Source organism: Wenjunlia vitaminophila DSM 41686, assembly GCF_000380165.1.
GTDB classification, from domain to species: Bacteria; Actinomycetota; Actinomycetes; order Streptomycetales; family Streptomycetaceae; genus Wenjunlia; species Wenjunlia vitaminophila.
This window is the reverse complement of sequence record NZ_KB904669.1, coordinates 1-57,671: the sequence shown is the minus strand read 5'-3', so window position 1 is coordinate 57,671 and position 57,671 is coordinate 1. Positions and strand designations below refer to the sequence as shown.

Here is a 57,671-nt window from a genome sequence, read left to right as displayed (position 1 = left end):
ACCCAGAAGACCGCCGTGGTGGTCGTCGCCCACACCCTCACCGCGGCCTTCCTCACCGCGGCGGCCTTCATGGCCGGCATCGCCTGCTACCACCTCGCCCGCCGCCGGCACGTGAAGGTCATGCGGACCTCGCTCCGCCTGGCACTGACCGTCATGGTGGTCTTCGGCATCGGGACGGCGCTCAGCGGAGACGCCCTGGGCAAGGTCATGTACGAGCAGCAGCCGATGAAGATGGCAGCGGCCGAGGCGCTGTGGGAGACCGAGAAGCCGGCGCCGTTCACCCTCTTCGCCTACGGCGACGTGGACGAGGGCCACAACAAGGTCGCCGTGGAGATCCCCGGAGTCCTGTCCTACCTCGGGAAGGGCGACTTCTCCGCCGAGGTCCCCGGCATCAACGACATCAACGAGGCCGAACAGCTCAAGTACGGGCCCGGCGACTACCGGCCCAACATCCCGGTGGCCTACTGGGGCTTCCGCTGGATGATCGGGTTCGGCATGACCTCGTTCGCCTTCGGAGTCGTCGGGCTGTGGCTGACCCGGCGCAGGTTCTGGCTGGCCCCGGAGCACCGCACGGCGTCCGACGAGCCCCCCAAGCTGATGCTCACCCGCGGTCGCAGCCTGGCCGTCCGGCCCAGCCGCTGGTTCTGGCGGATCGGGCTGATCACCATGGTCTTCCCGCTGATCGCCAACTCCTGGGGCTGGATCTTCACCGAGACCGGCCGCCAGCCCTGGGCCGTCTACGGGCTGCTGAAGACCTCCGCGGCGGTGTCCCCGGGCGTGTCCACCGCCGAGGTGCTCACCTCACTGGCCGTCTTCACCGCGCTGTACGGCGTGCTGGCGGTGATCGAGGTGCGCCTGCTGCTCACCTACGCCAAGGCCGGCCCGGCCGAACTGACCCCCAACGAGCTCAGGGACCCCGGCGACGACGACCCCGGCGCGGACGCCGACGCCGACCGCCCCCTGGCCTTCGCCTACTGACACCTGCCCCAACCGGGACCGACCCCGGATCAGGCAACACCGAGACCGACGTCCGACTGGGACAGGAAGGAAGAGCGAGATGGAACTCCACACCGTCTGGTTCGTCATCATCGCGTTCCTGTGGATCGGCTACTTCTTCCTCGAGGGGTTCGACTTCGGCGTGGGGGTGCTGACCAAGGTGCTCGCCCGGGACGAGCGGGAACGCCGCGTCCTGATCAACACCATCGGGCCGGTCTGGGACGGCAACGAGGTGTGGCTGCTCACCGCGGGCGGCGCCACCTTCGCCGCGTTCCCCGACTGGTACGCCACGCTGTTCTCCGGCTTCTACCTCCCGCTGCTGCTCATCCTCGTCTGCCTGATCATCCGTGGGGTGGCCTTCGAGTACCGGGCCAAGCGACCCGAGGCACGCTGGAAGCGCAACTGGGAACACGCCATCTTCGTCTGCTCCCTGCTGCCCGCCTTCCTGTGGGGCGTGGCGTTCGCCAACATCGTGCGCGGGGTGCCGATCGGGCCCGACAAGGAGTACACCGGCGGGCTGCTGGACCTGCTCAGCCCCTACGCCCTGCTCGGTGGCCTGGTCACCCTGGGCCTGTTCACCCTGCACGGCGCGGTCTTCACCGCGTTGAAGACCCTGGGCGGGATACGGGAGCGCGCCCGCGCCCTGGCCACCCGGGTGGGCCTGGCCACCGCCGTGGTCGCGCTGGTGTTCCTGGTGTGGACCCAGGCGGAGCACGGCAACGGCAGGAGCCTGGCCGCGACGGCGGTGGCCGTCGTCGCCCTGGTCGCCGCGCTCGGCGCCAACCGGGCCGGCCGGGAGGGCTGGGCGTTCCTCGGCTCCGGGGTCACCATCGCCGCCGCTGTGACCATGCTCTTCCTCACCCTCTACCCCGCGGTCATGCCGTCCACCACCAACGCGGCCTTCAGCCTGACCGTCGAGAACGCCTCCTCCTCGCCCTACACGCTCAAGATCATGACCTGGCTCGCCGTCCTCGCCACCCCGATGGTCCTCGCCTACCAGGGCTGGACCTACTGGGTGTTCCGCAAGCGGATCGGCACCCAGCACATCCCCGACCCCGGGCACGGCGCCGGTGCCGCCACCGTGCCGCCGTCCCGGCCCGGCGCGTCCACCGGCGCGCACCCCGCCCCCGTGCCGGCGAAGGACAGTCGATGAAACCGGTCGATCCGCGCCTGCTCCGGCACGCGAGGGCCAGCCGCCCCTTCCTGGCCGCCGTGGTGCTGCTCGGCCTGTGCGGGGCCGGACTGGTCATCGCCCAGGCGATGCTGATCGCCGAGGTCGTCGTCTCCGCCTTCGAGGACGGCGCGGCGGCCGGGGAACTGCGCACCCCCCTCCTGGCGCTGGCGGGCGTGGCGGTCGGCCGGGCCCTGGTGTCCTGGCTCACCGAACTCGCCGCGCACCGCGCGAGCGCCGCGGTGAAGGCGCAGCTACGGGCCCGGCTGCTCGACCGCGCCGCCCGCAACGCACCCGCGGGGCGGCGGCGCACCGGTGAACTGGTCACCCTCGCCACCCGGGGCCTCGACGCCCTCGACGACTACTTCGCCCGTTACCTGCCGCAGCTCGGGCTGGCCGTGGTGGTCCCGGCCGCCGTGCTCGTCCGCATCGTCACCGAGGACTGGACCGCGGCGCTCACCATCGCCCTGACCCTCCCGCTGATCCCCGTGTTCATGGTGCTGATCGGGTGGGCCACCCAGGCCCGGATGGACCGCCAGTGGCGTGCCCTGTCCCGGCTGTCCGGCCACTTCCTCGACGTGGTCGCGGGCCTGCCCACGCTCAAGGTCTTCGGCCGGGCCCGGGCGCAGGCCGGGGCCATCGCCCGGATCACCGGGGACTACCGCAGGGCGACGCTGCGCACCCTGCGCATCGCGTTCCTGTCCTCGTTCGCCCTGGAACTCCTCGCCACCATCTCGGTGGCCCTGGTCGCCGTCGGCGTCGGCATGCGCCTGGTCCACGGCGACCTCGACCTGTACACCGGCCTGGTCGTGCTGGTCCTGGCCCCCGAGGCCTACCTCCCGCTGCGGCAGGTCGGCGCCCAGTACCACGCCGCGGCCGAGGGGCTCGCCGCCGCGGAGGAGGTGTTCGCGGTCCTCGCCGAGCCGCTGCCCGAGTCGGGCACCACCCCGGCGCCCGACCTGGCCGGCAGCGCCATCCGCCTGGACCGGCTGACGGTCAGCCACCCCGGGCGGACGACGCCGTCCCTGTCCGAGACCTCCCTCACCCTCGAACCCGGCGAGACCCTGGCCCTCACCGGCCCCAGCGGCTCCGGCAAGAGCACGCTGCTGCACGCGCTGCTCGGCTTCACCCCGCCCACCTCCGGCCGGATCACCGTGGGCGGCACCCCGCTGCACCAGCTCGACCTCGACACCTGGCGCGCGCAGATCGCCTGGGTGCCGCAGCGCCCGCGGCTCTTCGCGGGCACCATCGCCGACAACGTCCGCCTCGCCCGCCCCGAAGCCACCGACGCGCAGCTCCGCGCCGCCCTGCGGGACGCCGGTCTGCTCCGCCACGTGGAGACGCTGCCGGACGGCACCGACACCCGCCTGGGCGAGGACGGCGCCGGCCTTTCGGCGGGGCAGCGGCAGCGGATCGCGCTCGCCCGGGCGTTCCTCGCCGACCGTCCGCTGCTGCTGCTGGACGAACCCACCGCGAACCTCGACGGTGAGACCGAGGCCGAGGTCGTGGACGCGGTCCGTCGGCTGGCCGCCGGCCGCACCGTCCTGCTGGTGGTGCACCGCCCCGCCCTGCTGGCCGTGGCCGACCGCACGGTCACCCTGGGCCCGGCGGCGTCCGACCCGCCGCGGCCGGTCGTCTCCGGGGCGCACACCGCGGACCCCCGCGCGGCCGGTGCGCGGACCCCGGGGGACGCCCCCCAGCGCCCCGGGACCCCCCGTGCCGTCGCCGTGGCCCCGGACGCCGGCAGGGCCCCGCACGCCGACGGGGAGGCTGCCGGAGGCGGCGGGCGCGCGGGGAACCCCGGCCCGGTGCGGCTCCCACGGCTGCCCCGGGGCCGGTTCCTGCTCGCCGCGGTGCTCGGCAGCCTCGCCCTGGCCTGCGCCGTCGGGCTGATGGCCACCTCCGGCTACCTGATCTCCCGGGCGTCCCAGCAACCCCCGGTGCTGTACCTGATGGTCGCGGTCACCGCGACCCGGGCGTTCGGCATCGGACGCGCGGTGTTCCGCTACGCCGAGCGCCTGGTCGCCCATGACGCCACGTTCCGCGTCCTGGCCGACCTGCGGGTCGCCGTGTACCGCCGGTTGACCAGGATCGCGCCCGCCGGGCTCGGTCGCGCCCACCGCGGTGACCTGCTCTCCCGGCTGGTCGCCGACGTGGACGCCCTGCAGGACCACTTCCTGCGCTGGCTGCTGCCGGCCGCCGCCGCGGTCACCGTCGGCGTCGCCTCCGTCGGGCTCACCGGGTGGCTGCTGCCCGAAGCCGGTGTGCTGCTCGCGGTCGGCCTGCTGGTCGCCGGCGCGCTGGTGCCCGCGCTCTCCGCGGTGCTCGCCCGCCGGGTCGAACGGCGCCTCGCCCCCGCCCGCGGCGAACTGTCCACCTCCGTTGTGGACCTGCTCACCGGCACCGCGGAACTCACCGTCGCCGGAGCCCTCCCCCGTGCCCTGGCTGCCACCCGGCGGGCCGACGCCGTGCTGACCAGGCTGGCCTCCCGTTCCTCCGCCACCGCCGCCCTCGGTGCCGGACTCACCGCCCTGACCACCGGACTCACCGTGGCCGGGTGCGCCCTGACCGGCGTGTGGGCGGTGCACGACGGCAGGTTGGACGGGGTGCTCCTGGCTGTGGTGGTGCTGGCGCCGCTGGCCGCGTTCGAGGCCGTCACCCCGATGCCGCTCGCCGCCCAGTACCGGCAGCGCACCCGCCGCGCCCAGGAACGGATCAACGAGCTGCTGGCCGCCCCCGAGCCCGTCGTGGAACCCGACCACCCCGCGCCCGTGCCCAGCGACCCGTACCCGCTGCGGGTGCGGGGACTCACCGCCCGCTACCCCGGGCAGCGCCGTCCCGCCCTGGCCGGGGTGGACCTCGACCTCACCCCGGGCCGCAGGGTCGCCGTGGTCGGCCCGAGCGGCTCGGGCAAGACCACCCTCGCCCAGGTGCTGCTGCGCTTCCTCGACCCCGAGTCCGGCACGGTCACCCTCGCCGGCCGGTCCGTGCGCGACTGCGACGGTGACGAGGTGCGGCGGGTGGTCGGCCTGTGCGCCCAGGACGCGCACGTCTTCGACAGCTCGCTGCGGGAGAACCTGCGTCTGGCCCGGCCGGACTGCACCGAGGCCGAACTGTGGGACGCGTTGGCCCGGGCACGGCTCCGGGACTGGGTGGCCGGGCTGCCGGACGGTCTGGACACCATGGTCGGTGAGCACGGGGCGCGGCTGTCCGGAGGGCAACGCCAGCGCCTCGCCCTGGCCAGGGCGCTGCTCGCCGACTTCCCCGTGCTGGTCCTCGACGAACCCGCCGAGCACCTCGACCTGCCCACCGCGGACGCCCTCACCGCCGACCTGCTCGCGGCGACCGAGGGCCGCACCACCGTGCTGATCACCCATCGGCTGGCCGGGCTCGACGCCGTGGACGAGATCGTGGTGCTGGACGCCGGGCACGTGGTGCAGCGCGGAACCTGGGCGGAACTGGCCGAGGCCGACGGGCCGCTGCGCGGGCTGCGGCAGCGGGAGGAGGCTGCCGACCGGCTGGCCCAGGCGCGGGCGCCGGAGAGCCAGGTGCCGGGGGACCGGGCGGTGGGCGGCCGGGTGCTGGTGGCCCGGTGATCAGGGGGCGGGTCGGCGTTCCAGCAGCGACTCGATGACCCTCGCCACGCCGTCCTCGTCGTTGGACGCGGTGTGGTGGGTGGTGGCCGCGAGCACCTCGGGGTGGGCGTTGGCCACGGCGTAGGAGGTGCCGGCCCAGGCCAGCATCTCCAGGTCGTTGGGCATGTCACCGAAGGCGACCACCTCGGAGGCGTCGATGCCCAGTTCGGAGCAGCAGTGGGCCAGCGTGGTGGCCTTGCTCACCCCGGTCGCGCTCACCTCGAGCAGCGCCACCGAGGAGGAACGGGTGAACTCGGCGTGGGCCCCGGCGGCCTGCCGGGCCATCGCCAAGAAGCCGTCCGGGTCCAGGGAAGGATGTCTGACCAGCAGCTTCAACACCGGGCCGATGTCGCTGGCGAGCAGTGTCTCGGCGGGCGCGGACACCGCCCCCGGCCTGGTCCAGTCGGGCAGCAGCGGGTAGTCCGGCTCGTAGCAGTAGCCCCTGGTGTGCTCCACGGCGAAGGTCACCTCGGGCAGTTCCGCGCGCAGCGCCCGGACCACGGCCAGGGCGTCGCCGGGATCCAGCGCGCGGACCCCGACCAGGCGGTCCCCGTGCAGGTCGTAGATGGCGGCGCCGTTGGCGCAGATGGCGATCCCGTGACGGGCGGTGTGGTCGCTGACCACGTTCATCCAGCGGGCCGGACGTCCGGTGACGAAGTAGACCCGCACCCCGGCGGCCTCCGCGGCGGCGAGCGCGGCCACCGTCCGCGGTGACACCGTCTGGTCGCTGCGCAACAGGGTCCCGTCGAGGTCGGTCGCGATCAGCCGGGGCAACGGCTCCGGTGTCCGCCGCGCCGCGGGCCGACGGTGGGTGGAGGTCATGGGCCCATCCTCACCCATGGACCTCGAGTGCGGCACGGGAGGCCGCCCGGGCGGGCCCGCCCGGACAGGGCGGTGGCGGGGTCGGGGCCGGGGTCGCTCACCCCAGTTGCGACAGGCCCTCGGTGGCGATCCTCTCGAAGACGGCCGCCGATCACACCCTGGTGCGGCTATTTCCGTGAGCCGACGGGCCAGAACTTGGGCGGGACGCTGGCAGGGTCCACGATCCGCAAGCGGTTCTGCTGGGACGGGTCAACCGCATTGAGCGAAACCAGGCGCTGGCTCTCTGCCCGATCGAGCTCAGTCAAGGTATGGGGCAGGCCGGCGCACACAGTGGCGATGGCTGCACCGAGACCCACTAACCCGCCGTGCTTGTGATTCTGGCGGTACTCGATGCGGTGCAGGCCAGACTCGGCGATGGCCGCCACCTCCAGTGGGCGGCTCAATTGCTTTGTGTCATTCGTGACAACGATCTGAAAGCCGTCCGCTGCCGCACGCGTGTAGAGCTCGACGTCCTTGGTGCCCGCCCAGCCGCTGAGTTCGGCTACATGCTCGATGACGTGGTGCTTCAGGAGCAGTCGCACAATACGTGCCATGGGAAGCGGCACATTCTCGTCGAGCAGCAGCTTCAAGACGCTGCCTGCCGGATTTCCGCATCCTCGTAACTGTCGACGTAGTCGGCGAAGTCCGCCGCGTCGCGCGCTGCCTCTGCTGTGACGCCCGGGTAGTAGTCGCCGATCTGCTCAGGTGGCACACCGTCCCGTAGCAGAGCGGCAACCTCTGTGGCCGGGATGCGTGTCCCCTCGACGACTGGCTCACCGCCCCGCACGGCAGGGTCGACAGACACGTGCGGGCGGGGTTCGAGGAGGTCCGGGATTCGCCGACCACCACGGTAGAAGGGCGCGAGCACGTCCACCATGTCGTGGATGACGACGTTGCCCTTGCCCCGCACGAGGTCCACTGCGTGGTCCGGGTCCGCCAGATAGATCGTGTCACCGCCCGCGACCAGCCGGTAGGCCGAGAGGTGTTCCCGTTCGTCGAGGCCCTCGCGCAACGTGCTCAGAGCCCGCCTGATCTTCTGGAGGGATGCCTCTTCGCGAAGACGGACACAGGCTCGGAGAGCAACGACGTCGCGAAAGGAGTAGAGGATCGGACGAGACGCCGAGATCTCCGGCACCAGGACAGCGCCGCGCTCGCCGGTGGCCCGCCGCCAGTGCGACAGCTGCCGCAGAGTCGCACCGGACAATGCGGCAGCCAGCTTGGGCTCGTACGACATGCGGCACCTCCTTGGCTCCGGACGACGACCCGACGCTACTTCATGGTCCCGTACGGGCATCAGGCTCGCCAGCATTTCACCTGGACGAGGCCGCCGAGACGCGCCCGCTCTGGTGAGCTTCTGCTGTCGGTTTGCCGGCGGTGGGCTCGCCCGGTCGGTCGCCGGTCTCGGACGCGCCCGGTCGAGGCTCTAGACGCAGTATTCAGGGCTTTCGCTGGCGCAGCAGTTCTTCCCCGTGCTCCTTCCAGGTGAACCCGCAGTAGCTTCCGGAAGACCGCGTCGACTTTCCACCCAGGGCCGTGACAACTGTGTGCCGCCGCCAGTCCGCCGACGGACTGGTGGTCGTCGGCGGACTGGTTACTCGCGTGGGGCGGAGGCACTCACCCCAGTTGCGACAGGCCCTCGGTGGCGATCCTCTCGAAGACGGCCGGGTCGTTGTCGAACTTCGAGTCGGGGACGGGCCAGTGGAGCACCAGTTCGGTGATGCCCAGCTCCTGGTAACGCCCGGCCCAGTCCACGAACGCGTCCACCGACTCCAGCGGCTTCTCCACCGTTGACCCCTGGAGCAGCAGCTTCTCCAGGTCACCGACGTCCCGTCCGACCTGCTCGCAGGCAGCGGTCAGCTTCGCCAACTGCGTCGCGACCACCTGGGGTGCCTGCTCGAGCGGCACGTCCCCCGGCCCCCGCGGATCGCCGTAGGTCACCCAGCCCTGCCCGTACTCCGCCGTCAGCCGCAGACCGCGCGGTCCGGTCGCCGCCACGTAGAACGGCACCCGCGGCCGTTGCACGCACCCGGGGACGTTCCGTGCCTCGACCGCCGTGTAGTACCCGCCCGACCGGGTGGTCGCGTCCTGGCGGAGCAGTTCGTCCAGCAGCGGCAGGAACTCCTCGAACCGGTCCGCCCGCTCCTTCGGCGACCACGCCTCCTGCCCCAGCACCGTGGCGTCGAACCCCGTACCGCCGGCCCCGATCCCCGCGGTCACCCGCCCGTCCGACACGTCGTCCAACGTGACCAGTTCCTTCGCCAGTGTCACGGGGTGGCGGAAGTTCGGCGACGTGACGAGGGTGCCCAGCCGCAACCGCTCGGTGGCCGTGGCCGCCGCCGTCAGGGTGGGGACCGCCCCGAACCACGGCCCGTCCCGGAAGGACCGCCAGGACAGGTGGTCGTAGGTGTACGCGGCGTGGAAGCCGAGTTCCTCGGCCCGTCGCCAGATCTTCTGCCCCTCGGCCCACCGGTAGATGGGCAGGATCACCGCACTCAGACGCATGCGTCCGACCCTAACGGCACGCTCAAGACCGCTCCGATGGCGAGCAGCCGCCAGGCGTCACGCGGAAGCCACGCGCGAACGCCAGATCCGGTCCCTCTCTCGGCGGAAGGGCCGGAGTGGTCGGCTCACAGAGTCGCCACCGGGTTCGGGGAATCCGTCGGGATCTGTTCGACGATCTCCCAGCGCTCGGCGATCAGGCCGTCGCGGAGACGGAACACATCGGCCACCGCGATGTCGAGCTCACCTCCGGGAAGCCACCGCCGGGAGAACATCGTCACGTAGTCGCCTTCTGCCACGAGACGGCGGATGTCGATCCGCAACTGTGCCAGGGGCAGTTCCCGCGCCACCGTGATCCAGTCCGCTTTCGTGGAGGTCTGGAACGGGATTCCGTGATCCACGTAGTCATCGTGGACCAGCAGTGCGACGGCGTCGAGGTCGCCCTTGCCGTACGACTCGACGCATCTGAGGACCAGTTCCCTGGGGTCAGTTTCCTTCGGGTCAGAATTCATGTCCATGAGTGTGTCGGCGCGACCAGGGACTGTCGATGAACTCGGAGTTCATGGACCGTGGGCGGACCGTGTGACTAGGGTCGATGCCGTGGAGTCGGTAGGGGGCCTGTTGCGCGAGTGGCGGAACAGCCGACGGCTGAGCCAGCTCGATCTCGCGTCGGCGGCGGGTGTCTCGCCGCGGTACGTCAGCCTCATCGAGACGGGCCGGTCCCGGCCGAGCGCCGACATGGTGCTCCGGCTCGCGGCCCAGCTCGAGGTGCCACTACGGCATCGCAACCGTCTGCTGGTGGCGGCCGGATTCGCGCCGCGGTACCGCGAACGGCCTCTCGACGAGCCGGACATGTCGGCCGTTCGCAGTGCCGTGGCCAGGGTGCTGCGCGCGCACGAGCCCTATCCGGCTCTGGTCGTGGACCGGCGTTGGAACATCGTGATGGTCAACGCACCGGTTGAGCACTTCCTCGCAGACGTCGATCCCGACCTGCTCGCCGCTCCGGTCAACATGGTGCGGCTCGGGTTCGATCCGCGGGGTCTCGCCTCCCGGATCGTCAACCTGGCCGAAGTCCGGGCGCTCTTCCGTGCCCGGTTGTCACGACAGGTGGCCAGGACCGGCGATCCCGTGATTGCGGCGCTGTATGACGAGTTCCTCGCGGAGTGCGAGCCCGACGAATCGGTCCCCCGGCCGGAGTCGGAGGTGGCGACTCCGATGATTTTTCATTTTCGAGGACGCGAGTTGAGGCTGTTCTCAACCATCACGACGTTCGGAACGCCTCAGGACATCACGCTCGACGAGGTCTCGATCGAGTCCTACTATCCGGCCGACGCCGAGAGCGCCGACGTTCTGCGGAGCATCGCGGACGCACGACCAGCCTCCGGTGCCCCGTCGTCCTCGTGTTCCGCCTGGGTTGACCGCGGGGTACCGGGAGTCCAAACGGAGTGAGTCGGGCACGGTCCCGCCACTAGAATGCGCCTCTCGTTCCTGGTTCGTCGGCGTGTCCGCCAGGACGTCACCCCGCAGCTTCCCCGAGAGGACGGTCTCCGGTCCCATGCGCTGGTCCACGCTGTACGTGCCCACTCTCCGGGAGGACCCGGCGGACGCGGACGCGGTGAGCCACCGCCTGCTGGTGCGAGGAGGGTTCGTCCGGCAGCTCATGGCCGGCCACTACTCCCTGCTGCCGCTGGCCGTACGCGTCCGCTCCAAGATCATGGACATCGTCCGCGAGGAGATGACCGCGATCGGGGCCCAGGAGTTCGTGCTGCCCGCACTGCACCCCGCGGACATTTGGCAGCGCAGTGGCCGCTGGGAGGTGATGGGCGAGGAGATGTTCCGGCTCAGGGACCGCAAGGGGGCGGACCTGGCGCTCGGCATGACGCACGAGGAGGTCTTCACCGTGCTGTCGCAGGAACTGCGGTCGTACCGTGACCTGCCGCAGATGTGGTACCAGTTCCAGACCAAGTTCCGCGACGAGGCCCGTCCGAAGAGCGGTCTGCTGCGGGTGCGCGAGTTCACCATGAAGGACTCGTACAGCTTCGACGCCGGAACCAGTGGTCTCGACCGCGCCTTCGAGCTGCACCGGGCCGCCTACGAGCGGGTCTTCGCCCGACTCGACCTGCCGGCCATCGCCGTGCAGGCGTCCAGCGGCAGCATGGGCGGGAGCACGTCGGTGGAGTTCATGTGTCCCTCGGACGCCGGCGAGGACCTGGTCGTCCGCTGTCCCGGCTGTGACTACGCCGCCAACGCCGAGAAGGCGGCCTCCGCCCTGCCCTCCGTGGTGGACGGCCCGGAGCTGAAGGCCCCCGAGCCGTTCGACACCCCTGACGCGCGCACCATCGAGGAACTGGCCCGCCAGCACGACGTGCCGGCCGAGCGGCAGATCAAGACGCTGGTGTACGTGGTCGATGACCAGCCGACCCTGGTACTCCTTCGCGGCGACCACAGCCTCGTTGAGCAGAAGCTCGTCGATGCCGCCGCCGCGAAGGTGGTGCGCCCGGCAACCGTCGAGGAGATCCAGGCGGCGCTGGGCGCCTCCCCCGGCAGCCTCGGGGCGGTGGGCGTCACCGAACTGCCCGTCCTCGCGGACGAGGCCCTGCGCGACCGTGTCGGCATGACCACCGGGGCCAATACCGACGGTGTTCACCTGCGGGGCGTGTCGGTCGCACGCGACATCACGGTGCGGCGGTGGGCGAACCTGCGGGAGGTGACCGCGGGGGAGGCCTGCCTGCGGTGCGGCACGGCGCTGGACGTGGTGCGCACCATCGAGGTGGGCCACATCTTCAAGCTGGGCCGCAGGTACACCGAGGCCCTGGACGTGTCCGTCCTCGGCCCGGATGGCGAGCGGGTGGTGCCGGTCATGGGCAGCTACGGGATCGGGGTGGAGCGCGCGTTGGCCGCCGTGGTCGAGACGCACCACGACGAGAAGGGGATCGTGTGGCCGGTCGCCATCGCCCCGTTCGAGGTGGCCGTGGTGGGCCTCGGCACCGGCGACGCGAAGGTCACCGAGGCCGCCGAGACCCTGTACCGGGGGCTGTTGGATGAGCGGGTCGATGTCGTCCTTGACGACCGCGACGAGCGACCCGGTGTGAAGTTCCGCGACGTCGAACTGGTGGGCGTCCCCTACCGCGTCACGGTCGGCTCCCGTGGCCTGGCCAACGGCACGGTGGAGGTCACCACCCGGGCCACCGGTGAGACCCGGTCCGTTCCGGTGGCCGAGGCGGTGGAACACGTCCGGGGGCTGTTGGCCGCGGTGTGAGGCGCGCCCGGGGGTCGGCCCGCTGGCAGGGGTTCGCTGGCGGGTGGGGGTCGGTGGGGTGTTGGTCGGGGGCGCCGGTGGAGGGGCGGTGAGGGGTGCGCCGGCGGTGTGCGCCGGGTCAGGGGGCCCCGCCCGGGGAGGGGCCGGGGCCGCCGCGCCGGTCAGGGATTCCTCAGCCCTCAGCCCTCAGCCCCGAGCACCTGGCCGCCGTCGCCGCCGAATTGAACAGCCGCCCACGCAGGACGCTCGGCTGGGAAAGCCCCAGCCATGCCTCCGCGTGCGCTGACAGCTCCACTGAGCTGATCTCCGTCTACCTGGGATCGTCGCTTTCCCAGGGGTACACGAAGAGGTCGGGCCGGACGCCCCAGGCGTTGAGCACGGTGCTCAGCTCAGACTCGTCCGGGGCGTTGGCGGACCCGATGAGGGCTGAGCCGATGTCGTAGTCGAAGCCATCCATGTGCTCGCAGTCGTACTCCCAATGCTCCAGCCGAAAGCTGCGTTCACCGTCACTGCGAACCCATCCTTCGTCCCGAGCCTGGACATCGGGCTCGATCAGCACGGGGCGGATGTCCACGAATGCGCGGCGACCTGGCCCCGATGCCGGAACCTCCGCAACCAGCCGCCTACCGAGTCGGAGCGCGGTCAGTCTGTCCGTCGGCCAGTCCGATCCGTCATGCATGAGGCTCGTTCTGTCTGGAGACTCCCAGCCGAGCCACTGCTGACACTGCTCGGCAGAGACGCCAGCGATCACGGGTTGCGACGATCCCCGGAATCCGCCCCCTGCACCGATCAGGGCGCGTTGTCGCGTGAGGGGCCGGGGGCGGCGCGTTCCAGCAACACGCGCAGCAGCGACGCGGTCTCCTCGGGGATGGTGACCCTCAGCTCGACGCCGGGCGGCAGGGCGTCCGCGGCGAGCTGCTGGGCGTCGCGGTGGTCGAGGTCGAGGACGAGGTGCCGGACCTGCCCGGGGGACGGCGGCGTGGCGGACCGGGGCTCGCGCCGGTCAGCGGGGGACCCGTGAGGTCGTTGGGCGAAGGTGACCGTGGGCTCGTAAGGACCCGGGTACGCCACCGAGGAGCCCAGGGCGTGCTGGAGGTGGCGGGTGGCCAGGGTACGCATGGCCCGGGCCAGCTCGACGTCCACGCTCTGCCGGGCCAGTGGGCGCATCCGGCGGACCAGCTCGGCGGCTCGTGCCGCCGCCGAGTCCGTGGGCGGGCTGACCTCACAGCGCTGGAAGACGTGCTCACGGGCGAAGTCCACGAACCGTCGGGCTATGTGCTCGACCTGGGCCCGCAACTCCCGTAGGTGTCCGGAGACGGCAGCCAGCGGAACCCCCGCGGCGTGCAGTTCGATGACGACGGACAGGAGCTGGGGGCTCGGCACCAGATAACCCCCGTCCTCATCGGGCTCAAGCACCCCCAGGGAGACGGCTTCGGCGACGGCCTCGGCGTCGCCGGCCCCGAAGGCCTCGGCGAGCTGTTGGTGGGTGAGCCGGGCCGGCGTCTCGTCGGACCAGGGCCGGTCCACCTCGGCGAGCAGTTCCAGCACGCCGTCGAGCCCCCGGCCGCTGTCCCAGGCGTCCAGCAGCTCCTTGATGCTGGCGAGGGTGTACCCGCGCTCCAGCAGCCCGGCGATCTGTCGCAAGCGGGCCAGGTGGTCGTCGTCGTAGACGTTGACCCGCCCGCGTCTGCTGGGTTTGGGCAGTAGTCCGCGGTCCTGGTAGGCGCGGATGTTGCGCACGGTGGTGCCGGTGGAGCGCGCCAGGTCTTCGATGCGGTACTCGGACAAGCAGGCCCCCTGATGGACCGTCGCGGTGGCGTGGACGGAGCTGGCGGAGTGATCACGCACCTTACAGCGACGGGGACACCCGGCCGATGGCGCGTCGGCCCGTGGGGGACAGCCGCGAGAGCAGCAGCAACGCCCGGGCCTCGGGCGTGACCGGCACGACCGCGGCGTCCTTCTCGACGGCCCGCAGCACCGCGGTGGCCGCCTTCTCCGGTGGGTAGTCACGCCGGCCGTACCACCGGGCCGACGCGTCCCGGAGCCGCTCCTGCTCGGCGTCGGAGACACCGACGAACCTGGTGCCCGTGGTGATCGAGGTGTTCACGAAGCCCGGACAGACCGCGCTCACCCCTATCCCCCTCCCGGCGAGCTCCAGGCGCAGGCACTCGGTCAGCATCAGCACCGCGGCCTTCGTGGTGCCGTACGCGGGCAGCAGCCGGGACGGCTGGTAGGCCGCCGCGGACGCGATGTTGACGATGTGCCCGCCCTGGCCGCGCTCGGCCATGCGCGCGCCGAACAGGCGGCAACCGTGGATGACACCCCACAGGTTCACGTCCAGGGTGCGTCGCCAGTCCTCCGGGGAGGTGGCGAGGAACGGGCCCGATATGCCCACTCCAGCGTTGTTGACCAGGACGTCCAGGACGCCGTACGTGCCGTGCACCCTGTCCGCAAGAGCGGTCATCGCCTCCGCGTCACCGACGTCGACGACCTCCGCCCAGGCCGCCTCCGCCCCGGCGCGCTCGGCCTCGTCGGCGGTGCGGGCCGCCCCCTCGCCGTCACGGTCCACGGCGACCACGCGCGCACCGGCGGCGGCGAACGCCAGCGCTGTTGCCCGCCCTATCCCGCTGGCCGCGCCGGTGACCAGCACCAGCCGGCCGTCGAACGCCCCGACCGTCCCGGTGGGGACCGCACCCCGCTCCACGTCCCGCACGAAGCCGTCGATCCACCGGGCCAGCAACTCGGGCCTGGCCCGGGGCAACCAGTGTCCTGCGGCGAGGGTGCGGCGCAGCAACCGGGGCGCCCACCGGTCGAGGTCGTCGTAGACGTGCGGGGAGAGGAACGGGTCCCTGGTCGGGGTGACGAGCTGGACCGGCACCCGGGCCCGAGCGTCGGTGCGCGGGCGCAGCATCCGCTCGCGGACGTTGTCCCGGTACAGGCGGGCGCCGTGCGCCGCGTCCCGGGGCAGCGTCGCCGTGGGGTAGTCCCCGGCGGGTAGCTTCTCCCGGCGTGCCAGGAGCCGGGGCCATGCCGCGCCCAGGGGGCCGCGCCAGGCGAGCTCGGGGACGACCGGTGCGTGCAGCGCGTAGACGTACCAGGAGCGCAGCGACTGCTCGGCGAGCCGGGCGAGCCGCGGAGGGGACGGCCGGCGTCCGCGCTCCCTGAACCACAGGCCCAGGTGGTCGAGGCCGGGACCGGAGATCGAGGTGAACGAGGCGAGCCGCCCGTCGAACCGCTCCAGGGAGACGAACTCCCAGCCCTGGACGGAACCCCAGTCGTGGCCCACCAGGTGCACCGGCCGCCCGGGGCTCACCGCCTCGAGCACGGCGGCGAAGTCGTCGGCCAGGCGCCGCAGCCGGTAGCCGCCGCGGGCCGGGCGGGGAGCAGTTGACTGACCGTGGCCCCGCACGTCGTAGGCCACGACGTGGAAGCGGTCGCGCAGCCGCTCGGCGACACCCGCCCAGACCTCCTTGGTGTCCGGGTAGCCGTGCAGCAGGAGCACCGTGGGCCGACCGGCATCGCCCCACTCGGCGACGGCAAGCTCCACTCCGGCCGCCGCGACCCGCCGCACCCGATCGGGCCCCGCACGGCGATGCTTCGCCCCGCCGGCTCCCACGGGGTCGTCCCCGCTCTCCTCCACCCTCACCCTGCCCCCCTCGAAACTCAGGCCGCTTCCGGCTCAGGCCGCCCCTTGCGACTCAGGGCCCCAGACTCTGGCCCCCAGACACAGGTCCCAGACACAGGTCCCAGACACTGGCCGGCGCAGCCTGACTCCGGCGCAGCCTGACTCCGGCTCCTTTGGTCCGTAACATCGCCATCACTCACTGTGACAGTAGTTGGTGTCAGTGTCAATGGCCGGCAACCCACCGTCGCCCAACCTCGTCCCCTGAGGCGATCCCCTACGGGACGGCTGCCGAAAGGACTACGGAGCATCTGCTCCTCAGGGCTGACGCCGGCGGTTCCCGGCACCACTACCTTCGAAACGTGTCTGTGATCACTACGGAAAGCCTCACCAAGAGGTACCCACGGGTGACTGCGCTGGACCGGCTCACCCTGGACATCGAGCCGGGCGTCGTCGGACTCGTCGGGTCGAACGGGGCCGGGAAGTCCACTCTGATCAAGATCCTGCTCGGGCTGTTGGCGGCGTCCGAGGGGCGCGCGTCCGTGCTCGGTCTGGACGTCGTCAGGGACGGCTCCAAGATCCGCGAACGAGTGGGGTACATGCCCGAACACGAGTGCCTGCCCCCCGACGTCTCGGCCACGGAGTTCGTCCTCCACATGGCGCGGATGTCGGGCCTGCCCACCGCCGCGGCCCGCGAGCGCACCGCGGACACCCTGCGCCACGTCGGGCTCTACGAGGAGCGCTACCGCCCCATCGGGGGTTACTCCACCGGCATGAAACAGCGGGTGAAGCTGGCCCAGGCGCTCGTCCACGACCCGCAACTCGTCCTGCTGGACGAGCCGACCAACGGCCTCGACCCGGTCGGCAGGGACGAGATGCTGGACCTGATCCGGCGGGTCCACACCGACTTCGGGATCTCCGTGCTGGTCACCTCGCACCTGCTGGGCGAGCTTGAGCGCACCTGCGACCACGTGGTGGTCATCGACGGCGGAACGCTGCTGCGCTCCCAGTCCACCGCGGAGTTCACCCAGGCCACCCAGACCATGGCGGTGGAGGTCACGGACAGCGAACGGCACCCGGACGGCGCCGCCGCGGTGTGCGCGGCGCTGGTGGGCAGCGGTGTGGCCGTGACCGCGGACGGGCGCCTGCTGCTGGTGGACGTCTCGGACGAGTCCACCTACGACACCGTGCGCGACGCGGTGGCCGGCCTCGGTCTCGGCCTGGTCCGCATGGAACAGCGCCGGCACGGCATCGTCGAGCTCTTCCGTCCGCAGACGCCGGATGCCCAGCCCGTTCCGTTCCGGGGCCAGCACGAGAAGGAAGGGAGCCGCGGCAGTGCCAGCACGCCCTGACACCCACACCGGTGTCATCCACGACATCGGGTACCGCCACTACGACGGCCCCAGGCTCGGGCGCGGCTACGCAGCCCGGTCCCTGTTCCTGCAGAGCCTGCGCGGTGCCTACGGACTCGGCAGGTCGGGCAAGTCCAAGGTGCTGCCGATGATCCTCTACGCGGTGATGTCCCTGCCGGCCCTGATCATCGTCGCGGTGGCGGTGGCCACCGACGCCGACGAACTGCCGCTGGAGTACACCCGTTACGCCATCTACCTCCAGGCCGTCATCACTCTCTTCGTGGCCGCCCAGGCCCCGCAGGCGGTCTCGCGCGACCTGCGGTTCAAGATGATCCCCCTCTACTTCTCCCGGCCGATCGAACGCATCGACTACGTGGTGGCGAAGTTCCTGGCGCTGACCGGGGCCCTGCTGGTGCTCCTGGTGACGCCGCTGCTGGTGCTCTACGTCGGGGCGCTGTTGGCGAAGCTCCCGTTCGCGGAACAGACCGAGGGCTTCGCCCAGGGGCTGGTCGCGGCGCTGCTGCTCTCCCTGCTCTACGCGGGCCTGAGCCTGGTGGTCGCGGCGCTCACCCCGCGCCGGGGCTTCGGGGTCGCGGCCATCATCGCCCTGTTCACGATCAGTTACGGTGCCGTCAGCAGCCTCCAGGAAGTCGCTGACAACGAGGGCAACCACGACGTGGCGGGCTGGCTCGGGCTGTTCTCCCCGGTGACGATCCTGGACGGGGTACAGAGCTGGGCCCTGGGAGCCACCCCCGCCGGCCCGCAGGGCCCCCCGGGCAACGGCGCCGGGTTCGTCTTCCTCCTTGTCCTCCTCGGCCTCGTCGCGGCCTCGTTCGGCCTGCTGATGCGGCGCTACCGGAAGGTCGGTCTGTCATGACGACCCTGACCATCGATCACGTTTCGCGCTGGTTCGGCAACGTCGTCGCGGTCAACGACGTGACCATGGAGATCGGCCCGGGGGTCACCGGCCTGCTGGGCCCCAACGGCGCGGGCAAGTCCACCCTGATCCACATGATGAGCGGCTTCCTCGCGCCGTCCTCCGGCACGGTCACCCTGGACGGGAGGACGATCTGGCGGAACGAGCAGTCGTACCGGGAGATCGGCCTCGTCCCGGAACGGGAGAGCATGTACGACTTCCTCACCGGTGCGGAGTTCGTCGTCGCCAACGCCGAGCTGCACGGCCTCGCCGACCCGGGGGCCGCCGCCCGCCGGGCGCTGGACACGGTGGAGATGACCGCGGCGCAGGACCGGAAGATATCCACCTACTCCAAGGGCATGCGGCAGCGGGTGAAGATGGCCTCGGCCCTGGTCCACGAGCCGTCGGTGCTCCTGCTCGACGAGCCGTTCAACGGCATGGACCCCCGGCAGCGGCTGCACCTGATGGACCTGCTGCGGCAGATGGGCGCCGACGGCCGCACCGTGCTGTTCTCCTCGCACATCCTGGAGGAGGTGGAGCAGCTCGCCCACCACATCGAGGTGGTGGTTGCCGGCCGGCACGCCGCGTCCGGGGACTTCAGGGAGATCCGGCGGTTGATGACCGACCGGCCCCACCGTTACCTGATCCGGTCCTCCGACGACCGGGCGCTGGCCGCCGCACTGATCGCCGACGCCTCGACCAGCGGCATCGAACTGGACGTGCGGGAGCGGGCGCTGCGGGTCCAGGCGGTGGACTTCCGTGGCTTCACCGAACTCCTGCCACGGGTGGCGAAGGACGCGGGCATCAGGCTGTTCGAGGTGTCCCCGTCGGACGAGTCGCTCGAAAGCGTCTTCTCCTACCTGGTCGCGGCGTAAGGGCGTGAGGAACGTGTACATCAACGCAACTGTCGCCCGGCTCACCCTGCGCGGGGTGCTGGGCCGCCGCCGAACCGCCCTGCTGGTGATCCTGCCGGTGCTGCTGGTCGTCATCGCCGCGGCGGTGCAGGCGATGACGGACGTGGAGGACAGGACGATCAGGGACGTGCTGGCCGGGTTCGCTGTGGGCACCGTGGTGCCCCTGGTCGGGGTGATCGCCGGCACGGGCACCATCGGCCCGGAGATCGACGACGGCTCCATCGTGTACCTGCTGTCGAAGCCGGTGTCCAGGTTCAAGATCATCTTGACGAAGCTGCTGGTGGCAGCCTCGGTGACCCTGACCTTCGCGGCGGTGCCCACCTTCATCGCGGGCCTGGTGCTGGCCGGGGCGGACGGCCAGGTCGCGGTCGCCTACGGGCTCGCCGCCGTGGTGGCGTCGATCGCCTACAGCTCGATCTTCCTGCTGCTCGGCGTGGTGACCCGGCACGCGGTGGTGGTCGGGCTGGTCTACGCACTGGTGTGGGAGGGGCTGTTCTGTGGGCTGATCGAGGGCGCGAGGACGCTGAGCGTGCTCCAGTGGTCGCTCTCCCTGGCCGAACGGATCGCCGGCGACGACGTGGTGGACGCCTCGGTGGCCCTGCCGGTGGCGGGTGTGCTGCTGGTCGTGGTGACCTGCGCGGCCACCTGGTTCGCGGGCCACCGCCTGCGGTCGTTCACGCTCGCCGGGGAGAACTAGGGCCGCCCCAGCCCGCCACGGGTGGCGCCCCGTTCCGCCGTCACACAGGTTGTGGACGGTCGGGCGGGGCGCCCGCCGCGTCCAGGAGCCGCTCCAGCACCAGCGCGATGCCGTCGTCCTGGTTGGAGGCGGTGACCTCGTCCGCCGCGGCCCGCACCTCGGGGTGGGCGTTGGCCATGGCCACGCCGTGCCCGGCCCAGGCGAACATCGGCAGGTCGTTGGGCATGTCGCCGAAGGCGATGGCGTCCGCGCGGCCGAGCCCCAGACGGCGGGCGGCGAGGGACAGCCCGGTGGCCTTGGTCAGACCGAGCGGCAGCAGCTCGACGATGCCCCTGCCGGCCATCGTCACCCCGACCAGGTCACCGGCGACCGCCCGGGCGGTGTCGGCGAGCTCGTCGTCGTCGAGCGTCGGGTGCTGGATGTAGATCTTGTTCAGCGGGGCTTCCCACAGCTCGTCCCGGTGCTCGACGTACCGGGCCGGGAGCGGCGGGTGCAGCCGGTAGGCGCGGTCGATCAGCACCTCGCCGTCCACCCCGTCCCGGTTGGCGGCCAGTGCCAACCGGCCCACCTCCGCCTCGACCTTCGCCAGGGCCAGGGCTGCGGTGCGCCGGTCCAGGGTGACGGAGGTGAGCAGCCGGTGCTCCCCGGCGTGGTACACCTGGGCGCCCTGCCCGCACACCGCCAGGCCGCGGTAGCCGAGGTCGTCGAGGACGCCCCTGGACCACGGCACCGCCCGACCGGTCACCACCACGTGGAGGGCCCCGGCGGCGCACGCCGCGTCCAGGGCGTCGCGGGTGCGGCCGGAGACGGTGCCGTCCTCGCGCAGCAGGGTGCCGTCGAGGTCGGTGGCGATCAGGCGGAACGGCAGGGCGTTCACGGCGCGACCGGATCGAGGGTGGCCCGCCCGCCGAGGAACGGGCGCAGGGCGTCCGGCACCCGCACCGAGCCGTCGGCCCGCTGGTGGTTCTCCAGCAGGGCGACGATGGTCCGGGTGACGGCGACCAGGGTGCCGTTGAGCGTGGCAAGCGGCCGCACCCCGGCCTCGTCCCGCATGCGCACCGACAGCCGCCGGGCCTGGAACTCGGTGCAGTTCGAGGTGGAGGTGAGCTCCCGGTACCGGCCCTGGGTGGGTATCCAGGCCTCGCAGTCGAACTTCCGGGCGGCGGAGGAACCGAGGTCGCCCGAGGGCAGGTCGATGACCCGGAAGGGCAGCTCGAGCCTGGTCAGGAACTCCTTCTCCCAGGCCAGCAGCCGCTGGTGTTCCGCGTCGGCGTCCTCGGGGCGGACGTAGGAGAACATCTCCACCTTGTCGAACTGGTGGACGCGGAAGATGCCCCGGGTGTCCTTGCCGTAGGTGCCGGCCTCCCGCCGGAAGCAGGGGGAGAACCCGGCGTAGCGGCGCGGCAGGGTGTCGGCGTCCAGGATCTCGTCCATGTGGTACCCGGCGAGCGGGACCTCGGAGGTGCCGACGAGGTAGTAGTCGTCCTGCTCCAGGTGGTAGACGTTCTCGGCGGCCTGGCCGAGGAAGCCGGTGCCCTCCATCGCTGCCGGCTTGACCAGCGCGGGGGTGATCATGGGGGTGAAGCCGGCCTCCGTGGCCTGCGCCACGGCCATGTTCACCAGGGCCAGCTCCAACAGGGCGCCGATCCCGGTGAGGAAGTAGAAGCGGGAGCCGGAGACCTTCGCTCCCCGTTCGGTGTCGATCGCTCCCAGCGCGTGTCCCAGGTCCAGGTGGTCCCGGGGAGCGAACCCCTCGGCGGCGAAGTCCCGGGGGGCGCCGTGGGTCTCCAGGACCACGAAGTCCTCTTCGCCACCGATCGGGGCCCGCGGGTCGATGACGTTGGACAGCGCGCGCAGCAGGGACCGTGCCTCCTCCTGCGCGGCGTCCCGCTCGGCGTCCGCCGCCTTCACCGCCGCGGACAGCTCGCCGGCCTGCCGGAGCAGGTCGGCCTTCTCGTCGCCGCGGGCCGCGGGTATCCGCTTGCCGAGTGCCTTCTGCTGGGCGCGCAGCTCGTCGAAACGCGCCCCACTGGACCTGCGTCGCTCGTCGGCGGTGAGCAGGGCATCGACGATGTCGGGGTCCTCTCCACGGGCGCGCTGGGAGGCGCGTACCCGGTCGGGGTCCTCACGGAGCAGGCGAAGGTCAATCACAGCCACCAGGCTACCGGGGTGAGGTTCCGGCAACCGGCGCGGGAGGTTCCCCTCCGGCGGGCCCGGCCGTGGGCCCTGTGGGAACGCCGGTCAGGACGGCCCCGGCGGGCGGCAGGGTGCGCACCCTGGGCCCTGGGCCGGGTGCCCCCGCCCGAGTTATCCACAGGAGGGTAGGGGGAGGTGTCAGTTATCCACAGGGTGTGGGTGAATCCGGCGCGCACCGGAGGGGGATGCCCTGTGTGGTGCGGTCGGCCGGCAATGGTGCGATTGAAACCCGCCTTCCCGGCTCTTTCGGGGGAATATAACCCTGTCAGAGGCGTCATTGACCGTATTGGAGTGACGTAAGGTGAGCTGATCCGCTGAGCTAACGGAGATCCGCTCTGTCTGACTTGTCGGGAAGATGCTGATTTGCTCTTAGCGTCGTGTCGACTTATCCCCAGGAGTGGCCAACCCCTGTGGATAACGCCGGGCAGCCGTGCAGCGCCACCGACCCCCCGGCCCGGGCTGGTGCCCCGCCCGCCCGGCGGGGAGCCTCAGAGGCGGCCGTCGAGGCAGCGGGCCAGCCAGTCGGAGGCGCGGGTGAAGTCCTCGTCAGCGGTGCCGGGGCGAGGGCTGGACGGGACCCCGTCGGCCCGCGGGTAGGAGCCGAGGAAACGCACGTCCGGGCAGATCCTGGAGAGCCCCTTCAACGCCTCGCCGACCCGTGCCTCGGCGATGTGCCCCTCGCAGTCGATGGAGAAGAAGTACCTGCCAAGACCGGCGCCGGTGGGGCGGGACTCGATGCGGGTCAGGTTGACCCCCCGCACCGCGAACTCCTGGAGGAGCTGGAGCAGCGCCCCGGGGTGGTCGTCGGGCAACTGGAAGACCAACGACGTCCGGTCGGCCCCGGTCGGGGGCGCCACCCGGGCCGGCCTGGCCACCAGCACGAACCGGGTGACCGCGCTCTCCGCGTCGTGGATGTCGGTGACCAGGGGCTCGAGACCGTAGCGGGCGGCGGCGAACTCGCCGGCGAAGGCCGCGTCGAACCGCCCCTCCTGCACCTGCCGGGCCCCGTCCGCGTTCGACGCGGAGGACTCCCAGGACGCGTCGGGCAGGTGCTGCGCCAGCCACCTGCGCACCTGCGGCTGGGCGTGCGGGTGCGCGGTCACCGTCTTGATGTCGGTGAGGCCGGTGCCCGGCCGCACCAGCAGCGCGAACGCGATCGGCAGGAACACCTCGCGCACGATGGTCAGCGGTTCGCCGGTGGCGAGCTCGTCCAGGGTGACCAGCACGGCGCCCTCGACCGAGTTCTCCAGCGGCACCATCGCCGCCGCCGCCTCACCCCGGCGCACCGCGTCGAGCGCCGCCGGCACGGAGATCATCGGCACCAGCACCCGGGCCGCCGCCTCGGGCAACGTCCGCAGCGCGGCCTCGGTGAACGTCCCCTCCGGGCCGAGGTAGGTGTAGTTGCTGCTGGGCGACATCCGCGCGGCTCTCCTGTCCCTGTGCTGCCCTGCCGGTGCTGCTGTGCCCTGGCCACGATAGCGACTGCCAGCCTCGCGGACCGACCGGGCTGCCCGGGCTGCCCGGACTGGCCGGACTGCTCGGGCTGCCCGGACCGTGCGGCGGCCGCGGCAGTGGCCGGCGGCAGTGGGTGGCGGGCCACCGGTCACCCCTGGAGCAGCCGCTGTCCGACGTACTCGCCCGGCGCACAGCCACCGGGCACGGCGAACAGCGCGCTCGCCTCGTGCCGGAGGAAGCGGGACAGACCGTCACCCCGGTCCAGCTTGCGCTGCACCGGGACGAAGCCCCGCCGCGGGTCGGCCTGCCACGCCATGAAGAGCAGCCCGGCGTCCGGCGCCCCCCGCTCGTCGAAACCGTCGTGGAACGAGAACGGACGGCGCAGCATCGCCGCCCCCCCGTTCGACTCCGGAGCGGCCACGCGCACATGGGCGTCGCCCGCGATCGCCAGGGAGCCGTCGGCGCGCCGCCCGCCCAGATCGACCGGGGTGGTCTCGGTGCCGCCGGACAGCGGGGCCCCGTCGCTCTTGCGCCGTCCGATCACCTTCTCCTGCTCGGCGAGGGAGAGCTGGTCCCACGAGTCGAGGAGCATCCGGATGCGGCGCACCACCACGTAGGAGCCGTTGGCCATCCAGGCGGGCCGGGCCGACGCCGGCACGAACACCCGGGCGTCGAAGTCGGCGTCCGACGGCCTCGGGTTGTTGGTGCCGTCCACCTGGCCCATCAGGTTGCGGGCCGTCCTGGGCTCGGCGGTGGCCCCGGGGGTGCGGTTGAACCCGGACATCTGCCAGCGGACCGCGGCGGTGCCGGCCGCGAGCTTCTGGAGAACCCGCAGGGCGTGGAAGGCCACCAGGGCGTCGTCCGCCCCGACCTGGACGAACAGGTCGCCGTCGCTGCGCTGGCGGTCCAGGGCGTCGGCGGAGAACGGGGGGAGCGGGGCCAGTGCCTCGGGCCGCTGGGACCGCAGCCCCGTCCGGTCGAAGAACGAGGCGCCGAACCCGAAGGTGACGGTCAGCGAGGACGGCCCCGCGTCCAGCGCGATCTGGTTGTCCTCGGCGGGCTGGCGGCCCTCGGCCATCGTCGCCGCGGCGCTGGTCCAGCGTCGCATCAGCGCCGCCGCCCGGTCCCGCCCGGCCCCCGGCACCAGGTCGAACGCGACCAGGTGGCCGTGCGCCTGCAACGGGCTGCTGATCCCCGCCTGGTGACGCCCGTGGAACGGCACGGAGGCCGAGCCCACCGTGCTCAGCGCACGGGGCTGCTCCGCGGCGAGCGCGTGGCCGCCCGCGCCGGCCGCGGCGCCGACGGTGAGGCCGGCGGCTCCGGCGACGCCGAGGAGGGTGCGCCGAGGGACTCCGGCAGGGGCGGCGGAGGGTCCTGCCGGCGTCCCGTCGTGCCGGGGCGCCGGGGTCCGCGCCGGGGCGCCGTTCCCGGCCGGGGTTTGCCGCGCTTCGCCGCGCCCGGTGCGCCGCCCTGCATCAGATCTGGATGTCATCTCTTCCCACGTTGTGCTTCTCGTTGTGCTTCTCGTCGTGTCGCGTCCGGGTCGTCCGTCTCCGCGCCAGGCCGGCGCCGCCGGCTAACCGATCCTGATCCGTTCGCTCACGGTGACCTGGTCGATGTCCGAGGTGCGCACGGTGACCGACACCGTCCACCTACCGGGCAGGGGGAGCTGTGCGTCGGAGGCCACCCAGTGGCCCGGCGCGATGTAGCTGAGGTCGGTTCCCAGCGGGCCGACGTCCCGGCTCTCCAGGGTGAACGAGACCCGGACCTCCGGAGCCTCCACCGGGGCGCCCACGGGGTTGGTGAGCCGTACGTGCAGGACGTTGTCGCCGCTGCGCGCGGGGTCCACGGTGATCTCCGCGGTGCCCTTGCCGGCGGTGCCGCCCGTGTCGTACGGCAGCTCCACGACGGCCGGGCCGCCCGCGGGGGCCGCGGAAGCGGTGCCGGCCCGGGGGGTCTCCGCGGCGCGGCCGGGCTCGGTGCTGGTGAGGAACGTGGTGACGGCCAACACCACCACCGCCACGCACACCTCGACCAGCACCGAACGGCGGAGGTTGCCGCGGTGCGGGTCGGCGTGCCGTTCCCGGCGAGCCCTGGCGGTGGCCACGGCGGCGCGTTGCCGGGCGAGCTGGGCGGCCCGGGCGGGGTTCCCGCTGCGTCCGCCGCTGGTCGGGGCGGGCACGTCCTCTCCTGACGGTGCGACGTCCCCGCTGGTCCGGGCGCCTTCCCGGGTGGACCCGGCGGTGACGGCCTCCGCCGGGCTCCCCACCGGGGGCTGGGCATCGGCCCCGGTGGTGCCGTCGGGCGTCGTCCCGGCCGGCGCGGCCCGCAGCCGACGGACCCAGCGCCGGGAGAAGCCGGCGGTGCCGAGCAGCAGGAGCACCCCGGCGAGCTTGACCAGCAGCAGTCGGCCGAAGTCGGTGGAGACCAGCGCGTCCAGGGTGCCGACCTGCCGCCACGCCTGGTAGGTGCCGGTGCCGACCAGGGCCAACACGGAGCAGAACGCCACCGTGGAGAACCGTTCCACTGCCACCGCCCCGATCGGTTTCCCGGCAGGGAGGTACAGCGCGGTCAGCAGCGCCGCCAACCCACCGAGCCAGGTCCCCACCGCCACCAGGTGGACCACGTCCACCGGCACGGCCACCCGGGACTGGATGCCGACGGAGGGGTGCTCCATCACCGACCAGGTGCTGGCCAGGCCGGCGGCGAGCAGCAGACCCGCCGCGTACAGGGCGATCCGCACCTCGGGGTGCCGTTGCCTGGCCGGCTGCCCGACCAGCACCGCGAGGAACGCCCCCGCCGCGGCCAACATCAGCAACCGCACGGCCAGGGCCGCTCCCGGTTTGGTGTCCAGCGTCTCCTGGAGCACGGACAGGTCGAACGCGGCCCCGAAGCCACCACCGCCCCGGTCCTCGTAGGGGCCGCGCAGCACCAGCAGGGCGAGCGTGGACAGCAGCAACGTGGACCACCCGGCGAGCAGCAGCCGCTGCACCGGCCGTCGCTCCCCACCCTGCGGCCAGCAGTGCAGCACGAACGCCGCAGCGCCCACCAGCAGTGCGAGACCGCCGTAGGCGAAGTACCTGGCCAGGTCGTAGAGCCCGCCCACGGTGCCGTTCCCCGACGGGAGCTGGTCCACCTCCACCGTGGTCTTCGACGGCGCCCCCACCGAGAAGCTGAACGCCCCCCGGATCGGGTGGCTGTCCGCGGAGACGACCTTCCAGGCCACCACGTAGGTGCCGTCCGGCAGCCCGGACCCCAGGGGGACCTGGACCGCGGTGCTGCTCCCCTGGGCGTGCCGGGGCGCGCCGCCGGTGACGTCCTCGGCCTCGGGGTTGAGGACCTGCACCGAGTCGGCGCTGACCGTGACCGACTCGCTGAACCGCAGGGTCACCCGCTCCGGGGCGGTCTGCACCACCGCGCCGTTCGCCGGGTCGGTGCCGGTCAGCACGGCGTGCGCGGCGGCGCGTGACGCGCCACCGAGGAGCAGCGCGCAGGTGGTGCCGAGCAGCAGCACCAGGGCTGCGGCGCGGCGCGGCAGGGTGGAGCCGGGCGCCATGCGGTCCTCCTTCTCTCGTGCTCTTGTGCTCTCGGGTTCGGGTTCGGGTTTCGGAGTTCGGAGTTCGGGGTTCGGGGTTCGTTCGAACGTCGTGGGCCTCGCGCTCAGCCTGGTGCGCGGTGTGTGGCCCTGTCTGTCACCCCGTCGGTTTCTCCGTCTTCTCCTCGGAGGGGGGCCGGTAGGTCATCGCGGTGACCGGCACCTCGACGGTGATCGGCTCCGACGTCTCGAAGCGGAGCTCGAAGGTGACCTTCTGCCCGATCCTCGGTCGGCCCTGGAGGCCCATGAGCATCACGTGTCCGCCGCCACGGCCCAGCCGCAGCGTTCCGTCCGCCGGGATGTCGAACCCTTCGACCTCCCGCATGGTGCCGCCCGCGGTCTCGTGCAGGCTGACGTCGTCGGTGAGGTCGCTGACCACCTCCACCAGCCGGTCGTCCCGCCCGCCGGTGTTGGAGACGGTGAAGTAGCCGGCGGCCATCTCGGCGGACGCCGGCCGCGGGATGTACGGGTGGTCCACCCTCAGCTCCGGCCGTTCTGTCGCCCCGGACGCCGAGGAGCACCCGGCGAGCGCGGCGAGCGCGGCGAGCGCGGACAGCGCGGACAGCGCGGACAGCGCGGACAGCGCCGACGGGGCCGTGGGGCGGACGGGTGCCCCGCCCCCGCGCGTCCGCCCCCCGGCGCGCCTCACGCCGGGACCCCCTTGAGCAGCAGCGGGAGGTCGTGCTCGAAGGCCTCGATGCCGCTCCCCGCGGTGTAGAGCACGTGGGCCCGGTCGTCCTTGGCGCTGAAGGCCAGCACCTGGGCGCCGTGGTCCACGATGATCTCGCCGTCCTCGCCCTTCCTCGCCTTGGGCACGTGGACGCCGACGGTGCGCCCGGCGTCGCGGATGTCCGCGTACTCACCGGTGAGGCCGATGAACGAGGGGTCCATCGCGTTGAGCCAGGAGCGCAGGCTCTCGGGGGTGTCCCGCCCCGGATCGGTGGTGATCATGACCACGTCGATCTTCTTTTCGTCGGCCTCGGGCAGCTTCTGCTTGGCCAGGGCGATGTCGCTCATCGTGGTCGGGCACACGTCCGGGCAGTGGGTGTAGCCGAAGTAGAGCAGGGTGACGCGGCCCTTGGTGCGCGTGCGCAGGTTGAACGGTTTCCCCCGGGTGTCGGTCAGGGTGACGTCGGGCTTGTCGAAACCCTCGTCGAGCGGGGTGCCCTGGTAGGGCGACGCGGACTTGCCGGCGTTGACCTCCGCGGCGGCACCCGGTTTGTCGGCGGTGCCGTCGTCGGAGCCGCAGGCGGCCAGGGTCAGGGCGAGCGCGCCGGCCGTGACGGTGGCCGCGAGGCGCGCGAGGGTGCTGGGCATGTGTTCCCCAAGGGTCGTTCGTGGAGCGTGGTCGTTGACGGTGCTGGCAGGTGCGCGGTGGCTGGTGGGTCGCCGACGGGGCGCCGGGGCGCGGGTACCGGGGGGTGCGGCGGGGGACCGTGGGCGCCCCGGGTCGGAGCCGGGACGCCCACGGTGGACGGGTCAGGAGGCCGGTGTGCCGCCGCCCCGGCGGCGCAGCCCGAGGACGCCCACGCCGGCGCCGAGGACGCCGACGACGATGCCGGTGATGCCCAGGGCCCGCGCGGTGGTGTCGCTGGAGTCGGTGTCCGAGCCGCCGGCCAGGTCCTTGCCGTCGTCACCGGTGTTGGTGCCCCGGTTGGCCTCGTCCTCGCCGTCGTCGGCGTCCTGGTCGTCGGAGGCCGCGCCGTGCTGGTCGTCCTCGGCCTCGGTCAACCTGAGTACCGGCGCCGGGTTCTCGGGCTCCTCCGCACCCTCCCGCGGCTCCTCGATCCACCGCACGACCTCGCCGCCCTCGTAGGTCTGCAGGGCCTTGAAGACCATGGTGTCGGTGTCCTCCGGCAGGGGGCCGACGGAGATCGGGAACTCCTGGAAGGTGCCCGGCTCGATGGTGCCCCCGGTCCAGGTGATCTTGCTGACCGTCTCCTTCACCTGCTCGCCGTGGACCTCGAGCGGCTTGTCCAGCTTGGTCCTGGTGACCTTCACGTCCCATCCGGGGACGGGCTGGGTCTGCACCGAGGCGACGGGGTGGTCCGCGGGGAGGGTGACCTCCACCTTGGTGGTGCCGGCGTCGTCCCGCTCGTTGGGCACCTTGAACACCAGCTTGCTGTAGCTGCCCCGCGCGGCCTCGCCCGGCTGGACCGAGACGTGGGCCGAGGCGGTTCCGGAGAGCAGGACGACGGCGGAACCCGCGAGGACGCCGACGGCGGCGACCCGCGACGCGGCGCCGGTCCTGAGCCCCCGCCGGCGCGGCAGCGACGGGGCGGGGGACGCCTGCGACGACGGCAGGTGTCCTGACATGGTGGATGAAACGGACGTGTGACGCTTCATGCTGGCTGGACTCCATCCAGGGAGCGGGCACGCGGGCATGCGCCCGGCTGTGCCGGCGCGTGTGTGTCAGGAAAGGACGCGTGGGTGCGGCGGGGCCCCGGACGGACCCGTTCCCGGGGCGTCCGGCCCGCGGCCGGGCCCGTGCGCCGGCCGCCGGTGGGTGGCCGCGCCGGGGCCGCCACGAGGGGCTGGCCTAGGCCGCGAGGGTGTATCCCGGGGGGCCGCGCCTGATCACACTGTGTTGGAGGAGAACGGTGGTGTCGTCCGGCGGATCGTCCCCGCGGACCGGGGCCGGACGCCGGGCGACGAGGCCGAGCAGCCCGTTGAGGAGCGCCCGCACCAGCGCCAGCGCGCCGCGCAGCCCGAACGCCGCGACCTCGGCCACCCGTGAGGTCAGCCGGATCAACCGCCACAGGGTGGCCTCGCCGCGGCGGAGCAGCCAGGCCGCCACCAGCCCGGCGATCACGTGGCTGAGCAGCATCGGAGGAGCGGAGGTCAGGGTCCCGCACAGGTTGGCGACGGGCGCGGGCGTCGGGGACGAGAAGGCCGCCGGGTCCAGGCCGGCCTCCCGGATCACCGCGGCGGCGTCCGTGCCCCGCGGCAGCCCACCGGGGCTCCCCGGGTGGGCTCCGCCGAGGTGGTCGCCCGCGGCCAGGTACCCGCCGCGGTCCGGTGAGCACAGCAGCCGCAGCGCCATCTGCTCCAGCTCGGAGGTGCGCCCGTGACCGCCGTGGCCGGCGGTGTCCTGCTGGGCGAGGCCGAAGAGGGTGTGCAGGCCGAGTTGCCCGCCCAGCATGCAGGTCGTGATCGTCAGCAGGGACCGTTCCCGGCCGGCGAGGCACATGGCCAGGAGCCAGACCGCCAGCCACGCCGTGACCAGCGCCCACACCGGCACCGGCGTCCCCGAGGCCGCCGAGTGGCCGGCTGCGGACAGCACGACGCAGACCAGGGCGAAGAGCGCCGCCCTGGCCGCTCGCAGGTCCACTGCGGCGTGGGTGTGGGTGGGCATGGCGGCGCCATCATCTCACCGGTACGGGGGAGGCCGGACCACCGGGTCGTGGGCGGGACGGAGGGCTCCGGGGAACGGCCTCCCGCCCGGCATCCGCCGAACGAGCGGTGCATGCCGGATACCAGGCTTAGTGCCTCTTCCTTTCGGCAATACGTAGTGGTATGTCGAGCCGCAACCAGGAGGCTGGATCATGAGCATCTGGTGGACTCTCCACTTGCGGCGCGAGGCTGCGAGTGTTCCCCTCGCCCGGCGCTTCCTGCTCGGAGCGATGGACACGGCGGGTGTGGATCCGGACATCTCCTTCGAGCTGGGCATGGCGCTGACCGAGGCGTGCGCCAACGCGGTCGAGCACGCGGTCGGCGTTCCCACGGACGCGGACGACGGTTACCAGGTCACGGCCCGGATCGACGGTGACACGTGCCGCATCGAGGTGTGTGACTCGGGCCCCGGGTTCCCCGCGGGGGGCACCGCACTCGCACCGGTCGGAGACGAACGGCCCGCGGACCCCGTGCGGGCCCAGCCCGCGCGGGGCCCCCGGGCCGCGGGGTCGGTGGACGCCGCGGAGGTGCTGGACCTCGTCGGCCCGCCCGAGGGCGAGGGGCGCCAGGAGGCGCCGGAGGTCGTGGACGCCGTACCCATGGAGGTCGGCTGGCCCAGCGCCCCCGGCCAGACCGCAGCACCCGCGTTCTCCCCGGCACTCGCCCCCGAGACCCCCGGACACCACGACATGCGGCCCGGTACCGAGCCCCTCGGTACCGGGTTCGTCGTTGAGCGCCTGGCGGACGGCGTCCCGGTCTGCGCCGAGAGTGGGCGGGGCCTGTACCTGATCGAGGCGCTGGCGGACCACGTCCAGTTCCGCAACAACCCTTCCCGCGGGGCCGTGGTCAGCTTCGACAAGGTCCTGAAGTGGCGGGACGACGCCCTGCTCAAGGCGTCCTGAGCTCAAGGCGTCCTGAGCCGCCCCGCCGGACAGGGCCGCGGGCCCGCGGGCCGACCTGCGGCCCCCGGGCCGGGGCGCAACCCGGGGGCTCAGCCCCGGGTTGCGGCCAGCCACTCCTCGACCTCGTCCGAGCGGCGGGGCAGGGCCGCGGAGAGGTTGCGGTTGCCGTCCAGGGTCACCAGGATGTCGTCCTCGATCCGCACGCCGATGCCCCGGTACTCGGCCGGCACCGTCAGGTCGTTGGACTGGAAGTACAGGCCGGGCTCCACGGTGAGCACCATGCCGGGTTCCAGGGTGCCGTCGGCGTAGCTCTCCCGGCGTGCGGTGGCGCAGTCGTGCACGTCGAGGCCGAGCATGTGCCCGGTGCCGTGCAGGGTGTAGCGGCGCTGCAACCCCAGCTCCAGCACCCGTTCCACCGGTCCCTCGACCAGCCCCCACTCCACCAGCTTCTCCGCCAGCACCCGCTGGGCGGCGTCGTGGAAGTCGCGGTAGGCGGCGCCCGGCTTCACCGCGGCGATCCCCGCCTCCTGGGCCTCGTAGACCGCGTCGTAGACCTTGCGCTGGATGTCGGTGAAGGTGCCGCTGACCGGCAGGGTGCGGGTGACGTCGGCGGTGTACAGGGTGTCGGTCTCCACGCCGGCGTCGAGCAGCAGCAGGTCACCGGGGTTGACCGGGCCGTCGTTGCGGGTCCAGTGCAGGGTGCAGGCGTGGGCGCCGGAGGCGGCGATGGTGCCGTAGCCGACGTCGTTGCCCTCCACCCTCGCCCGGAGGAAGAAGGTGCCCTCGATGTACCGCTCCGACGTGGCCCTGGCCTGGTCGAGCACCGCCACCACGTCGTGGAACCCGCGGACGGTGGAGTCCACCGCCTTCTGCAACTGGGCGACCTCCCACTCGTCCTTGACCAGCCGCATCTCGTCCAGGACCTGCTTCAGCTCCTGGTCCCGCTCCTCGGCGTCCGCGGGCCCGACCAGCTCGGCGACGACCTTCTCCAGCTCGGCGTCGTGGCCGCGGACGATCCGGGTCGGCACCGGGGGCGCGGACCTGAGCTCCTCCGCCAGCCTGCGCACGTCCCGGCACGGCAGGCCGAGGAGCCGTGAACTCTCGGAGAGGCTGCGCCGGCGACCCACCCACAGCTCGCCCTGGCCGTCCAGCCAGAACTCGCCGTTGTCCCGGTTGGAGCGGGGCAGCAGGTAGGCGACGGTGTCGTGCCCGCCGGACTCGGACGGCTCCAGGACCAGGACTCCGTCCCGCGTCTGGTCCCCGGTCAGGTAGACGTAGTCGCAGGAGGCGCGGAACGGGTACTCGGTGTCGTTGGAGCGGGTCCTGAGGTTGCCGGCCGGGACCACGAGGCGCTCGCCGGGGAACCGGTGGGACAGCGCCTCCCGCCGTGCCGCGGCCAGCGGGGCCTGCTCAACGGGCTCCAGGTCGTGCATCTCGGTGTCCGCCCAGCCGGTCGTCATCAGCTCGGCGAGCTCGTCTGACACACCGGGGTACAGGCCGTTCTTGCGGCCCTTGACCGGTGCCTCCGCCGAGTCGTCCGCCTCCGTCTCCGGCAGGGTCTCGAACCTCTGAGCAGGACTTTCCTGACTCATGTGTCGCCTCCTCGGGCGGATCGGGCCGCCCCACGTGTCTTCCGTCGGCTGTCCATGACGGTATACGCACATCACCCATACGTATGGGGACATTCATCACAGGGTCCCGCCGGTTTGGTGCTGTCGGCCCGGTGGTACCGGGGTTGTTGGTGTGCTCCGTGCGGGGTCGGGGAGTCCCCCCGGGGTGCGCCGGCGGGGCCGTGCGGACGGCGGACGCCGCGGCCGGCCGCGCGGCGTTCAGTCGAAACGGACCGCGAGCAGCACGATGTCGCCGCGGTGGCCAGGATCAGTCCCCGCCGCGTCGTCGGCGTCCTCGGCGTCCTCGGCGCCGTCCGGCACGCAGGATGCCAGCAGGTGCTCGCAGAGCAGGTCGGGGTCCTCCCGGGCGGCGCGCGGGGCACGCGCACCTGCACGACGAAGCTTGTCGAACGCGCGATCGATTGTGTCCCCGGTGCGGTGTAACAACCCGCCGGTGTAGAGCACCACGGTCTCGCCGGACTGCACCGACAGCTCCGCGCTCGGCGCCTCCCAGCAGTTCAGCATCCCCAGCGGGGCCGAGAGCGAGGTCTCCACCAGCTCCGCCCGGTGCTCGCCCACCAGCAGCGGTGGACAGTGCCCCGCCCCGGCCAGCACCAGGCGGCGCCGCGCCGGCTCGGTGTGCACGAACAGCGCCGTGGCCGAGCGCGCCGGCTCGGTCAGGTGCAGCAACAGCTCCAGGTCGGACAGGACGGCGACCGGGTCCTCCCCCTCGATCACGGCGTACGCCCGCAGCGACGCCCGGAGCCGGCCCATGGCGGCGGCAGCCCCCGGGCCGCCGCCGGTGACCCCGCCGACGGAGAGCCCCAGCGCCCCCTCGGGCAGCACCAGCGCGTCGTACCAGTCGCCCCCGCCCCGAGCGCCGCACCGGTGCCGCACGCCCAGCCGCACGCCGGGCACCCGGGGCAACCGGGTGGGCAGCAGCGCCTCGCGCAGCGCCCGCGCCTCCCGTTCCACGCGCGCCTGACGCAGACTCCTGGCCACCAGCTCGGAGGCGAAGGCGCAGTAGTGCCGGGCCAGTTGCCGCTGGTGCTCGCTGGGCGCGGCGGGCTGGTCGTACATCCACACGACGGTGCCCAGCGGCCCCGTCGCCGCGGTGGCCAGGCGCAGCGCGTAACTGGCGCCGATGCCGAGCTGGGCCGCGACCTCGCGGTGGCGCTGGGGCAGGCTGCCGTCGGCGGCGATGTCCGGATGGACCAGCTCCAACGGCGCGTCCCCGAAGCCACCCCCGTCCGCCCCCGCTCCGACGCCCTCGTGAGCGCCCGCGCCGCCGACACCACGGGCCTTCGCGCACGCTCCGGCACCCGAGCACGTCCCGCACGCGGGCCGCTCATCCGACGCTCCATCAGCCGGGCGGGACGACCCGCCGCCCGTGCCCCCTCCGCCGTCCGTGCCCCCTCCGCAGGCCGCGTCCCCCGCTGCCGCACCGGGGCCGACCTCCGCACCGGGGCCGACCTCCGCGCCCGGAACGCCGTCGGCGCCCCACCGACATCCCGGGCGGACGCCCTCCGCCGTCCCCGGTGCCGCCCCGGGGACGGTCTCCAGGGTGCCGATGTCGCCGTGGGCGAGCCCGAGGCCCACCGAGCGGCGCGGTCCGCGACCGTCGGACGGGCACAGGGCCAGGAGCCCGCGCCCCGCCCCGACCAGCGCGGCCCCGGCGCGCAGCAGCTCGTGCAGGGTGGTGTCCAGGGAGTCGCTCCTGGCCACCCGTTCGGTCAACCCGTGCAGGACGGTGAGGTCGCAGAGCCAGGAGGCCAGCCGCTCCTGGAGGGCCACGACATCGGCGGCGGGACCGCGGCCGGCCGCACGCTGACGGGACGTGTCCTCCGTGCTCGCGTCCCGGGTGTCGGGCCGCCGCCCCGGGGAGGTGGCGTCCTGGCGAGAGCGACGGGGGGAGGGGTCGAATCCGGCCACATCGGGAAGACGCGCGGCGCTCATGGTCGGTGGCGGTGTCCGGACCGGGGACCCGTGGCGGGCAGCGACCGCGCAAGGGGGGGCCTGGGCCGTTTGTGCCGCCGGTCAAAAGGCTCCGCACGCCGCAATAGCATCGCAAACCCCCGTGTCGTGGTGCTCCGCTATCAATCTCTTCACTTCTACACGCCCGGTCTGCGGGATGTCCAGGATTGCCCTGGTCACAAGGCTGGTGTCGAACGGGTCCACAGTTGACGGAAAATGATCCCCGATTGGAGTAAATCTTCGTTGACCAGTCCTTTTCGGGTAAGCGTCACCCACTCCGGAGCGGGTACGTACGATGGGGAGGGGTGCAAAGGGGAAGCCGCAGTACATCCCCTCATCCGTTGAGCGGAACTGGGTGGGGCGCTGACGCGTCCTACACCACGATGCGCCATGCTCTACAGGCGCCACCGAACAGACAGGCAACCTCGAGTGATCCCCCGGGGGGCCGGCTGCGAAACACTGTGCTGCGAAAGACTGTGCGGGACAACAGCAGCCACCCGCCGCCCGTGCGCCACGTTCCACGCCTGACAGGAGCGTGCTGCGCCGCCTGGTGACGGTGGTCTGACGTGCAGATCCTTGAGCGCTAACGGAAGGGAACGAGCGCAGATGCGCGAGATCCTCGTAAGGCGACGGAGGAACAGGTCGGCGCTGCTGAGCGCCGCGCTCATATGCGCCGAGCACTGGAAGTGGCCCGTGGTACCGGGAGCCGGACTGCAGCCCCGTCAGGGGCGCAGACCACCCCGGGGTGTCCGTTCGCTGCTGGGGCTGTCCTCCCTGCGGACCCGGGAGGGCGCGGTGTCCACGCCGGTGCCGGAGGCGGTGTGCGCCTGTCCCCGACCCGACTGCGCGGTCCCCGGCGCCCATCCGCAGGACCCGGGACTCCTCGCGGCCACCACTGACCCGCGCATGGTCCGTTGGTGGTGGACGAACCGCCCGAACGCGCCCCTCGTCCTGGCCACCGGCAGCCGTGTCGCGGCGGTGAGCCTCCCGGCGTTGGCCGGGGCCCGGGCCCTGGCCGCGTTCGACCACGTCGGGGTGCGGCTCGGCCCGGTGGTCGCCTCGCCGACCCGGTTCACCCTGTTGGTCCGCCCCTACACGCTGGACGAGCTCGGCGAACTGCTCGAGCAGCACGAGTGGGTGCCGACGTCGCTGCGGTACCACGGCGGCGGGGGGTACGTCGTGTTGCCGCCGTCGACCACGGGCAGGGGAAGCCTGTGCTGGGCACGCCCCCCGGTGGCCCGCAGCACCGCGCCCTGGCTTCCGTCCATCTCGTCAGTGATCAACACACTGGTCATGGTGAGCAGCACGGAGCCCGACGGCAGCCGCCTGGCGTACTGAGCGGCGCGGGCGATCTGGCGGGGTCCTGGCGGCCCCGTTTCCCGCCCGGCCCCGGTGCGTCCGCGGCGGCGGGTTGCGGTGACGGACGGGCCGGCGCGTGGCCCGCCGGTGGGAAACGGTTCGGCGCCGTGCCGAGTACCGCGAATCGGTGCTCGCGCGGCGTTTCGCCTTGTCCGCCGTCGTTCCCGGGCGTGCACGGCGTCCGGGCGGGTGACGCTCGCCGGAGGCCGCGGCCGCGGCGGGGCACCGTCCGGAGCCCCGGACAACGTGAAGCCGCGGGTCCCGGTGAGCTGAGTACTCCAGAGCCCCGAGCGCCTTCCGGAAGCCCGAGTGACTCCAGGGCCCCGAGTGTTCAGGGCCCCGAGTGTTCAGGGGTCTGAGTGTCCAAGAGGCCCGAGTGACTTCGGAGTTCCGAGTGACTTCAGGGGCCTGAGTTGACTTCCGAGGCCCGAGTGACTTCCGAGACATGAGTGGTGGATGACCGCCCGAGGAAGGGCCATGACCATCCCCACGGAGGACACGGCGGTGAGCGTGGGAACGGGAGCGTGATCCGCACCGGGTCGCCGTCGGAGAAGCCCTGGAACTCCTGGACGTGGACCGCGGGAGCCGGGAGGACCGCCGTCCACGCCGTCGCGGTCGGTGAGGGTCGTGCCCACAGCGACCGGGGGAACGGCTCGGGGGGGGAACGGCTCCGGGGCACGGGTCCACGGGCGAAGGAGCGGCCCTCGGACGGGAAGAAGGCCCGGTCAGGCGGCTGCCCGGAGGAGACCCCGGAAAAAGACAAGGCCCGATCGCTGGCGACGGGGGATGCACCAGCGACCGAGCTGTATAAACGGTAACAAGAGATCGCCCGTTCGCAAATTCATGGGACCCGCTTTCTCCACCGAATTCCCTGCTGGCGGCGGTGGTTGTGACGGGTATCACGTCTGGGCCGGCTGTAAAACGGCTTTTGCAATTGCAGACGGTACGGACCGTTGAGTCGTGGCCTTGGTTTTCCCTCGGGGAGAGCTCCTCGGCAACTCGGGGCCGAATCGATCAACGCTCGGCGCCGCCGAGTGCCCCCCGCCGCACACCGAACCTGGGCGCGCAACCGGTCGCGGGGACCGACCCGGCGGCGCGGACGTCGCCGGGTCGCCCGGATCAGCTCAGGGTGATCTGCCGGTTCGCCAGGCCGCTGCGCGCCCGACGCTCCTCCGTGGACAGCGGGGCGTCCACCGCGAGCGCCTCGCCGAGCCGCTCGGCGAACGCGGCGGCCGGCTTCTCCACCTCTTCGGCCTCCATCGAGGTCGGCAGGTCCCACACCGGCACCACGAGCCCGTGCGCCCGGAACGAGCCGACCAACCGGGTGCCCTCACCGAGTCCGCTGGCACCGGCGGCGTGCAACCGGGCCAGCGCGTCCAGCAACTGCTCCTCCGGGTGCGGGGTCACCCAACGCAGGTGGTTCTTCTCCGGGGTGCGGCACCAGTAGGCGGCCTCGACAGCGGAGAGGCGCACCGTGGGGATCGCCGCCGCGTTCGCCCGCTCCAAGGAAGCCGCCACCTCGCCCGAGGCCGACTCCGCGTCCTCGAGCCAGAACTCGAAGCCCGTGTGCACCACGGGCACGAACGGCGCCTGGAGGTCCACCAGGTCCTGAAGCCGCGGCCCGTCGGGGGCCGGTCGCGCACTGGCCACCGGGGTGCCGGGCTCGGCGGTGAGCGCCCGGCCGAGGGTGTCGGCCAGGTCGCGGCTGACGTCGCCCGACGTGGCGTCGTTCTGGAGCCCGAGCAGGACCACCCCGTTGTCCCGGTGCAGCGCGGGCCACGCCATCGGCAGCACCGTGGCGAGGGTCAGCGAGGTGACGCCCTCGGGCAGCCCGGAGGTGAGCGTGAGCTCCGCGGTCGCGGCGGGCACCAGCTCCCGCAGGGCCACCCAGTCGCACTCGCCGGGCAGGCCCTCGAAGGGGCGCTGGACCAACTGCTGCACCGCGTGGGCGGCGTCGCGCCCGTGACAGGCCTTGTACCGGCGTCCCGACCCGCAGGGGCAGGGCTCCCGGGCGCCGACGACGGGGACCTCGCCGCCCTCGACCACGACGGCCGGCTGCGCCCGGCGGACCTTGGTGTTCTGCCGCTTCTTGGCCATGACTGGATTTCTCCTGGTGCGGGTACGGGTTCCGCCCGGAGCCTAGCCGTAGCGCGCCCACGGGGAGGCCAGACTTCCCCGTCCTCAGTCGAACGCGTCGTCGAAGTCGGTGGTCGGTCGGCACGCCGCCGCCACCGGGGAGACGCCGAAGTCGCCCACGAAGCCTCCGGACAGGCCCTGCCGCCGAGCGTGCCGGGCCCGCACCGGGAGCAGCGCCCACACCGTGACCTCGCCCGGGTGGTCACGGACCCCCCAGCGCAACGCCAACTGATCGACGATGCTGAGCCCGCGCCCGCCGTGCGCCGTCACCGAAGGGCGGGACGGCCGGGGCCGGGTGGGCCCGCCGCCGTCGGTCACCTCCAGGGCGAGCAGTCCGTCCTCGGCGACGAACCAGCGCACGACGATCCCCGGAACGTGCCGCCCGGGCTCCCCACCGTCGCCGTCGGGGGCGGGCACGTCCAGCGGCCGGGCGTGCCGGCAGGAGTTGCTGACGAGTTCGGAGATGATCAGGACGGCGTCGTCGATCACCACGTCGGGGACCGCCTGGGCCGTGAGCTCCCCGCGGAGCCTGCGCCGCACCGCCCCCACGACCGCGGGACCGTGGGGAAGGGTCATGGTCGAGGAGGTCGGCACCTCCTGAGCTACCACCAACGCCACCCCCAAGGCCCTCCTTCGCCCGCGCCACGGATTGGATGCCCGTCCGGCACCGGACAGAAACGGCCCTGATCGGAAGATCTGGATCAGACCTGGCGATCGAACACGGTACGAACGCGCCCGCGCACCACCAGTGAACGTGATCAGTGGCGTCCGAGTTGCTCGAGTACCTTCCGGGGGCGGTTGGTGATGATCGCCTCCACGCCGAGCCGGGCGCACAGGGCGACGTCCTGTGGGTCGTCCACCGTCCACACGTGCACGCGGTGCCCCTCCTGGTGCAGCCGGGTGACCACCTCGGGGTGGGCCCGCACCACACGCATGCTGGGCCCGGCGATCCGGACGTCCACCGGCAGTCGGCCGTCCCGGAACCGCGGGGAGGCGTAGCTCATCAGGAACACCGTGGGCAGCCCGGGTGCGCCCGCCCTGATCCGCCGCAGGGAGCGCGAGGAGAAGCTCATCACCCGCGCCCTGGAGGGCTCCCCGGGGCGCGGGGTGTCCAGGCCGAACCGCCGCAGCAGGGTCAGCAGTGTCGCCTCGACCCGTCCCGCGTGGCGAGTGGGGTGCTTGGTCTCGATGGCCAGTTCCACCCTGCGGTCGGCGTCCACCACGAGCTCAAGCAGGCGCTCCAGGGTGAGCACCGACCGCCGTTCGACGTGGTCGGCGGCCCGGGCTCCGGCGGGCGTCCCGTTGACCGCGGTGGGCTCGGTGGAGTCCACGCCCTCCCAGCCGCCCGGGGCCTTCCAGGAGCCGAAGTCCAGAGCGGCGAGATCGGCGAGCTCCAGGGCCGAGACCGCCCCCCGCCCGTCGGAGGTGCGGTTCACCCTGCGGTCGTGGACGCAGACCAGGTGCCCGTCGGCGGTCAGCCGCACGTCGCACTCCAGGGCGTCGGCACCGTCCTCGATCGCCTTGCGGTACGCGGCGAGGGTGTGCTCGGGGGCGTCGTCGGAGGCCCCTCGGTGGGCGACAACCTGGATGATCTTGGGGGCGGCGTCCGGACCGAAGTACGAGGAAGTCACCCGGTCATCGTGCCACCGCCCGCCGCCGTGCCACGGGCGCGAGGGCCAGCGTTACCAGGGCCGCGACGAGGAACGAGAACAGCGACGCCGACGTCCACACCGTGGCGTGCACCCCGGTCAGGTCCTGGGCCCTGAGCCAGAACCGCGGCCAGGCGTCGGCCCAGCCGGTGAGCTGGGTGGGGTTGAGCAACTGGTACGTGGCGAAGCCCAACGCCCAGGGCAGCAGCATCAGCCAGCGCACCGGCGCCCGCTGGGACATGTCCCAACCGTGCCGCCCGCTGCCGAAGAAGAAGTCCACGGCGGTCACCGCGAACATCGGCACGAACACCGAGCCGAGCAGGTAGAGGAAGCTCTCGTAGGTCGAGAAGTCGTCCACCTGGGTGGCCAGCAGCGTCACCAGCGCGCCGATGCCCACGGTCAGCACGCGGCGGTCAACCCGCGGCAGCAGGTTGTGCACCGACATGGCGGTCGAGTACACGTTGGCGAACGACTGGTCCACCTCCCGCACCACCAGGACGGCGAAGAACAGCCACCCCGCGCTCACGCCGAGGAACGTGTCGAAGATCCGTTCGCTGTCGCCGTCCACCCGGAGCAGGGCGAGCAGACCCAGCAGATAGCACCAGATCTGCGCGGTCGAGTAGCCGACCAGGGTCCCGAGGAACGAGCGGGCGGTGGACCTGGAGTGCCGGGTGTAGTCCGCGGCCATCGGGACGAACGAGACCGCCACCGCCAGCGCCGAGTCCACGGCCGGCAGGAAGCCGCCCCAGGAGCCCTCGGTGAGCGGCGGGGTGTCCTGGCGCAGGAGCTGGACGCTGAAGTACAGCATGGCCACGCCCACCGCGACCGTGACGTAGCGCCTCAGCAGTCGCATCGACCCCAGGGGCCACACGGTCAGCGCGGTCGTCAGCAGCCCGGCGAGCACGATGTACAGCCAGTGCGGGCCGCGCCCGTCGGTGAGCGCCTCCACACCCATGGTGATGACCGTGAGCTCGAACACTCCCCAGCCGATGCACTGCACGATGTTCAGTACCGTGGGAAGGTAGGACAACCGGGTGCCGAACAGTCCGCGCAACACCGCCATGGCGGGGGCGCCGGTGCGGGTGCCCAGGACGCCGGAGACGGCGAGCATCGCCGTGCCGAACAGCGTGCCGACCACGGTCGCGGTGATCGCGGCCAGCAGGGAGAGCTGCGCGTGTCCGCTGGGGGCCAGCACCCAGATGGCCCCGGAGAAGCCGAGCAGGCTCACCCCGAGGTTGCTCCAGAACGCGGCCTGGTCGCGGAAGCCGAGGGGGCGCGGCGGTGCGGTGTCCAGGACGAGTGGGGCCTCGGCGGTGGCCTTGCGCTGGCCGTGGTCCTGGTCACGGTGGATGCGCGCACCGGTGGACGGTGCGGGTGGTGTTGCCGTCACGACGGCTGCTCCCTACGCCGGCATTACCCGGACAGGTTCAGGCGGTCGGCACGGTGTCTGTGCCCTCTCAGCCCGGTGCCCCGAGCTCCCGCGTGTTTGTTCGACCGATGCATGGTAGGCGTTGTGGGGGGAACGGCGCAGCCCGCCCACGCGGAACGGGCCGACACCGTCTCGTTCACGTGGGTGTGTTCGCCCGGGATAAGGGCCGACCCGCCACACGAACGCCGCCGTTTACGGCGGTCCGACGGCCGATGGGTCAGGCTTGGCAGAGACAGGACGAAGTCGCCGGCCGATCGATGTGGACGCGCCGGGTGACTGCCAGTCGGCAGACCGGCCGAGTGCGCGACAAAGGAGACCGCTGTGAGCACCGAGTACGAAGACAGGCCAGCGGGCGCGGAGGGCCCCGGCGGGCCCGGACCGGATCGGACCGCTCAGTTCCCCGCCACCCCCGTTTCTCCTCCGAACCCGCCCCCCTCGGGCACCCCGTCCTCCAGCACCCCTCCGCCCGCCACGCCCCCCGCCGACCACGCAGCACCGGGCCCGTCGGCTCCGGGGCCCGGTGCCCCCACGCCCGGCGCCGCCCCCGGCACCCCGACCCCGGGCGCGCCCTCCCCCGGTGGTGCCCCCACCGCCACACCCCCCACTGGAACGCCTCCCGCCGACATGACCTTCAGCTCCCCGCTCGACAACCCCACACCCCACACCCCTGACCCGCAGCACCCCGCCACCCCGGCCCAGGGCCACCCCGGCGGCCAGCCCCAGGGCCCCGGTTTCGGCCCTCCCGCCCCGCAGGCCGTGTTCGGCAGCCCGCCTCCCCCGACGCCGCAGCCGCACACGTCCACCCTGCCCGCCTGGCCCCCGCAGCCCGGCAACCCCGGCGGCCCCAAGAAGTCCCGCGGCGGGCTGGTCGCGCTGGTCGCCGCCGTCGCCCTGGTCGCCGGGGCGCTGGGCGGCGGCCTCGGCTACCTCGCGGCGGACGAGTCGGACTCGTCCTCGCAGGGCGGCAGCAGCACCGTCTCCACCTCCGCCGACCCGGCCGCCCTCAACCGCAAGCCGGACAGCGTCGCCGGGATAGCGGACAAGGCGCTCCCCAGCGTCGTCACCATCGAGGCCGACGGCTCCAGCGGGAGCAGCACCGGCACCGGTTTCGTCTACGACAAGGAAGGACACATCCTCACCAACAACCACGTGGTCTCCCCGGCGGCCAACGGCGGCGACCTGAGCGTCACGTTCTCCAACGGCAAGGAGTACGAGGCGTCGGTGATCGGCCACGCCGAGGGCTACGACGTCGCCGTCATCAAGATCGACAACCCGGGCGACGCCAAACTGGTACCGCTGCCCCTCGGGGACTCCGAAGAGGTCGTGGTCGGTGACGCCACCATCGCCATCGGCGCCCCGTTCGGCCTGTCCGGCACCGTCACCACCGGAATCGTCAGTGCCAAGGACCGACCGGTGGCGGCAGGCGGGGAGAACGGCTCCCAGCCGTCCTACATGAGCGCCATCCAGACCGACGCCTCCATCAACCCGGGCAACTCCGGCGGCCCCCTCCTCGACGCCTCCGGACGCGTCATCGGCATCAACTCGGCGATCCAGCCCGGCGGCAGCAGCGACCCCATGGGCGGCCAGTCCGGCGGCAGCATCGGCCTCGGCTTCGCCATCCCGATCAACCAGGCCAAGTGGGTCGCGGCCACCCTGATCGAGTCCGGCGAGCCCGTCTACGCCCAGCTAGGCGTCCTCCGCAACGACGAGTACGAGGGGAAGGGCGCCCAGATCGCCCCGCGGGACATGGGCAACGTCCCCGCCGTCACCCCCAACGGCCCCGCCGACAAGGCCGGCCTGAAGCCCGGCGACGTGATCACCAAGCTCAACGACCAGCTCATCGAGGGCGGACCACAGCTCGTCAGCGAGATCTGGACCCACCGCCCCGGCGACGAGGTCACCGTCACCTACAAACGTGATGGTCAGGAACACACCACCACGGTGACGCTCGGCGAACGCAAGGGCGACAACCCCTGATCCGTACCGTTAGGCTGGCCTCCGCGCCGTCATCCTGGTTGGCGGACGAGGAGGGTTGCCCGAGCGGCCTAAGGGAACGGTCTTGAAAACCGTCGTGGCAGCGATGTCACCGTGGGTTCAAATCCCACACCCTCCGCCCAGGTCAACAAAACCACAGCTCACAAGGGGTGCCCCCGGGCCGGGGGCACCCCTTTGGTGTGTGGGCTGTCTCAGGCTGACTCGCCGGTATCCCAGCTTTGATCAGGGCCAGTGGACCCACGGTGGACCGCCTGGCGCATCTGCCCCGGGCCGTGAGGCAACGGTAATTCGGCTCCAGCCCTCCTACCTCTGACCTTGCGAGAGTGCCCCGTCCTTCAGGGCGGGGGTGAATCGCATGTCTAGCCCGCTCTGACCTCGAATGTGGGCGCGGATCCGCACTGTCGACCTGCGCCCAAGCCATCCCGCGCTCAGTCCGGCCGCTTCTGCTGAGCGATGTAATCCTTGACCACCTGGAGCGGCGCGCCGCCGCACGAGCCCGCGAAGTACGACGGCGACCAGAACCGGCCGTGCATGATCGCCCGGTTCACCCGGCCCGTGAACTCCGCTCGCAGGCGCCTGGATGAGACGCCCTTGAGGGAGTTCACCAGGTTGGCCAGGGCGACCTTCGGTGGGTAGTGCACCAAGAGGTGCACGTGGTCGGCCTCGCCGTTGAACTCCTTCAGCTCCACTTCGAAGTCCTCGCACACCTTGCGCATGACCTCTTCGCAGCGCGTCAGCATCTCGTCGTTCATCACTCCGCGCCGATACTTCGTGACGAACACCAAGTGGGCGTGCAGGTTGTAGACGACCGTTCGCCCCCTGCGGATATCGGGGCTTGGTTCCCATCGTGGTGACATAGACCAATGGTGAGATGATCTCATGCAGCTTCGGTACAGCTTCCGCCTGTACCCGAGCGCCGGTCAGCGCATGGCGTTGACAAAAGCGTTGGGGTGCGCGCGGGTCGTCTTCAATGACGCGTTGCGCGTCCGCGAGGAGGCCCGCGCGGCGGGGCTGCCGTTCGTCACCTCGGGCGAGCTGTCGAAGCAGCTCACCACGTCGAAGAGAACACCGGAGCGGGCCTGGCTCGGCGAGGTGTCCTTCGTGATCCTCCAGCAGTCTCTGAGGGACCTGGACGCCGCGTACAAGAACTTCTTCGACGGCCTCAAGGGCAAGCGCCCCAAGATGGGCCCACCCCGGTACAAGTCCCGCAAGGACAACCGGCAGTCCATCCGCTTCACCGCGAACGCGTCGTGGCGGATCACGGCTGGCGGAAAGCTGCGCCTGCCGAAGGTCGGCGACGTACCCGTGCGCTGGTCGCGTGCGCTGCCGTCGACCCCGTCCACCGTGACGGTCATCAAGGACGCCGCCGGCCGGTACTTCGCCTCGATCGTGGTGGAGACCGAGCCGACCAAGGTACTGCCCGAGGTAGACGCCGAGGTCGGCATAGACCTCGGGTTGGGACACTTCGTTGTCCTCTCCGACGGCACCAAGGTCGACTCGCCCCGGTTCCTGCGGCGGGCCGAGAAGCGGCTGAAGAAGGCGCAGCGGGAGCTGTCCCGCAAGCAGAATGGCTCCGCGAACCGGGGCAAGGCCAGGGCGAAGGTCGCTCGCGCTCACGCGCGGGTTGCCGACGCGCGCCGCGAGTTCCACCACCAGCTCTCCACCAAGCTGATCCGCGAGAACCAAGCGGTCGCCGTGGAAGACCTGTCAGTGAAGGGACTCGCGCGCACGCGCCTGGCCAAGTCCGTGCACGACGCCGGATGGTCGGCGTTCGTGAACATGCTGGAGTACAAGGCCGCACGGCACGGGCGCACCTTCATACGGATCGGCCGCTTCGAGCCGACCTCCCAGGTGTGCTCCGTGTTCGGCGTCAAGGACGGCCCCAAGCCCCTCAACGTCCGCGAATGGACGTGCGGGGCGTGCGGAGCCGTCCTCGACCGAGACATCAACGCGGCGGTCAACGTCGCGAAGGCGGCCGGACTGGCCGTTACGGCCTGTGGAGCGCAGGTAAGACCGGTACCCGTACCGGCGCAGCGCGGTGAAGCAGGAACCCACCGACACCCGCAGATGCGGGTAGTAGGAATCCCGGTCCTTTAGGGCCGGGAGGATGTCAATCCACGCCTCAGCCGTCGCCTACCACGACCAGGTCGCCCTGGCCCTCGGCCACAAACGCGCCGGCAAAACGACCGTCGCCCTCACCCGGCCCAGCGCCCCGGCTGGTCGTTGCTTGCCAACGACCGCGTGTTCGTCCGAGGCGACACCCGCGGTGTGTCCGTGCTCCCCTGGCCGTCCGCCGCCGCCGCCGTCGGCCTCGGCCTCCTGCACGCCCTCGACTGGACCGGCACCGCCCGCAAACGCCTCAAAGCCGGAGACCGACTCCACCCCACCCAACACCCCCTGGTGACCGCAGCCCTCCTCTCCGGCCACCACACCCCCCTCTGGAACGGCGACCGCGAACTCAAAGCCCAGATCTGGCCCGACCAGTTCCCCGACTGGTTCGGCATCGCGTTGGCCACCAGCGGCCACGCCGCTGCACTCCTCTTCCCACACGTCACCCCCGACGCGCCCCCGACCGCCACCCCCGGTGGCCAGCTCGCCGATCACGACTTCATGACCGGCCCAACCGAAGACCGCTACCCCGATGTCTTCGGCCTCGCCGGCGGGGTCGACGGCGGCGGCACCACCGACGCACGCCACCACGTCACCGCCCGCCTGACCGACCTGCCCCACCACACGATCACCGTCGGCCACGACACCGCAGCCAACGCCGACTTCCTCAACACCCTCCTGCTCTGAGTTGAGTTTTTGGTGATCTGAGGAGGCAACCTGTATTCAGTGAGCGTTTTCAGCGATCATCCCGGAGCGTGAATGGTTCTGTGAAGTTGACCGGCCTCTGATCTGCATTAGTGCTCAGCCTTTGCGGATCCGCCCGTCACCCGATCGGTAGCCGTTCTGAAGAAGCTCAGTGGCCAACTGAAAACGCTCAGTCGGTCCAGCTGGTCAGGTGCGCAGGCGGTGCCCGACGGTCGTCCACGGGTTCTCCAGCGCCTGCCACCAGGGCCAATGGTCGGGGAAGTGCCAGGTCGGGGTGCGTGCACCCGTGGCGAGGGGGGCAGGGACGGCGGCGGACGGCGCCGGTGCGGGCCTTCGCGTGGAACGCGGAGGCCCGGGCGCCGAGAGCGCGAGTGAGGTTGTGGCTGAGAGCGGCCAGGGTGAGCCAGGTGGCGTTCGCGGTGAACTTCCCCGACGGCAGGTGGCCGAGGGCGGAGTCCTCCAGGTCGGCGGAGACCTGCTCGATGACGGCGAACGTCGCCGCGGCCGTATGGGAGGATTTCACTTACGAGGTGCCTCGCTGATTGGGGCCGATGGAAGCGTAAAGAACTCTCATCATCCCAGGTCGGCAGGCGCCTCTTCTATATCCGGGGCCACCCGAACCGATCACCAAACGATGGATCCAGGCTCAGGCGTAACCCCAACCCGATTCGCCGCAGGTTGAATAATGGACCTGTCGACTCCCGTATTCTCCGAGGCATACCTCGTAATGTACGTAGGCCCCCTCTTGGAGATTGTAATTGCAGTCCGTCATACCGTTCAGAGCGCCATTGGAGTCCCAGCAGCGGCGTTCTTCGCCGGTCGGGTCGTTCCACAGCACGACAGCCGACTTTCCGTCAGCATAATCGTCCGAAACCCTGATGTGGTCGCCGTAGCTCAGGAAAACACCTCGGGCCTTGTACCCGGAGCTGTCGACGACCACTGGCCCGTCCGATCCCGCGGACGCACTGGTGGACATGGCGACGGTGACCGCGAGAGATGCGATCGTCACGCCGAGGAGCTTACCGATCTTATGGGGAACTTTCTGCATCCCGCTCATTTCTCTCACTTTCGATAGCGGAGGCGCCAGAGAAGTGATTCGGTTTTCCTGAAATGGTGCAGGGGCGAGTGAGTCAACCACGTTGACGAGTGCCTGTCAAGTGAAACTGAAGTCGAAGAGCCTCGACACCTTCTGCTATTTGATGCAATATCCGTGTAGATGTGGACCTGTCCGCGCAGTTGAGTGCTCGGGTTGCGTTGCTTCCGGGACGTCGGCCCCGTTTCTCGTAGGCCGCGTTGTCCGGTGGATCGCGAGTCCGGGCTCGCCGTGGACAGGTGGCCAGTGCGACGTCGCAGCGAACTCGTGGACCATGCGCGGCCCGTGTGATCGGCTGAGAACGTCGAGGTAGGAGTTTGAGCAGGTCAGGGCGGTGGTGTAGTCCTGCATCGCCTGGTCTTGAAAACCGTCGTGGCAGCGATGTCACCGTGGGTTCAAATCCCACACCCTCCGCCCAGGTCAACAAAACCACAGCTCACAAGGGCTGTCTCAGGCTGACTCGCCGGTATCCCGGGGTTGACCAGCGTTTACGGACCAGGCGCGGACCAGGATCACTGCTCGCTCACCCCTTCCTCAGGGTCTGTTTCGGCGGCGCTGAGGGCCTGCTCGATGCGTTCGTTGGTCTGCTGTTGGCTGCCGTGGATGACCTTGGCGTAGAACCGGAACAGCACGGCGATGCTGTGCCCGGCCCGACGCGCCACCTCGGCCGGGGCGACGCCTGAGCTCAGCCAGAGGGAGACACCGGCGTGCCGCAGGGAGTAGGGCACCGAGGCGAGGGGTGTCGCCGCCTCCTGGGGCCGAGGACAGCCAGGCGGGCCGCTTTCCAGATCTCGCCGTACTCCCTGGACAGCACGTGGCCGCCGCGGTGGGCCCGGAAGAGGCGCCCGTCCTCGGCGGTCCCGTAGGTCGTCAGGTGCTCGCGGAGCATGGCGACCAGGACGGGCGGGATCGGGACCGGGCGGGTGGTCTTCCTGGCCCGGCGCTTGAGTCCCCGGGTGTCGAACGACGCGCCGGTGTCCGTCCATGCCGAGCCGACACGTGGTGCGGTGTCGGCAAGCAGCAGTTCACCCCATCCCGTCTCGGCAGCGTGTAGGCGGTGCGGGACAGGGCGGTGACCTCGGCCGGTCGCATCGCGGCGTAGTACGGGCAGCCGAAGAACGCGTGCAGGTGCTGCCCCCGCTGTCCTTGGTCCCGCACCGCTGCGATGAGTTGCTTGGCCTGGCCGGCCCGGGGACGTAGCGGAAGTCGATCTCGTCTTCACCACCGACTGGAGCCCGGGCGTCGTCGAAGGCCGTGTCAGCGCTCAGACGGCGTCCTGGCCGGCCCCGTCCAGGGCCACTGTCAGGCTTCGAGGGCGCAGGTCCGTCCAGGTCTGCTCGACGTGGTCCAGGCAGGAGGCGCGAGTGTCCGGACCGTGCACGATGCTCCACCCGGCGGGCAGAGCGAAGCCGTCCGGCCACAGCGAGCACTGGTTCTCGTCGTTGCGCAGCACGAGGAAGGTGCCGTCCTCGTCGTCGAAGGGGTTGCTCATAGGGTCCTCCGGGGATGGTCGGGTCAGGTCATCGCCACGAGGATGCGGCGCTCGCCGGTGTAGGGCTCGCGGCCGTGCGCCATCCGCATATTGCTGACCAGCATGATGTCGCCCTGCCGCCAGGGCAGTGCGAGCGAGGCACGGTCGTAGGCGGCGCGGATCGCCGCCAGGTCGGCGTCCGGGATGGGACTGCCGTCGCCGAGCAGGGCGTTGCGGGGCAGGCCGTCCTCGCCGTACGTCTCCAGGAGCACTTCGCGCAGGTCCGGCTCCAGGCTGGAGATGTGGAACAGGTGCGCCTGGTTGAACCACACCTCGGCCCCCGTGCCCGGGTCGACGGCAGTGGCCGGGCGGTGGTGGCGGGTGCGCAGGACTTCACCGTCCCATGAGAACTCCTGGCCGTGCGTGCGGCAGTGGCGTTCGACGTCGGCACGGTCCTCGGTCTGGAACGCCTCTTGCCAGCTCAGCCCCATGTCGGCGCGGAACGTACGGGTGTAGATGACTCCCTTGGCGAACCGCTCCCTGACCTCGGCCGGGATCAGGTCGAGGACGGCGCGGCTGTCGGCGACGGGCGTGGCCCCGCCGGTGCCCGGCGCGGTGTGGCAGAAGAAGTACACCGCGGACGGCCAACTGAGCGCGTACGAGTTCTCGTTGTGCATCGGGATGGGCTGGTCGGCGGGATACTCGGTCGAGGTGTAGATGTTCCCGGTGACCACGCTGCGCGGGGTGGACCGCTCGGTGTAGCGCAGCAGATCGCCGCCGACGGACCGGACGACGTCGTGGAAGCCGCCGACGCCATCGCCGTCGGCGGACAAACCGTGCAGCAGGATCAGCCCGTCGGTGGCGAGGCGCTCGCGCAGGCGCGGGCTGTGGGACCGCACCCAGTCGGTGCCCGCGTCGCCGAGCGCCCCCAGGTCGTACTCGGCGCCGGAGGTGAGCCCCTCGCCGCGGGGCAGGGGGGTGATCCCGCCGAGGGGGGTGAGCGTTAAGGACCCGGTCACTTGGGCTCTCCTTCGGCGATGAACGGGGCGACGTCCGGCTGGGCCGCGAGGATGCGGCGCACCGTGCGTTCGCGCAGGACGGTGGTGAGTTCGAGGCGGATGCCGGCCCTGCGGGCACCGGCGACCAGCTTCAGTGCGGTGATGCTGCTGCCGCCGGCCACCAGGAAGTCGGCGTCGGCACCGATCTCCGGGACACCCAGGGCCTGCGCCACCAGCTCGCACAGCAGGGTCTCGGCCCGGCCGCGCTCGCCCGACTCGTCGCTCTGAGCAGGGGGTTCGGGCAGCGCGGCCCGATCGAGCTTTCCATTGGGGGTGAGCGGCAGTTCGGGTATCGCGACGAACACCACTGGAACCATGTACGGAGGCAGCGCCCCGGCCGCGTGCCGCGCCAGGGCGGCGGGCTCGGGCGCGGCGCCGGGGCCCGGGGTCACGTAGGCGACGAGCCGACGGGCATCCGCCGCGCCGACGGCCAGGACCGCGCAGTCCCGCACGCTCGCATGGCCGCGGAGCACGGCCTCGATCTCACCGGGTTCGATCCGGTACCCGGAGACCTTCAGCTGCTCGTCCGCGCGCCCGAGGTACTCGAGGTCGCCGTCCTGGCGTTCTCGCACCAGGTCGCCCGTGCGGTACATCCGGGAGCCGTCGGCGGCGAACGTGTCCGGGACGAAGCGTTCCTCGGTCAGTTCCGCGCGCCCGAGGTAGCCGCGCGCCAACTGCACGCCCGCTACGTGGAGTTCGCCCACCGTGCCCGCGGTGACCGGCTTGCCCTCCACGTCGAGCACGTACAGGCGCGTGCCCGTGAACGCCCGCCCGATGGGCACGGCACCCGGGTCCACGGCGTCACCGGGGCGGACGACGTACGCGCAGCAGCCGACGGTCGCCTCGGTGGGCCCGTACTCGTTGACGACCGTGACGTCGGGGTGCGCGGTACGCCAGTGCCCGAGCGCGGAGCCGGTCAGCGCCTCACCGCCGATCACGAGCTGCCCCGTGGGCAGGCAGGGGTCCGGGAGCAGGCTCAGCAGGGGCAGGTGCGAGGGAGTGACCTTGAGGAAGGTGGGGCGAGCCGTGGCCGCGGGCGGCGGTTGTTCACCGGAGGCGATCGCTTTCAGGTCGAGGACGTGGATCGCGCCGCCGCTCACGAGCGGGCCCCACAGGCTGGTCACCGCCATGTCGAACGACACCGAGGAGTGCAGCACCGTCCGCCCGGCCAGCCCGTCGTAGCGGGCGCGGGCCTCCGCCAGGTAGGCGCCGAGCGCGCCGTGCTCGACCAGCACGCCTTTGGGCCGGCCGCTGGAACCGGAGGTGTAGATCACGTAGGCCGGATCACCGGCCCGCACCGGGGCTGCGTCGAACGGGCGGGCGGGCGCCGATGCCTCGTCCAAGGTGAGGGTGCGCCCCTCGTCCGAGGGACGCTCGGCCAGCAGCAGCGTGGCAGCGCAGTCATCGAGGATGTGTCGGCTTCGGTCCTGCGGGTCGTCGTCGGCGAGCGGCACATAGCCCGCCCCCGTCAGCACGACCGCGAGGAGCGCGGCGACCAGTTCGGGGCCGGGCGCCAGTCGCACGGCCACCAGCGTGCCTGGGCCCGCGCCACGTGCGGCCAGTGTCCGGGCGATACGCCCGGCGCGCACCTCCAGTTCGCGGTACGTCCACACCCGGTCGCCGTGTACGACGGCGTCGGCGTCGGGGGTCCGCCTCGCCTGGTCGAGGAAGGTGTCCCGCAGGGCAAGGGGCATCATCGGCTCGCCTCGTGTTCGCGAAGGAGGGCGGCCAGCGCGGCGGCGACCTGCGGGGAGTTCAGCAGATCGGCGCGGGCGACGTCGAAGCCGTGCTCGGTGTCGGTGAAGTCGGCACCCCGGTGCTCCCGGGAGGTGAGCGAGGCGGCGGTGCGCCACTGCGGGGTGGGCGGCACGTCGAGAGCCGCCGTCAGATAGGCCAGGTAGGAGTGGAGAAGGGTGACGAGTTCGGCGCCGAGCAGGGCGTCCACGCCGAGCCGTTCGCACAGCAGGTCGCAGCCCTTGCGGTACAGGGAGGCGTACTGCTCGGCGACCGGGACCAGCGCGTCGGGGGCGTGTGCCTCCTGGATCGCGGTCATCTCGGCGAGCAGACCGGCGCGTTCCTCGTCCGTGAGGACGTCCATGCCTTCGATCAGGCCGCGGAAGTCGCGGGTGAGCGTAGCGACGTGGGGGACGCCCGGGTTGAACAACACGACCTGCGGCCGGGTGCCCTCCCGTTCGCCAAGGACGTCGGCGAGGGCCGAGGCGAAGACGCTGCCCGCGCAGTAGCCGATGAGGGCACGCACCGGCCGTCCCGCGAGGACCGTACCGAGTCCCTTGGTCCACCAGTGCAGATGGCCGGCACCGGTCGCGGCGGACCAGTCGCCGTCCGGGGTGGGCGGGACCGCGTGCCAGACCTCGACCGGATCGGGTAGGAGGTCGCACAAGTGGCGGAAGGTGGCCTCCTGGCGGCCCGTTCCGTAGAAGTCGACGGCGAGTACGACGCCGGGTACGTCCCCTGCGCGGATGCGCGACCAGTTCGCCGCGTTCTCGGGCACGATCGGTTCACTCCTCGGGTTCGGCTTTGACGGGTGCGGTGCGGTCGAAGGGTTCGGCGGCGGTCGGCACGCTGTTCGAAGTTTCGAGTTCCAGGGTCCGGCGCCGCAGGACGGTCATGACGGCGATCGCGGCGGCCACGGCGAACGCGAGGGCGACCGTGAGGGCGGGGCCCCGGGAGTCGAGCAGCACACCGGCGGCGGCGCTGCCCGCGGCGAACCCTCCGTTGTTGGCGGTGGACACCCAGGTGTTGGCCTCGGTCGGGGCGGTTCTCGACGCCGTCACCAGATCGTTGACCAGCAGGTAGGCCGTGGTGAACAGCGGGGCGAGACACAGTCCTACGAGGAAGGCGAACGCCCCGGCAGGCACGGGGCTCTGGGTCAGGCACAGCGGCAGCACCGTCAGGGTGAACCCGGTGACGAGCACCGAGAACCGCTGCACCGGTGTCGAGCGCCAGCCGATCCGCCCGTAGGTGAGGCCGCCCACCGCGCTGCCCGCCGACAGCAGGGCCAGCAGGACGCCGCCCGCGCTGGGTGAGCCCGCGTGGTCGGCGATGAAGGGCAGCACGACCTGCAACACCCCGACGACCAGGCCGACACCGCCGAAGGACAGCACGATCGTGCGCATCCCGGGCAGGGCCATGGGCCGGCCGCGTGGCTGGTCCTCGGCGGGTTCGTCCGAGGCGGAGGTAGCGGCGGTCGCGGCGGACAGCACGAAGCACACGGTGCCGGCCGCGATGAGCACCATGACCGTGATCATCGACGCGAGCGGCGCGGCGAGCGCGATCAGACCGCCCGCCAGCAACGGGCCCACGGTGAACACCACTTCCTCGGAGACCGAGTCGAGGGCGTAGGCGGTGTGCAGCAGGGGCTGGCGGGTGTGCAGGATCTTCGCCCACAGGACGCGCATCGTCGGCCCGAGCGGCGGCGCGAACACACCTGCGACCGCGGCGGCGCCGAGCAGCGCCTCCGTGGGCGCCCCCGCTTCGGCCAGGGTGATCAGGGCGGCGAGCCCCAGCAGGTAGGGGACGGTCAGCCAGATCAGTCCGGTCCGTGAGCCCTTGCGGTCGATCAGCCGGGCCCGGGCGGGCGCGAACAGGGTGAGCGTGGCCGACAACGCGCCGGAGGTGAGTCCGGCGACGGCGAAGGACCCCGTCGCGTCGCGGACCGACAGCAGCAGCGACAGCGGCAGCACGGCGAAGGACATGCGTGCCAGGCAGCTACCGAGGAACGGCGAGCGGGCCTCGCGCACGGCCAGCACCGCGAGGTAGCTGGGTCTGGCGTCGACGTGTGTGTTCACGCCACCACCTCGGCGAGGTCCGCGGCGACGCGGGCGAGCACGGCCGCGCGGTCGGTCTCCACGAAGTAGTGGCCGCCTGGCAGGACCACGACCTCGCAGTCCCGCGCGGTGCACGCGCGCCAGTCCAGGGCGGTTCGCCAGTCGGTCCCGTCGTCGTCGGCGCCGATGTAGACCTTCAGCGGCAGGTCGAGCGCGGGGGGCCGAGGGCGATGGTAGCGGTCACCGGCGACGATGTCGGCGACCAGGACGGGCAGCACCGCTTCCATGAGTTCCTCGTCCAGCAGGGCGTCGTCCCACGGCCGTTCCTCCCGCAGGGTGGCGGCCAGCTCGCGCTCGGTCGCGGGACCGGAGTCGTCCGGCGGGACGTGCGGGGGACGGCAGGCCGCGGCGATGAGCAGGCTCGGGGCGCGGCCCAGCGCCGCGAGCCGCGCCGCCAGTTCGTACCCCAGCAGGGCGCCCATACTGTGGCCGAGGACGGCCGTGGGCAGGTCGCTGGGCGGCAGCGCCGCGCACAGCTGTTCGGCGGTCTCCTCCAGGGTGGCCAGGGACGGTTCGGCGAACCGGTCGCCGCGGCCCGGCAGATGCGCAGTGAGCAGCTCCGTTCCGGAGGGCAGCGCGGCGGGCCAGTCCTTGAAGACGGCCGCGGTGCCGCCCGCGTACGGCAGCGCGCACAGCCGCACCCGGGGCGGGCCGTCACAGCCGCCGCTGTACCAGGGGTTGATGCGGGTGAGCGGAAAGTCCATGTCGGTAGTCCCTCACACCAGCAGCGAGGTGGCCGACTGCCGCGCGGACCGGGAGCGGCGCAGATCCCGGGTGATGTTGACCCGCTTGAGCCAGCGGTCGCGGCCGTCGTAGGCGGCGGCGAACGGCTTGCGACCGTGTACGGCCTGGTAGTTGTCGACGAGCAGCAGCGAGCCCGCGTCCAGGGCGACGTACTGCAGCGCGTCCTCGATGAGCGTGGTGATGGTGTCGTACGCCCGCCGGGCGGCCGCGTCCCCGGGAGCCGGGCTCATGTAGGCCGGGTCGATCCGCAGGTACGGGTCTTCGGGGTCGCCGAACAGGACGGCGACGTGCTCCGGGGTGTCGTCCATCTCGGCGATCACCGCGAACCGTTCGGCGGATCGCGTGTCTGACGCGTTCTGCTCGGGCGTGTGCGAGGTGTCAGGACGGATCAGGTAGCGCGGCTCCAGGAGCGTGGCCCGGTCCTCGGGGGTGAGCCGGGACAGGTCGGGCCAGCCCAGGGTGGTCACGGCCCGCTGGTGGTTGCGCAGGCACAGCAGGCCGACGTAGTCGCAGCGCAGCGGGTGGAACGCGTCCTCGGTGTGCCACAGGAGCTCGGCCTTGCTGCTGGAGCCCATCTGCTCGGTCTCCTCGCCGGGGACGGGCAGCACGTCGTGGACGAGCCGACCGTTCTGCTGGGTGGCCCAGCCGAAGGCCTCACCGAGCAGGGCCGCGTGCAGCAGGAGCAGCAGTTCCTGGTTCCGGGTCCGCTCGGGGGTCGGGGCGGGGCGGGCCACGGGAGTCGGTCCGATCCGGTCGTCGTCGATGCCGAAGCCTGTGACGACGAGGGCACGCGGGCTGTCGTAGAGCCGCATCCCGGTCAGCTCGGTGCGGATGCGCAGTGGCAGTTCCTGTGCGGCGAGGCGGGTGCGGTGCAGCAGCGCCACGGTGGAGTCGACCGGTACGTCGGCCAGGGTGCGTAACAGGTCATCGACCTCGGTGCTCTCCTCGTGGGTGAGCGCGACGGTGCGCAGTTGGAGGTCAGTCATGGTTCTCCTCATCGAGAGCTGTCGCCAGCGCGGCGACGGTCTGCTCGCTCAGCAACTGCCGGACGGTCAGCTGGACGCCGGCCCGACGGCACCGGGCGACGGCCCTGATGGCGAGGAGGGAGTCCCCGCCCAGGGTGAAGAAGTTGTCGTGCACGCCGACCTCGGGGAGGCCGAGCACCTGCGCCCACGCGTCGGCGAGGGTCTGTTCGAGGCTGGTGCGGGGCGCGGTGGCGGCGCTGTCGCTCTGCCGGGCGGCGCGGCCCGCGGTGACGAGCCCGCCGAGTGCTCCCCGGTCGAGCTTGCCGGTGTCGGTGCGGGGCAGCGCGTCCACCTCGACGATCCGCGCGGGCAGCAGGTGGTCGGGCAGCCGTTCGGCGAGCCAGGAACGCAGCCCGTCGGCGGCTGGGTCCTCCTCGGTCGTGCGCCGATGCCGGGTTGGGGCGTTCGTCAGCCGGGCCGACGGCTCGGGCGTGGGGTGGGGGACGAGCAGCGTGCGGCCGCCGCGGGCGCCCCGCCGGACCAGCAGGACGTCCATCGCGCCCTGCGGATCTGCGGCGGCCCAGCTGACGCTCACCCGGTAGGGGGTGGAGTCCTCCAGCGTCCACAGGTCCTCGGGGTCGACGGGCGTCGTGCGTACGGGCCTGTCGAGCAGCTCGTTGTCGTGGGTCAGGCGGTCGTTGGCGACGCCGCGCACGAGCAGGGCGTCCGGGCCCTCGCGGTCCAGGAAGGCGGACAGTGACGCCAGGTCGTGGACCTGTTCGCCCCAGGTGACGACCTTCGCTTCCGGGGTGGCCGGACGGCCACCCACGTGCAGCACCACGTCGTAGCGGTACAGGCTCATCTCGTTGCGGTGCCGTCCCCGGCGGGGCAGGATCTCGACTCCGGTGACGCGGGGAGAGCGGGCCGCGAACGTGGTGAAGTACTCGGGGGAGACCAGCAACTCGCTGTCAAGGGCAGCGAGTTCACCCGCAGCGTGGGCCACGTCCTGCGCCGGGGCCCCGGGATCGGCGTGCGCGAGGGCCTGGCGGGCGTAGAACTGCGGGGCGAGGGCGAGGTTACGTACGTCTCCGACGAAGACGCGCCCCTGGTCGGCTGTGGCGTTGACGGCGCGGTCCAGGACCGCGTTGAGGTAGTCGCGGTCGGGGAAGTACTGGACGACCGAGTTGATGACGACGAGGTCGGTGGACGCGGCGTCGACGCCGGTGAAGTCGGTCGCCTCACGGTGGTGCAGCCGCGCATGGCGCGCGGGGCGGCGGCGTAGCCCTTCCCGGAGCCATTCCACGGCGGGCAGCGAGAAGTCGGTGCCGGTGTACTCGGCGACGTGCGGGAGCAGCCGCCACATGAGCAGTCCGGTGCCGCAGCCGATCTCCAGGACGCGCTTGGCCGGCTCGGCCAGGAGCCGGACGACGGTGCTGCCGACCCACTCCCGCATGTGCTCGGCGGGGATGGGCGCACCGGTGAGGCTGTCGTTCCAGCCCTTGGTGTTGAAGGTGAGTTCGCCGTCGACGGCGTCGATGTGGGTCGTCTCGAAGACGGCGTTCCAGTCCTTGACCTGGGCGCCCTGGTCGTCGTCGCCCGAACCGTTGTGCGGGCCAGGGGAGTCGAGGGCGACGAGGGCGATCAGCCGGGCGGTGCCGTCGTCGGCGGCCACGGTGACGGCGGCTTCCTTGACGGTGGGGTGGTGGGTGAGGGTGGCTTCGATCTCGCCGGGTTCGATGCGGAAGCCGCGGAGTTTGATCTGGTTGTCGGTGCGTCCGAGGTATTCGAGGGTTCCGTCGGGGCGCCAGCGGGCTCGGTCGCCGGTGCGGTAGAGGCGGCTGCCGGGGGTGTCGCCGTGGGGGTCGGCGATGAAGCGTTGNGCGGTGAGGGCGGGGCGGTTGACGTAGCCGCGGGCTAGTCCGGGGCCGCCGAGGTAGATCTCGCCGGCGACGCCGATGGGGACCGGCCGTAGTTGTTCGTCGAGGAGGCGGAGGCGGACGTTGGGCAGCGGGGTGCCGATGACGGGTACGTCGACGGGGTCGGACAGGTCGTGGCAGGTGGCG

Annotated in this window: 47 protein-coding genes, 1 tRNA gene, 2 pseudogenes and 1 riboswitch (1 of these 51 running past the window's edge); of the genes and pseudogenes, 15 read left to right on the top strand and 35 right to left on the bottom strand. The window is 72.0% G+C overall.

Annotation, left to right across the window (positions count from 1 at the left end; genetic code table 11):
- The 3 genes from A3IG_RS0113515 to cydD all read left to right on the top strand — a co-directional run.
- Positions 1-978 carry the 3' portion of a cytochrome ubiquinol oxidase subunit I gene (locus A3IG_RS0113515; protein WP_018384100.1) on the top strand. It extends 534 nt beyond the left edge of the window, so 978 of the gene's 1,512 nt are visible here — the last part of the coding sequence; the start codon falls outside the window, past its left edge; its stop codon occupies positions 976-978.
- A gap of 79 nt (positions 979-1,057) precedes the next feature.
- On the top strand, positions 1,058-2,149 hold the full coding sequence (gene cydB / locus A3IG_RS0113510) for a cytochrome d ubiquinol oxidase subunit II (protein WP_018384099.1): 1,092 nt from the start codon (positions 1,058-1,060) through the stop codon (positions 2,147-2,149).
- Positions 2,146-5,763, top strand: coding sequence for a thiol reductant ABC exporter subunit CydD (gene cydD, locus A3IG_RS0113505; RefSeq protein WP_018384098.1), 3,618 nt, complete (start codon positions 2,146-2,148; stop codon positions 5,761-5,763). Before cydB ends, cydD begins: the two co-directional genes overlap by 4 nt.
- On the opposite strand, the gene A3IG_RS0113500 is transcribed toward cydD, so the two are convergent.
- From A3IG_RS0113500 to A3IG_RS29665, 5 genes are all read right to left on the bottom strand, one after another.
- On the bottom strand, positions 5,764-6,624 hold the full coding sequence (locus A3IG_RS0113500; RefSeq protein ID WP_018384097.1) for a Cof-type HAD-IIB family hydrolase: 861 nt from the start codon (positions 6,622-6,624) through the stop codon (positions 5,764-5,766).
- Between the two features lie 167 nt (positions 6,625-6,791).
- Positions 6,792-7,253: a DUF5615 family PIN-like protein gene (locus A3IG_RS0113495; protein ID WP_018384096.1), complete on the bottom strand. Its 462-nt coding sequence runs from the start codon at positions 7,251-7,253 to the stop codon at positions 6,792-6,794.
- Complete coding sequence (locus tag A3IG_RS0113490) at positions 7,250-7,897, bottom strand: DUF433 domain-containing protein (protein WP_018384095.1); 648 nt, start codon at positions 7,895-7,897, stop codon at positions 7,250-7,252. Before A3IG_RS0113490 ends, A3IG_RS0113495 begins: the two co-directional genes overlap by 4 nt.
- 380 nt (positions 7,898-8,277) lie before the next feature.
- A complete protein-coding gene (locus tag A3IG_RS0113485) occupies positions 8,278-9,165 on the bottom strand; it encodes an LLM class flavin-dependent oxidoreductase (RefSeq protein WP_018384094.1) in 888 nt (295 codons plus the stop codon).
- A gap of 125 nt (positions 9,166-9,290) precedes the next feature.
- Positions 9,291-9,674 (bottom strand): nuclear transport factor 2 family protein, encoded by a 384-nt coding sequence (locus A3IG_RS29665; protein WP_040911413.1) that lies wholly within the window; start codon positions 9,672-9,674, stop codon positions 9,291-9,293.
- 88 nt (positions 9,675-9,762) lie between these two features.
- Between A3IG_RS29665 and A3IG_RS0113475 the strand changes: the two genes are divergently transcribed.
- A complete protein-coding gene (locus tag A3IG_RS0113475; RefSeq protein WP_078500482.1) occupies positions 9,763-10,611 on the top strand; it encodes a helix-turn-helix domain-containing protein in 849 nt (282 codons plus the stop codon).
- 106 nt (positions 10,612-10,717) lie between these two features.
- Positions 10,718-12,421 carry a proline--tRNA ligase gene (locus A3IG_RS0113470; protein WP_018384091.1) on the top strand — a complete coding sequence of 568 codons (1,704 nt, stop codon included), beginning with the start codon at positions 10,718-10,720 and terminating at the stop codon, positions 12,419-12,421.
- 310 nt (positions 12,422-12,731) lie between these two features.
- Here the strand turns inward: A3IG_RS0113470 and A3IG_RS0113465 are convergent, their stop codons facing one another.
- The 3 genes from A3IG_RS0113465 to A3IG_RS0113455 form a co-directional block, all read right to left on the bottom strand.
- Positions 12,732-12,980 carry a hypothetical protein gene (locus A3IG_RS0113465; RefSeq protein WP_236719249.1) on the bottom strand — a complete coding sequence of 83 codons (249 nt, stop codon included), beginning with the start codon at positions 12,978-12,980 and terminating at the stop codon, positions 12,732-12,734.
- Positions 12,981-13,210: 230 nt separating this feature from the next.
- Positions 13,211-14,209: a MerR family transcriptional regulator gene (locus A3IG_RS29660; protein ID WP_236719248.1), complete on the bottom strand. Its 999-nt coding sequence runs from the start codon at positions 14,207-14,209 to the stop codon at positions 13,211-13,213.
- 61 nt (positions 14,210-14,270) lie between these two features.
- Positions 14,271-16,037, bottom strand: a complete 1,767-nt coding sequence (locus tag A3IG_RS0113455) for an SDR family oxidoreductase (protein ID WP_201787536.1) — start codon at positions 16,035-16,037, stop codon at positions 14,271-14,273.
- Between the two features lie 374 nt (positions 16,038-16,411).
- Between A3IG_RS0113455 and A3IG_RS0113450 the strand changes: the two genes are divergently transcribed.
- From A3IG_RS0113450 to A3IG_RS0113435, 4 genes are read left to right on the top strand one after another with little or no spacing between them, the layout of a single operon-like run.
- Positions 16,412-17,395 carry an ABC transporter ATP-binding protein gene (locus A3IG_RS0113450; RefSeq protein ID WP_051087490.1) on the top strand — a complete coding sequence of 328 codons (984 nt, stop codon included), beginning with the start codon at positions 16,412-16,414 and terminating at the stop codon, positions 17,393-17,395.
- Positions 17,379-18,272: an ABC transporter permease gene (locus A3IG_RS0113445; protein ID WP_018384086.1), complete on the top strand. Its 894-nt coding sequence runs from the start codon at positions 17,379-17,381 to the stop codon at positions 18,270-18,272. The genes A3IG_RS0113450 and A3IG_RS0113445 overlap by 17 nt, the downstream gene beginning before the upstream one ends.
- Positions 18,269-19,186, top strand: coding sequence for an ABC transporter ATP-binding protein (locus A3IG_RS0113440; RefSeq protein WP_018384085.1), 918 nt, complete (start codon positions 18,269-18,271; stop codon positions 19,184-19,186). Before A3IG_RS0113445 ends, A3IG_RS0113440 begins: the two co-directional genes overlap by 4 nt.
- A 13-nt stretch (positions 19,187-19,199) precedes the next feature.
- On the top strand, positions 19,200-19,922 hold the full coding sequence (locus A3IG_RS0113435; protein WP_018384084.1) for an ABC transporter permease: 723 nt from the start codon (positions 19,200-19,202) through the stop codon (positions 19,920-19,922).
- A gap of 40 nt (positions 19,923-19,962) precedes the next feature.
- Here the strand turns inward: A3IG_RS0113435 and A3IG_RS0113430 are convergent, their stop codons facing one another.
- From A3IG_RS0113430 to A3IG_RS0113390, 9 genes are all read right to left on the bottom strand, one after another.
- The gene (locus tag A3IG_RS0113430; RefSeq protein ID WP_018384083.1) at positions 19,963-20,799 is read right to left on the bottom strand and encodes an HAD family hydrolase; all 837 of its coding nucleotides are present in this window, start codon (positions 20,797-20,799) and stop codon (positions 19,963-19,965) included.
- Positions 20,796-22,073, bottom strand: a complete 1,278-nt coding sequence (gene serS, locus A3IG_RS0113425; RefSeq protein WP_018384082.1) for a serine--tRNA ligase — start codon at positions 22,071-22,073, stop codon at positions 20,796-20,798. The genes A3IG_RS0113430 and serS overlap by 4 nt, the downstream gene beginning before the upstream one ends.
- A 533-nt stretch (positions 22,074-22,606) precedes the next feature.
- Positions 22,607-23,536, bottom strand: a complete 930-nt coding sequence (gene pheA, locus A3IG_RS0113420) for a prephenate dehydratase (protein WP_018384081.1) — start codon at positions 23,534-23,536, stop codon at positions 22,607-22,609.
- Positions 23,537-23,721: 185 nt separating this feature from the next.
- Positions 23,722-25,065 (bottom strand): iron uptake transporter deferrochelatase/peroxidase subunit, encoded by a 1,344-nt coding sequence (gene efeB, locus A3IG_RS0113415; RefSeq protein ID WP_078500440.1) that lies wholly within the window; start codon positions 25,063-25,065, stop codon positions 23,722-23,724.
- Between the two features lie 84 nt (positions 25,066-25,149).
- The gene (locus tag A3IG_RS0113410; protein WP_018384079.1) at positions 25,150-27,129 is read right to left on the bottom strand and encodes a copper resistance CopC/CopD family protein; all 1,980 of its coding nucleotides are present in this window, start codon (positions 27,127-27,129) and stop codon (positions 25,150-25,152) included.
- A gap of 136 nt (positions 27,130-27,265) precedes the next feature.
- Positions 27,266-27,817, bottom strand: coding sequence for a copper chaperone PCu(A)C (locus A3IG_RS29655; protein ID WP_018384078.1), 552 nt, complete (start codon positions 27,815-27,817; stop codon positions 27,266-27,268).
- Positions 27,814-28,485: an SCO family protein gene (locus A3IG_RS0113400; RefSeq protein ID WP_018384077.1), complete on the bottom strand. Its 672-nt coding sequence runs from the start codon at positions 28,483-28,485 to the stop codon at positions 27,814-27,816. Before A3IG_RS0113400 ends, A3IG_RS29655 begins: the two co-directional genes overlap by 4 nt.
- Positions 28,486-28,647: 162 nt before the next feature.
- Positions 28,648-29,514 (bottom strand): YcnI family copper-binding membrane protein, encoded by an 867-nt coding sequence (locus A3IG_RS0113395; protein WP_169366218.1) that lies wholly within the window; start codon positions 29,512-29,514, stop codon positions 28,648-28,650.
- Between the two features lie 193 nt (positions 29,515-29,707).
- Positions 29,708-30,523, bottom strand: a complete 816-nt coding sequence (locus tag A3IG_RS0113390; RefSeq protein WP_018384075.1) for a hypothetical protein — start codon at positions 30,521-30,523, stop codon at positions 29,708-29,710.
- A 190-nt stretch (positions 30,524-30,713) separates the two neighbouring features.
- Between A3IG_RS0113390 and A3IG_RS35215 the strand changes: the two are divergent.
- A pseudogene (locus A3IG_RS35215) lies at positions 30,714-31,058 on the top strand (ATP-binding protein); the annotation flags it as partial.
- Positions 31,059-31,552: 494 nt separating this feature from the next.
- On the opposite strand, the gene A3IG_RS0113380 reads toward A3IG_RS35215, so the two are convergent.
- Both A3IG_RS0113380 and A3IG_RS31925 read right to left on the bottom strand, forming a co-directional pair.
- Positions 31,553-33,055, bottom strand: a complete 1,503-nt coding sequence (locus tag A3IG_RS0113380; protein ID WP_018384073.1) for an aminopeptidase P family protein — start codon at positions 33,053-33,055, stop codon at positions 31,553-31,555.
- Positions 33,056-33,292: 237 nt separating this feature from the next.
- On the bottom strand, positions 33,293-35,029 hold the full coding sequence (locus A3IG_RS31925) for a PP2C family protein-serine/threonine phosphatase (protein ID WP_078500439.1): 1,737 nt from the start codon (positions 35,027-35,029) through the stop codon (positions 33,293-33,295).
- 624 nt (positions 35,030-35,653) lie between these two features.
- Between A3IG_RS31925 and A3IG_RS0113370 the strand changes: the two genes are divergently transcribed.
- Positions 35,654-36,385 (top strand): bifunctional DNA primase/polymerase, encoded by a 732-nt coding sequence (locus tag A3IG_RS0113370; protein WP_026220236.1) that lies wholly within the window; start codon positions 35,654-35,656, stop codon positions 36,383-36,385.
- Positions 36,386-37,525: 1,140 nt separating this feature from the next.
- Here A3IG_RS0113370 and A3IG_RS0113365 read toward each other — a convergent pair.
- The 4 genes from A3IG_RS0113365 to A3IG_RS0113350 all read right to left on the bottom strand — a co-directional run bounded on the left by A3IG_RS0113365 (position 37,526) and on the right by A3IG_RS0113350 (position 41,581).
- Positions 37,526-38,503, bottom strand: a complete 978-nt coding sequence (locus tag A3IG_RS0113365; RefSeq protein WP_018384070.1) for a DUF5926 family protein — start codon at positions 38,501-38,503, stop codon at positions 37,526-37,528.
- Positions 38,504-38,587: 84 nt separating this feature from the next.
- The gene (locus A3IG_RS0113360) at positions 38,588-39,160 is read right to left on the bottom strand and encodes an ATP-binding protein (protein WP_018384069.1); all 573 of its coding nucleotides are present in this window, start codon (positions 39,158-39,160) and stop codon (positions 38,588-38,590) included.
- Between the two features lie 140 nt (positions 39,161-39,300).
- Positions 39,301-40,173, bottom strand: a complete 873-nt coding sequence (locus A3IG_RS0113355) for a glycerophosphodiester phosphodiesterase family protein (protein WP_018384068.1) — start codon at positions 40,171-40,173, stop codon at positions 39,301-39,303.
- 4 nt (positions 40,174-40,177) lie between these two features.
- Positions 40,178-41,581 carry a purine-cytosine permease family protein gene (locus A3IG_RS0113350; protein WP_018384067.1) on the bottom strand — a complete coding sequence of 468 codons (1,404 nt, stop codon included), beginning with the start codon at positions 41,579-41,581 and terminating at the stop codon, positions 40,178-40,180.
- An 8-nt stretch (positions 41,582-41,589) separates the two neighbouring features.
- Positions 41,590-41,674, bottom strand: a riboswitch (TPP riboswitch).
- Between the two features lie 570 nt (positions 41,675-42,244).
- Between A3IG_RS0113350 and A3IG_RS0113345 the strand changes: the two genes are divergently transcribed.
- Together A3IG_RS0113345 and A3IG_RS0113340 are read left to right on the top strand one after the other, a co-directional pair.
- Complete coding sequence (locus tag A3IG_RS0113345) at positions 42,245-43,597, top strand: S1C family serine protease (protein ID WP_018384066.1); 1,353 nt, start codon at positions 42,245-42,247, stop codon at positions 43,595-43,597.
- A gap of 49 nt (positions 43,598-43,646) precedes the next feature.
- A tRNA-Ser gene (locus tag A3IG_RS0113340) sits at positions 43,647-43,733 on the top strand.
- A gap of 310 nt (positions 43,734-44,043) precedes the next feature.
- On the opposite strand, the gene tnpA is transcribed toward A3IG_RS0113340, so the two are convergent.
- Positions 44,044-44,472: an IS200/IS605 family transposase gene (tnpA, locus tag A3IG_RS0113335; RefSeq protein ID WP_078500437.1), complete on the bottom strand. Its 429-nt coding sequence runs from the start codon at positions 44,470-44,472 to the stop codon at positions 44,044-44,046.
- A gap of 22 nt (positions 44,473-44,494) precedes the next feature.
- Between tnpA and A3IG_RS0113330 the strand changes: the two genes are divergently transcribed.
- Positions 44,495-45,712: an RNA-guided endonuclease InsQ/TnpB family protein gene (locus A3IG_RS0113330; protein WP_026220233.1), complete on the top strand. Its 1,218-nt coding sequence runs from the start codon at positions 44,495-44,497 to the stop codon at positions 45,710-45,712.
- Between the two features lie 171 nt (positions 45,713-45,883).
- A complete protein-coding gene (locus tag A3IG_RS29645; RefSeq protein ID WP_157862318.1) occupies positions 45,884-46,411 on the top strand; it encodes a hypothetical protein in 528 nt (175 codons plus the stop codon).
- Positions 46,412-46,615: 204 nt separating this feature from the next.
- Here A3IG_RS29645 and A3IG_RS35960 read toward each other — a convergent pair.
- From A3IG_RS35960 to A3IG_RS0113275, 11 genes and pseudogenes are all read right to left on the bottom strand, one after another.
- Positions 46,616-46,919, bottom strand: a pseudogene (locus A3IG_RS35960) (IS1380 family transposase); the annotation flags it as partial.
- Positions 46,920-47,075: 156 nt separating this feature from the next.
- Complete coding sequence (locus tag A3IG_RS34250) at positions 47,076-47,486, bottom strand: hypothetical protein (protein WP_157862319.1); 411 nt, start codon at positions 47,484-47,486, stop codon at positions 47,076-47,078.
- A gap of 548 nt (positions 47,487-48,034) precedes the next feature.
- On the bottom strand, positions 48,035-48,250 hold the full coding sequence (locus A3IG_RS0113315) for a site-specific integrase (protein ID WP_018384061.1): 216 nt from the start codon (positions 48,248-48,250) through the stop codon (positions 48,035-48,037).
- Between the two features lie 536 nt (positions 48,251-48,786).
- A complete protein-coding gene (locus A3IG_RS0113310; RefSeq protein ID WP_018384060.1) occupies positions 48,787-49,014 on the bottom strand; it encodes an MbtH family protein in 228 nt (75 codons plus the stop codon).
- Between the two features lie 23 nt (positions 49,015-49,037).
- Entirely contained in the window at positions 49,038-50,012 is a 975-nt protein-coding gene (locus tag A3IG_RS0113305) for a TauD/TfdA family dioxygenase (protein WP_018384059.1), read from the bottom strand.
- Positions 50,009-51,748 carry a non-ribosomal peptide synthetase gene (locus A3IG_RS0113300; RefSeq protein WP_018384058.1) on the bottom strand — a complete coding sequence of 580 codons (1,740 nt, stop codon included), beginning with the start codon at positions 51,746-51,748 and terminating at the stop codon, positions 50,009-50,011. The genes A3IG_RS0113305 and A3IG_RS0113300 overlap by 4 nt, the downstream gene beginning before the upstream one ends.
- A complete protein-coding gene (locus A3IG_RS0113295) occupies positions 51,745-52,563 on the bottom strand; it encodes a hypothetical protein (protein WP_018384057.1) in 819 nt (272 codons plus the stop codon). The genes A3IG_RS0113300 and A3IG_RS0113295 overlap by 4 nt, the downstream gene beginning before the upstream one ends.
- A gap of 7 nt (positions 52,564-52,570) precedes the next feature.
- Positions 52,571-53,860 (bottom strand): MFS transporter, encoded by a 1,290-nt coding sequence (locus A3IG_RS0113290; protein WP_018384056.1) that lies wholly within the window; start codon positions 53,858-53,860, stop codon positions 52,571-52,573.
- Positions 53,857-54,603 (bottom strand): thioesterase II family protein, encoded by a 747-nt coding sequence (locus tag A3IG_RS0113285; protein WP_018384055.1) that lies wholly within the window; start codon positions 54,601-54,603, stop codon positions 53,857-53,859. The genes A3IG_RS0113290 and A3IG_RS0113285 overlap by 4 nt, the downstream gene beginning before the upstream one ends.
- Before the next feature lie 12 nt (positions 54,604-54,615).
- Complete coding sequence (gntD, locus tag A3IG_RS0113280; protein ID WP_018384054.1) at positions 54,616-55,629, bottom strand: guanitoxin biosynthesis L-enduracididine beta-hydroxylase GntD; 1,014 nt, start codon at positions 55,627-55,629, stop codon at positions 54,616-54,618.
- The gene (locus A3IG_RS0113275) at positions 55,622-57,616 is read right to left on the bottom strand and encodes a phosphopantetheine-binding protein (RefSeq protein ID WP_456154801.1); all 1,995 of its coding nucleotides are present in this window, start codon (positions 57,614-57,616) and stop codon (positions 55,622-55,624) included. Before A3IG_RS0113275 ends, gntD begins: the two co-directional genes overlap by 8 nt.
- Between the last annotated feature and the right edge of the window lie 55 nt (positions 57,617-57,671).

Excerpts from the sequence above, each read along its gene's own strand:
- A3IG_RS0113500 (WP_018384097.1), bottom strand. The coding sequence starts at position 6,624 with ATGACCTCCACCCACCGTCGGCCCGCGGCGCGGCGGACACCGGAGCCG.
- A3IG_RS34250 (WP_157862319.1), bottom strand. The coding sequence starts at position 47,486 with ATGAGCGGGATGCAGAAAGTTCCCCATAAGATCGGTAAGCTCCTCGGC.
- A3IG_RS29665 (WP_040911413.1), bottom strand. The coding sequence starts at position 9,674 with ATGAATTCTGACCCGAAGGAAACTGACCCCAGGGAACTGGTCCTCAGA.
- A3IG_RS0113300 (WP_018384058.1), bottom strand. The coding sequence starts at position 51,748 with ATGATGCCCCTTGCCCTGCGGGACACCTTCCTCGACCAGGCGAGGCGG.
- A3IG_RS0113470 (WP_018384091.1), top strand. The coding sequence starts at position 10,718 with ATGCGCTGGTCCACGCTGTACGTGCCCACTCTCCGGGAGGACCCGGCG.
- tnpA (WP_078500437.1), bottom strand. The coding sequence starts at position 44,472 with ATGTCACCACGATGGGAACCAAGCCCCGATATCCGCAGGGGGCGAACG.
- A3IG_RS0113285 (WP_018384055.1), bottom strand. The coding sequence starts at position 54,603 with ATGGACTTTCCGCTCACCCGCATCAACCCCTGGTACAGCGGCGGCTGT.
- A3IG_RS0113410 (WP_018384079.1), bottom strand. The coding sequence starts at position 27,129 with ATGGCGCCCGGCTCCACCCTGCCGCGCCGCGCCGCAGCCCTGGTGCTG.
- A3IG_RS0113330 (WP_026220233.1), top strand. The coding sequence starts at position 44,495 with ATGCAGCTTCGGTACAGCTTCCGCCTGTACCCGAGCGCCGGTCAGCGC.
- cydD (WP_018384098.1), top strand. The coding sequence starts at position 2,146 with ATGAAACCGGTCGATCCGCGCCTGCTCCGGCACGCGAGGGCCAGCCGC.
- cydB (WP_018384099.1), top strand. The coding sequence starts at position 1,058 with ATGGAACTCCACACCGTCTGGTTCGTCATCATCGCGTTCCTGTGGATC.
- A3IG_RS0113485 (WP_018384094.1), bottom strand. The coding sequence starts at position 9,165 with ATGCGTCTGAGTGCGGTGATCCTGCCCATCTACCGGTGGGCCGAGGGG.
- gntD (WP_018384054.1), bottom strand. The coding sequence starts at position 55,629 with ATGACTGACCTCCAACTGCGCACCGTCGCGCTCACCCACGAGGAGAGC.
- A3IG_RS0113440 (WP_018384085.1), top strand. The coding sequence starts at position 18,269 with ATGACGACCCTGACCATCGATCACGTTTCGCGCTGGTTCGGCAACGTC.
- A3IG_RS0113490 (WP_018384095.1), bottom strand. The coding sequence starts at position 7,897 with ATGTCGTACGAGCCCAAGCTGGCTGCCGCATTGTCCGGTGCGACTCTG.
- A3IG_RS0113390 (WP_018384075.1), bottom strand. The coding sequence starts at position 30,523 with ATGCCCACCCACACCCACGCCGCAGTGGACCTGCGAGCGGCCAGGGCG.
- A3IG_RS0113365 (WP_018384070.1), bottom strand. The coding sequence starts at position 38,503 with ATGGCCAAGAAGCGGCAGAACACCAAGGTCCGCCGGGCGCAGCCGGCC.
- A3IG_RS0113395 (WP_169366218.1), bottom strand. The coding sequence starts at position 29,514 with ATGAAGCGTCACACGTCCGTTTCATCCACCATGTCAGGACACCTGCCG.
- A3IG_RS0113400 (WP_018384077.1), bottom strand. The coding sequence starts at position 28,485 with ATGCCCAGCACCCTCGCGCGCCTCGCGGCCACCGTCACGGCCGGCGCG.
- efeB (WP_078500440.1), bottom strand. The coding sequence starts at position 25,065 with ATGACATCCAGATCTGATGCAGGGCGGCGCACCGGGCGCGGCGAAGCG.
- pheA (WP_018384081.1), bottom strand. The coding sequence starts at position 23,536 with ATGTCGCCCAGCAGCAACTACACCTACCTCGGCCCGGAGGGGACGTTC.
- A3IG_RS0113380 (WP_018384073.1), bottom strand. The coding sequence starts at position 33,055 with ATGAGTCAGGAAAGTCCTGCTCAGAGGTTCGAGACCCTGCCGGAGACG.
- A3IG_RS0113345 (WP_018384066.1), top strand. The coding sequence starts at position 42,245 with ATGACCTTCAGCTCCCCGCTCGACAACCCCACACCCCACACCCCTGAC.
- A3IG_RS0113310 (WP_018384060.1), bottom strand. The coding sequence starts at position 49,014 with ATGAGCAACCCCTTCGACGACGAGGACGGCACCTTCCTCGTGCTGCGC.
- A3IG_RS31925 (WP_078500439.1), bottom strand. The coding sequence starts at position 35,029 with ATGAGCGCCGCGCGTCTTCCCGATGTGGCCGGATTCGACCCCTCCCCC.
- A3IG_RS0113370 (WP_026220236.1), top strand. The coding sequence starts at position 35,654 with ATGCGCGAGATCCTCGTAAGGCGACGGAGGAACAGGTCGGCGCTGCTG.